47 protein-coding genes (1 of these 47 running past the window's edge) are annotated in these 57,671 nt (G+C 52.0%); 25 read left to right on the forward strand and 22 right to left on the reverse strand.

The window, feature by feature from the left end; translation table 11 throughout:
- Nucleotides 1-85: 85 nt before the first annotated feature.
- Together RCH93_RS00070 and RCH93_RS00075 are read right to left on the reverse strand one after the other, a co-directional pair.
- On the reverse strand, nt 86-289 hold the full coding sequence (locus RCH93_RS00070) for a hypothetical protein (RefSeq protein ID WP_306545872.1): 204 nt from the start codon (nt 287-289) through the stop codon (nt 86-88).
- Nucleotides 286-765 carry a hypothetical protein gene (locus tag RCH93_RS00075; RefSeq protein WP_306545874.1) on the reverse strand — a complete coding sequence of 160 codons (480 nt, stop codon included), beginning with the start codon at nt 763-765 and terminating at the stop codon, nt 286-288. The genes RCH93_RS00070 and RCH93_RS00075 overlap by 4 nt, the downstream gene beginning before the upstream one ends.
- A gap of 125 nt (nt 766-890) precedes the next feature.
- On the opposite strand from RCH93_RS00075, the gene RCH93_RS00080 reads away from it, so the two are divergent.
- From RCH93_RS00080 to RCH93_RS00115, 9 genes are all read left to right on the forward strand, one after another.
- The gene (locus RCH93_RS00080; protein WP_306545876.1) at nt 891-1,307 is read left to right on the forward strand and encodes a hypothetical protein; all 417 of its coding nucleotides are present in this window, start codon (nt 891-893) and stop codon (nt 1,305-1,307) included.
- Between the two features lie 336 nt (nt 1,308-1,643).
- On the forward strand, nt 1,644-2,342 hold the full coding sequence (locus RCH93_RS00085) for a hypothetical protein (RefSeq protein ID WP_306545878.1): 699 nt from the start codon (nt 1,644-1,646) through the stop codon (nt 2,340-2,342).
- Between the two features lie 121 nt (nt 2,343-2,463).
- The gene (locus RCH93_RS00090; RefSeq protein WP_306545880.1) at nt 2,464-3,654 is read left to right on the forward strand and encodes a DUF4062 domain-containing protein; all 1,191 of its coding nucleotides are present in this window, start codon (nt 2,464-2,466) and stop codon (nt 3,652-3,654) included.
- A gap of 134 nt (nt 3,655-3,788) precedes the next feature.
- Nucleotides 3,789-4,178 carry a hypothetical protein gene (locus RCH93_RS00095; RefSeq protein ID WP_306545882.1) on the forward strand — a complete coding sequence of 130 codons (390 nt, stop codon included), beginning with the start codon at nt 3,789-3,791 and terminating at the stop codon, nt 4,176-4,178.
- A 142-nt stretch (nt 4,179-4,320) separates the two neighbouring features.
- A complete protein-coding gene (locus RCH93_RS00100; RefSeq protein WP_306545884.1) occupies nt 4,321-4,845 on the forward strand; it encodes a hypothetical protein in 525 nt (174 codons plus the stop codon).
- A gap of 111 nt (nt 4,846-4,956) precedes the next feature.
- Entirely contained in the window at nt 4,957-5,628 is a 672-nt protein-coding gene (gene ccsA, locus RCH93_RS17855) for a cytochrome c biogenesis protein CcsA (RefSeq protein WP_373693232.1), read from the forward strand.
- A 280-nt stretch (nt 5,629-5,908) separates the two neighbouring features.
- On the forward strand, nt 5,909-6,454 hold the full coding sequence (locus RCH93_RS00105; RefSeq protein ID WP_306545886.1) for a hypothetical protein: 546 nt from the start codon (nt 5,909-5,911) through the stop codon (nt 6,452-6,454).
- Between the two features lie 78 nt (nt 6,455-6,532).
- Nucleotides 6,533-6,919, forward strand: coding sequence for a DUF2628 domain-containing protein (locus RCH93_RS00110; protein ID WP_306545889.1), 387 nt, complete (start codon nt 6,533-6,535; stop codon nt 6,917-6,919).
- An 84-nt stretch (nt 6,920-7,003) separates the two neighbouring features.
- Complete coding sequence (locus RCH93_RS00115; protein WP_306545891.1) at nt 7,004-7,375, forward strand: hypothetical protein; 372 nt, start codon at nt 7,004-7,006, stop codon at nt 7,373-7,375.
- A gap of 118 nt (nt 7,376-7,493) precedes the next feature.
- Here RCH93_RS00115 and RCH93_RS00120 read toward each other — a convergent pair whose 3' ends face one another.
- The gene (locus RCH93_RS00120; RefSeq protein WP_306545893.1) at nt 7,494-8,594 is read right to left on the reverse strand and encodes a site-specific integrase; all 1,101 of its coding nucleotides are present in this window, start codon (nt 8,592-8,594) and stop codon (nt 7,494-7,496) included.
- 380 nt (nt 8,595-8,974) lie between these two features.
- On the opposite strand from RCH93_RS00120, the gene RCH93_RS00125 reads away from it, so the two are divergent.
- The 9 genes from RCH93_RS00125 to RCH93_RS00165 all read left to right on the forward strand — a co-directional run bounded on the left by RCH93_RS00125 (nt 8,975) and on the right by RCH93_RS00165 (nt 22,267).
- Nucleotides 8,975-10,018, forward strand: a complete 1,044-nt coding sequence (locus RCH93_RS00125; RefSeq protein WP_306545895.1) for a site-specific integrase — start codon at nt 8,975-8,977, stop codon at nt 10,016-10,018.
- Between the two features lie 352 nt (nt 10,019-10,370).
- Nucleotides 10,371-12,836, forward strand: a complete 2,466-nt coding sequence (gene hsdR, locus RCH93_RS00130; RefSeq protein WP_306545897.1) for an EcoAI/FtnUII family type I restriction enzme subunit R — start codon at nt 10,371-10,373, stop codon at nt 12,834-12,836.
- A 38-nt stretch (nt 12,837-12,874) separates the two neighbouring features.
- The gene (locus tag RCH93_RS00135) at nt 12,875-14,668 is read left to right on the forward strand and encodes an N-6 DNA methylase (protein ID WP_306545899.1); all 1,794 of its coding nucleotides are present in this window, start codon (nt 12,875-12,877) and stop codon (nt 14,666-14,668) included.
- Nucleotides 14,668-15,705 (forward strand): YhcG family protein, encoded by a 1,038-nt coding sequence (locus tag RCH93_RS00140; protein ID WP_306545900.1) that lies wholly within the window; start codon nt 14,668-14,670, stop codon nt 15,703-15,705. Before RCH93_RS00135 ends, RCH93_RS00140 begins: the two co-directional genes overlap by 1 nt.
- The gene (locus tag RCH93_RS00145; RefSeq protein ID WP_306545902.1) at nt 15,705-17,591 is read left to right on the forward strand and encodes a restriction endonuclease subunit S; all 1,887 of its coding nucleotides are present in this window, start codon (nt 15,705-15,707) and stop codon (nt 17,589-17,591) included. Before RCH93_RS00140 ends, RCH93_RS00145 begins: the two co-directional genes overlap by 1 nt.
- Before the next feature lies 1 nt (nt 17,592).
- Complete coding sequence (locus tag RCH93_RS00150; RefSeq protein ID WP_306545904.1) at nt 17,593-19,341, forward strand: AAA family ATPase; 1,749 nt, start codon at nt 17,593-17,595, stop codon at nt 19,339-19,341.
- On the forward strand, nt 19,338-20,198 hold the full coding sequence (locus RCH93_RS00155) for a hypothetical protein (RefSeq protein ID WP_306545907.1): 861 nt from the start codon (nt 19,338-19,340) through the stop codon (nt 20,196-20,198). The genes RCH93_RS00150 and RCH93_RS00155 overlap by 4 nt, the downstream gene beginning before the upstream one ends.
- 185 nt (nt 20,199-20,383) lie before the next feature.
- A complete protein-coding gene (fic, locus tag RCH93_RS00160) occupies nt 20,384-21,004 on the forward strand; it encodes a protein adenylyltransferase Fic (protein ID WP_306545909.1) in 621 nt (206 codons plus the stop codon).
- 246 nt (nt 21,005-21,250) lie between these two features.
- The gene (locus RCH93_RS00165; protein WP_306545911.1) at nt 21,251-22,267 is read left to right on the forward strand and encodes a metalloregulator ArsR/SmtB family transcription factor; all 1,017 of its coding nucleotides are present in this window, start codon (nt 21,251-21,253) and stop codon (nt 22,265-22,267) included.
- A gap of 302 nt (nt 22,268-22,569) precedes the next feature.
- Here RCH93_RS00165 and RCH93_RS00170 read toward each other — a convergent pair whose 3' ends face one another.
- From RCH93_RS00170 to RCH93_RS00195, 5 genes are all read right to left on the reverse strand, one after another.
- Nucleotides 22,570-23,166: a nucleoside deaminase gene (locus RCH93_RS00170; RefSeq protein ID WP_306545913.1), complete on the reverse strand. Its 597-nt coding sequence runs from the start codon at nt 23,164-23,166 to the stop codon at nt 22,570-22,572.
- Nucleotides 23,167-23,472: 306 nt separating this feature from the next.
- The gene (locus RCH93_RS00175; protein ID WP_306545915.1) at nt 23,473-25,212 is read right to left on the reverse strand and encodes an aldehyde ferredoxin oxidoreductase N-terminal domain-containing protein; all 1,740 of its coding nucleotides are present in this window, start codon (nt 25,210-25,212) and stop codon (nt 23,473-23,475) included.
- Nucleotides 25,209-25,655, reverse strand: coding sequence for a 4Fe-4S dicluster domain-containing protein (locus RCH93_RS17860; protein WP_373693233.1), 447 nt, complete (start codon nt 25,653-25,655; stop codon nt 25,209-25,211). The genes RCH93_RS00175 and RCH93_RS17860 overlap by 4 nt, the downstream gene beginning before the upstream one ends.
- A gap of 592 nt (nt 25,656-26,247) precedes the next feature.
- On the reverse strand, nt 26,248-28,896 hold the full coding sequence (locus RCH93_RS00190) for a PAS domain S-box protein (RefSeq protein WP_306545918.1): 2,649 nt from the start codon (nt 28,894-28,896) through the stop codon (nt 26,248-26,250).
- Nucleotides 28,897-28,898: 2 nt separating this feature from the next.
- Nucleotides 28,899-29,714, reverse strand: coding sequence for an ABC transporter substrate-binding protein (locus tag RCH93_RS00195; protein WP_306545920.1), 816 nt, complete (start codon nt 29,712-29,714; stop codon nt 28,899-28,901).
- 395 nt (nt 29,715-30,109) lie between these two features.
- Between RCH93_RS00195 and RCH93_RS00200 the strand changes: the two genes are divergently transcribed.
- Nucleotides 30,110-30,400 carry a hypothetical protein gene (locus tag RCH93_RS00200; RefSeq protein WP_306545922.1) on the forward strand — a complete coding sequence of 97 codons (291 nt, stop codon included), beginning with the start codon at nt 30,110-30,112 and terminating at the stop codon, nt 30,398-30,400.
- A 165-nt stretch (nt 30,401-30,565) separates the two neighbouring features.
- Here RCH93_RS00200 and RCH93_RS00205 read toward each other — a convergent pair whose 3' ends face one another.
- Complete coding sequence (locus RCH93_RS00205) at nt 30,566-31,051, reverse strand: hypothetical protein (RefSeq protein ID WP_306545924.1); 486 nt, start codon at nt 31,049-31,051, stop codon at nt 30,566-30,568.
- A gap of 556 nt (nt 31,052-31,607) precedes the next feature.
- Between RCH93_RS00205 and RCH93_RS00210 the strand changes: the two genes are divergently transcribed.
- Together RCH93_RS00210 and RCH93_RS00215 are read left to right on the forward strand one after the other, a co-directional pair.
- Nucleotides 31,608-31,817, forward strand: a complete 210-nt coding sequence (locus RCH93_RS00210) for a hypothetical protein (RefSeq protein WP_306545926.1) — start codon at nt 31,608-31,610, stop codon at nt 31,815-31,817.
- Nucleotides 31,814-32,455: a hypothetical protein gene (locus RCH93_RS00215; RefSeq protein WP_306545927.1), complete on the forward strand. Its 642-nt coding sequence runs from the start codon at nt 31,814-31,816 to the stop codon at nt 32,453-32,455. Before RCH93_RS00210 ends, RCH93_RS00215 begins: the two co-directional genes overlap by 4 nt.
- A gap of 275 nt (nt 32,456-32,730) precedes the next feature.
- Here RCH93_RS00215 and RCH93_RS00220 read toward each other — a convergent pair whose 3' ends face one another.
- The 11 genes from RCH93_RS00220 to RCH93_RS00270 form a co-directional block, all read right to left on the reverse strand.
- Nucleotides 32,731-33,051, reverse strand: coding sequence for a transposase (locus RCH93_RS00220; protein WP_306545929.1), 321 nt, complete (start codon nt 33,049-33,051; stop codon nt 32,731-32,733).
- 135 nt (nt 33,052-33,186) lie between these two features.
- Nucleotides 33,187-34,608 carry a response regulator gene (locus RCH93_RS00225; protein WP_306545931.1) on the reverse strand — a complete coding sequence of 474 codons (1,422 nt, stop codon included), beginning with the start codon at nt 34,606-34,608 and terminating at the stop codon, nt 33,187-33,189.
- 270 nt (nt 34,609-34,878) lie between these two features.
- Nucleotides 34,879-35,952 (reverse strand): chemotaxis response regulator protein-glutamate methylesterase, encoded by a 1,074-nt coding sequence (locus tag RCH93_RS00230; RefSeq protein WP_306545933.1) that lies wholly within the window; start codon nt 35,950-35,952, stop codon nt 34,879-34,881.
- Entirely contained in the window at nt 35,949-36,467 is a 519-nt protein-coding gene (locus RCH93_RS00235) for a chemotaxis protein CheD (RefSeq protein ID WP_306545936.1), read from the reverse strand. Before RCH93_RS00235 ends, RCH93_RS00230 begins: the two co-directional genes overlap by 4 nt.
- Nucleotides 36,464-37,312, reverse strand: a complete 849-nt coding sequence (locus tag RCH93_RS00240) for a protein-glutamate O-methyltransferase CheR (protein ID WP_306545938.1) — start codon at nt 37,310-37,312, stop codon at nt 36,464-36,466. The genes RCH93_RS00235 and RCH93_RS00240 overlap by 4 nt, the downstream gene beginning before the upstream one ends.
- A 54-nt stretch (nt 37,313-37,366) precedes the next feature.
- A complete protein-coding gene (locus RCH93_RS00245; protein WP_306545940.1) occupies nt 37,367-37,855 on the reverse strand; it encodes a chemotaxis protein CheW in 489 nt (162 codons plus the stop codon).
- Nucleotides 37,856-37,949: 94 nt separating this feature from the next.
- Nucleotides 37,950-40,337, reverse strand: coding sequence for an MCP four helix bundle domain-containing protein (locus tag RCH93_RS00250; protein WP_306545942.1), 2,388 nt, complete (start codon nt 40,335-40,337; stop codon nt 37,950-37,952).
- A gap of 257 nt (nt 40,338-40,594) precedes the next feature.
- Nucleotides 40,595-42,706 carry a chemotaxis protein CheA gene (locus RCH93_RS00255; protein WP_306545944.1) on the reverse strand — a complete coding sequence of 704 codons (2,112 nt, stop codon included), beginning with the start codon at nt 42,704-42,706 and terminating at the stop codon, nt 40,595-40,597.
- Between the two features lie 77 nt (nt 42,707-42,783).
- Complete coding sequence (locus RCH93_RS00260) at nt 42,784-43,149, reverse strand: response regulator (protein ID WP_306545946.1); 366 nt, start codon at nt 43,147-43,149, stop codon at nt 42,784-42,786.
- Nucleotides 43,137-43,748 (reverse strand): STAS domain-containing protein, encoded by a 612-nt coding sequence (locus RCH93_RS00265; protein ID WP_306545948.1) that lies wholly within the window; start codon nt 43,746-43,748, stop codon nt 43,137-43,139. Before RCH93_RS00265 ends, RCH93_RS00260 begins: the two co-directional genes overlap by 13 nt.
- Nucleotides 43,745-44,206: a chemotaxis protein CheW gene (locus tag RCH93_RS00270; protein WP_306545950.1), complete on the reverse strand. Its 462-nt coding sequence runs from the start codon at nt 44,204-44,206 to the stop codon at nt 43,745-43,747. Before RCH93_RS00270 ends, RCH93_RS00265 begins: the two co-directional genes overlap by 4 nt.
- Before the next feature lie 646 nt (nt 44,207-44,852).
- Here RCH93_RS00270 and RCH93_RS00275 point away from each other — a divergent pair.
- A complete protein-coding gene (locus tag RCH93_RS00275) occupies nt 44,853-51,515 on the forward strand; it encodes a PAS domain S-box protein (protein WP_306545952.1) in 6,663 nt (2,220 codons plus the stop codon).
- 131 nt (nt 51,516-51,646) lie between these two features.
- Here the strand turns inward: RCH93_RS00275 and RCH93_RS00280 are convergent, their stop codons facing one another.
- Nucleotides 51,647-53,365: a sigma-54-dependent Fis family transcriptional regulator gene (locus tag RCH93_RS00280; protein WP_306545954.1), complete on the reverse strand. Its 1,719-nt coding sequence runs from the start codon at nt 53,363-53,365 to the stop codon at nt 51,647-51,649.
- A gap of 6 nt (nt 53,366-53,371) precedes the next feature.
- Complete coding sequence (locus tag RCH93_RS00285) at nt 53,372-55,570, reverse strand: PAS domain-containing sensor histidine kinase (protein WP_306545956.1); 2,199 nt, start codon at nt 55,568-55,570, stop codon at nt 53,372-53,374.
- A 460-nt stretch (nt 55,571-56,030) separates the two neighbouring features.
- On the opposite strand from RCH93_RS00285, the gene RCH93_RS00290 reads away from it, so the two are divergent.
- The 3 genes from RCH93_RS00290 to RCH93_RS00300 form a co-directional block, all read left to right on the forward strand.
- Nucleotides 56,031-56,375, forward strand: a complete 345-nt coding sequence (locus RCH93_RS00290; RefSeq protein ID WP_306545958.1) for a helix-turn-helix domain-containing protein — start codon at nt 56,031-56,033, stop codon at nt 56,373-56,375.
- Between the two features lie 252 nt (nt 56,376-56,627).
- Nucleotides 56,628-57,095 carry a chemotaxis protein CheW gene (locus RCH93_RS00295; protein ID WP_306545960.1) on the forward strand — a complete coding sequence of 156 codons (468 nt, stop codon included), beginning with the start codon at nt 56,628-56,630 and terminating at the stop codon, nt 57,093-57,095.
- Nucleotides 57,083-57,671: the start of a methyl-accepting chemotaxis protein gene (locus RCH93_RS00300; RefSeq protein WP_306545962.1), read on the forward strand. The gene runs 1,331 nt beyond the window's last position; the window shows 589 of its 1,920 coding nt (coding positions 1-589); its start codon is at nt 57,083-57,085; its stop codon lies beyond the right edge, outside the window. The genes RCH93_RS00295 and RCH93_RS00300 overlap by 13 nt, the downstream gene beginning before the upstream one ends.

The following is a 57,671-nucleotide window of genomic DNA, read 5'->3' on the forward strand; positions in this document are numbered from 1 at the left end:
GTTTTGGGCTCCTGGTATTTGTTCATGATTTGGCGGATGGCTTGATAAGACTTTCCTTGTCCTGGTCGGCCTTCGCAGCAGATGATCATTTTGCGCTTGGCTCCTGGTTTTCGAGTTGAGCGTTTTTTTCCGATTCTTTAAGCATTCGGTCGTATCGTTTGGCGATCAGCGGGAATAAGCGGATATGGAACCGCAGCAGCAGGCCGAGAAAGCTGACGTAGAGCAACAGGCCGAAGCCGAGGAAGACGACGAGAAGGCCGAAAAGAGTTAGATAATCGTTCGCGGTCATCGTGTAGCCTCGACGCGTGGGATGAATTCAACGCGTGTAGTCTGGTTGGCGATAGTTCGGTTGAGCCGGTACTGAAGGACATCGGCGGCGAGGTTGCGGAAGGCTTCGGCAAATTCCGAATCGATGTTGATGTTGCCGGAATTGGTTTTGATGATGAAACCGTTCATCATGTCCGGGACCTGCTTAGCCAGGGCGGCTTTGAGCGTCTCAAGGGATTCGTCTTTCGGATAAACGCGTATGGCTGGTGTAGTTGACTGCGTTTGCCAATTCTTAGAGGGAAGTTCGTACACCCCTAAGCGGGTGACGGGGACCAAGGCAAACGAGGCAGAGCATTCTTTGCACTGGTGAACAAATTGGAAACCTTCACCGACACACCGCACGACAGGCGATTCAAGGGCTCCTTGGCATTTCGGGCAGACAGGAAGAAGAGAGGTGTCGGAAAGCAGCGGGAATTGTTCTTGGTTGAAGGGTTTCATGGTTGGCTCTTGGGCTTTGGTTTGATAACTAAAAGATAAGATACGTTTTAAAAATTGTCTGTTAGTTATCCATATTATATCTTTTAGATAATATCAAGGGTAAAAATTAACTTCCGGATAGGCAGATGAGTTTTGAACAAATTTGGGGAAGAATTAAGGAAAGAACAGATATAAGAACTTTTTCAGAGCTTGCGGATTTGGTCGGAACAACAGGGCCATATATTTCCAGGAAAAAAAAAGAAAATGATTTTCCGGTGATATGGGCTTATGAAATCGCTCAAAAATATAAGCTCTCCACTGATTGGATTATGACAGGTGGGGAAAAAAGGAGTTCCGGCGATCTAAAAAATCACGGCCAACGATTAGAAATAACAGGAAAAATCGAAGAATGGCTGATGGAGGAGATAAGGAAAAACCCGAAAAGAAAAGACTGGTTTGAAGTTGAATTCGATAAGGCTTTTGAAGAATTCAAAAAATGGAAGGAAGAAAAGGAAGAATCAGCCGCCGCCGCAGCCTATTCTTCGAATCGTAAAGTAGCATAAAAGAAAAGCAAGATAAAATAATTTTATCAAAACTTTACAATTGTAATTGTCAAAACTCCACCGAGTAACATGAAATCATTGAGGTGAAAAATGCGACAAAATCAAAGCCCGCTTGATGACTTCGTTGAAATTATGTCAAGAATTCCGTAGTGGTTAAATATAATCCTCGCGGTTATATTGTCGCTTTTTGTCTTTGTGTTTTGACTTTGTCTTATTCATGACTCTAACCTGGGCAATAATTATAAAATATTGAAATTACACATATATTTAACACACTTGACGGTTGAATATCTGACGAAAAAATTGGCCTAATCATACTGTTAGAACTGCATACCCATGGAATCTACTGTTATCACTGCTCTAATCGCTGCGACCGCAGCCATCATCGGCGGCGCTATTGCCGGAATTGCCTCGTATATAAATACGCGGCACAAGATTAGAGAACTTGACGTAGCCGCGAGTCAGAAGCTGCGAGAGAACTACCTGCAAAATGCACGAGAGTACACAAAGGCAATTTACGTTCCTCTCACTCTGGCACTATCGAAGTTGTGTGATGCCTATTCCGTGTCTCACAGAACTCCATCGGCTTCGGAGGCAATTGAGCCGCTTAGGCAAGCAATTGATCAATTCCGAAGTGAAATTCAGCAGCTGCGTGATCGGGGAGCTGAAGCATTCTTGACAAACGAGTTAGAAGACAAGCTCCGTTCATTTCAGGAGTTTCTAGGTGCATCGCGCGACAGCACAACTCTCATACGCAAGGCAGAGATTGGGTTTCGCGTTGGGCTTGGGGGCATGGCCTGGGCGGAAACCACGACCGTTGCCCTAATCGGCCGCTCGGCCACATGGTGGCGCAGCCCCCGGATGTCGCTGAGCGTACTTGGCGTGGGCTTCACATATGAGGCTACGGTTGTTCAATCTGCGCCGCTTGAGAGTATCGAGTTCTCTACGCGGTTTACTGCAGATACTGGTGAGATCAGATACCTGATAAAGGAGGTAACCTTGGGAGGCAAACCCAAGGAATCGCCAGCGAAATGAACGGCAGTTCTAACCCTTCGGTCAACCGGACGCCCGGCAAGCTGCGCTTGCCGGTACCCTCCGCGCTCCGGTCGCCGGTTACCTCGAACGTTAAGCATTATAAATTAGGAGTTTTGTATCCATGGCAGGATTAAGAGTTTTTGTATCATCGACTTGTTACGATCTATCCGTCATTAGATCTCAACTCCGGATATTCATTCAAAATCTTGGGCATGAGCCACTGATGAGTGACTATGGCGACCTATTGTATGATCCAAGAATACATACTCATACCAGTTGCGTCGATGAAGTTGCCTCAGCAGATGTTGTGGTATTAATTGTAGGCTCTCGGTTTGGAGGAAAAAATGTCCCTGAAGCACTTGCCAAAGTCGACTTTGAGCTACTCAAGAAGGAGAGTAAAAGTACAGAATTCTTTAAAAAACAAGAGAACTTATCAGTTACACAGCTTGAAATTTTAAAAGCTGTAGAATCTGGAATACCTGTTTTTACCTTTATTGATTTTTCAGTTTGGCATGATCATGCTTTATACGAGAAAAACAAAGAAAAACCGATAATAAATGATATTTCCTTTCCATCCATTGAAAAGCCAGAAACAGCATCATTTATTTTCGAGTTTATTAATTTTCTCCGTCACAGAACTAGAGGCAATAGTGTTTTTCAATTTACTAAATTGCAAGATATCGAAGATACATTAAGAAAACAGTGGTCTCAACTATTCCAAAAATTGATTCAAGAACAAAGAAATAGATCAATTGAGGCAAAGCGTTTAGACAATTTAACTGAACAGTTTGAAGACTTAAAGACTGCTATCTTAACATCAATTGGAACTGCAAATGAGCGTGATGTCGCTAGAGGCGTAGTAAGGTTTAGGCGACTCATTGATTTTGTTCGATCACTTGGCCTCAAAGACCTCAAGTTCTTAATTCAAGGTCACCACACCTGGGATGAGCTCCTCGCTTTTGCTGAAATTGACAAGGTAATTGATCCAGCTGAACTGTCTGAAGAATTCCTTTTAAATAGTCGGAATTTTGGTCCAAGGGCGAGATTGTTCCTTGTTAAAAATGATGGAACTTTTTTTGAATTACGAACACCTATTGAATTCTTCAACAGCTTGTCGCTTGAATGGATTGCGTTCATGGAGTTGTCTGAAGATACACGTGCAATAATCGTAGATGCACTAAGCGATATGAGACCAAGCATGGGGCCTCTCCGGTATGTTAGGGAAACTTTTGATCACTACATAGAGAAATGTATGCATCAAAAGTTAATAAAAGACCTAGAGTACCTTAGTGGAGACGATGAACAGGCATAACCAGTCAACGATAATTTCTAACGGGACCTTTAGGGGTCAGGTCTTGAATATTGAATTGTTCAGGAATATCGGGAACAGGATAGGGAATACAAAATTACTATAAGCCCAGTGGTGTATTTGAAAACGTATCCCGCTTGTATCCCGGCACACTCACCAGCGGCCTGCAATCCAAGGCAGACACGGGTTCAACTCCCGGTTATGCATCGGGGGCCACACAAAATAACGGTAAGCAAGCAATGAAAGATATAGAAATCATCTTGTGGGGAGGATCATTTTTTTCAAGCGCTATAGTTTCTTTTTTCTCTGGAAGTTTATCTTGGGGTATTTTTTCGCCAACATTAAGTTTTATTCTTTATTGTTTAATGAATGCAATTTATACGACTGGTGGGAGAGACGAAGGTATCGGTCTGGTTATCGCATTCTCCGTTGTATTAATAGTAACCGAGGCTGTACCAATCGGACTATTTTCGGTTTTTGGCGCTCTATTGGGTGAAACTTTATCGAAACGATTAAAGACAAAATAAGAAAACAATAAAGTCAATATGGAAAAACGGGGAAAGTGTATGTAGTCGCCTCTAGATCAACCACAATATTAATGCGGCGAATTCGGTTCTGAATAATACGCAATTCGCGTAAACAAATTATAAACAATTTGAGAAGCCTTGAATGAAAATCAGAATATTTATATTTTTAGTTTTGTTGTTTATTTCAACAGAACTATCTGTTGGAGCAGAACAAAATATACCGCGTAGCGAAATTGGTTCAGTTGTGAAAGATTTTGTTAAAACCATAGGCTGCATGATGAAATTCGATGAAACAAATATTGTCAGATATGAGGTTGATGGTGGATATGATGGTTTTGGAGAATTTGTCGCACTTTACGGAATAGATCCCAAATGTAGCGGTGGGTCGGCAATGTATCACTCGGCGATTGCAGTGCTAGAAAGAGACTACCGAGGAAATATTTTTATTCACCCAGGGCAATCTTTCCCAGTAAACAGGCCTAATGATCTTCCTCAATATGTAGAAAAAATTTATGTGGAAAAGGGTCAGCTTCTCTTCAAATCAAAGGAATTTGATTCAAAGGACGGGCTCTGCTGTCCTTCTCTTCTTGTTACAGGGCGACTTTTCATGAAAGAAGGAAAATGGTTTTCTGAAATTATTAAAAGCGAAAAAAATCAAGACAAATAATACAACCCAACAACACGCTTAACCAGACCTGCGGAAGCACGCGATCATTTCAATTCAAGTTCATTGGCAGCAGGCTAGTTATCTCTTTCGTTAGTGCAAGGGAAAATTTATATGAATGCAAATGTTAAGTATAATTATATAGGTATCCTTACCTTCTTTTTTTTGGTTACAGCCACAATAGGATTTTATCTATATAAATTAACAAGCAATCCGATGGTACCAATTTTAAAATCAAGATACTTACACTTTCATTCAATATCAGGTTTTATTGCATACTCTTCAATTTTATCATCTTTTTTAATATGTCTTATCTATACAATTAGGAATGAGATTGTGCCAAACATCACAATTAAATTTTCTTTGTTATCTATAATTGCATTGTCAATATGTATAGTTACAGGTTCAAAATGGGCTGAAATGGCATGGGGACATGGGTGGAGTTGGGAAACAAAGGAAACGTTTACGTTTTTGTCAAAATATTGGTCAATAAATTTGCTCAAAACATTTAACAAACTCGTCATTTATGAGAAATGGAACCCTAAAGAAATATTTACATTGATCTTGGTTTTTTTCTTAATACTGTCATACATATTTTCGATAATAAGCAAAACACTCTCGCAAACAAATGCTAACAAATCTATTATTATCCTTTTCAACATATTAACCTTGACTGTATTCTTTCCCCAAGTAATTATTATTTCTCAAGCGCTATTAGCCTCAGAATTCATTGCTGGATTACATATGTTTAGTTATCTACTATTCAATTTAATTAATTTTAGATAAAATTATTTTTTAAAGGCACTAGCAATGCGCTTAACAAGACCTGCGGAAGCATCGGTTCTTTTCAAAGCTAGTCCATATCAGCAGGCTGGTTAGCTCCACGTTAGCGCTCTACCCAGCCAACTGCTGAGGTTTACCACAACCTAACTTTTGGCCTTTTTTAGCAATCTTGGTGGTCAAAATTGAAAAGTTCGATAAACGTAATTTCAAATAGTTAAAACACGCTTAGTTGGAAGGCTTTTACGAGGGGTACTCAATGCGAAATTGTCTATGCACGATGGTAATGAGTCTGGCAATCATATTGGCTGCAATGCCTTCTAGCGCTTGCCTGGTGAAGGTCGGCCTTAAACTCGACGACATCAAATATGCGAGTGTTGTCGTTATTGGCAGAATCGTAGATTACGAAGTCGTACTAGACCAGGCCATCAGGAAGAACCGGAAGGAGGAGCTTGAACGCTCCGCCGATAAGTCATCGGAGTCTTGGAAGTTGTTGTCGGAACAAAAGCATTTTTTGAGCGACTACGCGCGCTTTAAGGTGTTGGTGGACGAAGTCCTTGTCGGACAGTCGCCTAATGTAATTTCTGTAACCTGGGACAACTCTACATCCAGAGAGCCAGAGAAGATGAGAGAGGGGCCATACCTAATTGGATTGCGCGCGCCGGGCTCCAAGAGTCCCCCGCTTCGCGGCCCAAGCGCGACGATCCTGCCTTCCCCAGAGCCAAAATCGTTAACGGTATTGCAGGCGCCTTGCGCGCCGGCCTTCATACTTGAAGCAACGAGTGCCAAAGCAAAGGCAATTAGAGAAATTTTAGGTGGCGCCGCCAAATGACTGGGAAAAACGGGGACAGTGCAGGGAACTCCTGATAGCTCGCATCCCGGATTACTCGCAACAGCCCGGTGGACAAATATGAAGAAATATAAAATATACACTCAAGGCAAAGATAAGATTGTAGCAGTCAAAGATGGGTTTTCATATCCTGCTCTTTTTATACCTCCAATATGGGCATTCGTTCAAAGAATGTGGATTTGGGGATTACTTTTGACTGTATTTTACATTGGTCGTTATTCATTTTTTATTATTTACTCCAAAAATTATCTTTTTTTAAATGAAGTATTTAGCTTGGTAACTGTTAGTATCTCTCTTTTATTTGGGTTCAAAGGAAACGAATGGATTGAAAAAAAATTAATTCACAAAGGATTTTTTTTAGTATCTCAGGTTGAAGCAATAAATAATGAACAAGCTGTAAATCAATATAATTGGAAATTATATAACGAGAATTCGTTAGAAGATTAATAAATATTGATAAGACAAAGCGCGTTATTAAAAATGACAGCGCATTGATCGTTAGATTGCATCAACATTATGAATCGTATAATAATGTCAATTATTTATGGGTTTCTATTGTCAGCTGTTGCAATCTTGCCAACCTTTTGGTTGGCCACGTATAGCGAAATTGGCTATGGATTTCTTTTGCTGGCCCTGTTTCTGTTGCCGCTGATCATGCCGTGGTGGAACTTTTTTTTAGGCAGTACTATTATGATTACTGCATTTTTTTCAACAATATGGATACAACATTGTCAGATTGCTTCACAAGATAATTATACAGGTAGCCCTGGTGATGGATTGGGGCTAGTGTTTTTTATGTTCGCAATGCTGCTATTTATTATATCTATTTTTGTTAAAGTTGTTACAAAATTAGTTGCTATTCAAATGTTGAAAAAATGCTGGAAAAACGAGGACAGTATATAAAATTCTAATCATAAAATGCGCCGGGATTCTTGGGACAGGGTAGGGAATACGGAATTATGTTGGTCTGTTTGGCACCGGCAGTCAAATCGTGACAGAGACCATGGCGGCAAGGGGCGAGTCACCCTTTGCCGGTAATCTTGCCTGCGATGTCCTCGGCGACGCACATGGCGGCGTCATCCATAAGATGCGCATATCGGCTTGTTGTGCCGGCGTCTCTATGGCCGAGCAATTCCCCGATTTGAGACAGGTTGTATCCTGAACTAATTGCAATTGAAGCGAAGGAATGCCGCAGATCGTGCAATCTTAAGTCGGGACAACCCGCTTTTTTTCTCACTGTGTCCCATAATTTTCTGGGGGAGGAAATCCCGATTATTAATTCCTCGTTGCCGGTGTTCGGAAGGCCTTCTATGATTTCCATGGCCAACTTCGGCAAGTGAATAACTCTGTCTTCGCCGGTGTGGTCTGTTTTGTGATTGCGAAGGATAAGTTTGCTCTCGTGCAAATCGCACCATCTGGCGCCTGCTATTTCACCTCGTCTTGCTCCTGTGAGGATCAGCAGCATGATGAACGCCCACGAATCAGGATATTGCTCTTTTTTCTCCAAGAGGAGCCGGATGACGTTGTTCCGTTCGTCTTCCGACATATAGCGGCGGCGTTTTTCCTCTTTGAATCTCGGGACGTATTTGCAGGGATCTGAGCCCAGGGGCCGAAATTTCCATTTCTCGCATAGATTGAAAAACTTTGCGAGCATCGACAACACCCGATTTGCTTGATAGGGGGATTCTTTTAAGCCCTGGTGAAGCTTATAGAGGTTGTTGTAGTCAACTTCTGTTATCGAGAGCGACTTGAACCAGGACGGGACGCTTGCGCGATACATCCTTTCATCTTCTTTGCCGGTCTTTTTTTGGCCGGCATGTTCAAAAATATATCTCGGCCAAACTTCATCGACGGTAAGGGCAGGGCGCTTTTGTTCGCGTTCTGCAATCGGATCAATGCCGGCAGCCACCTGCAAAAGCATGTCCCGTGCTATTTTTCGCGCTTGGTCCAAGGTGATGGTGGGGAAGTCGCCTAACTTCGGACGGCGTTCTTTGCCCATCTTGGTTCTGAAGTAGAGATAGAAGGATTTCCTTTTTTCAAAGGCCCTTAGGTGCAGGCCGGGCACCTGAATGTCACGTAAAGTGTCCCCCGGCTGAGCGGATTTTATTTTTGTGTGGTTCATATTTCGCTGGTCGCATATAGGTCGCAATGGAGAGCTAAATCTGTGCAACGGTCTACAGCGAAAATCGTTTAAAAGCAACTAGATTACAGCGTAAGCCATAGAGGGAAAAGTGGTATAAACTGAATGGGGTTCAGGGGGCCGGAGGTTCAAATCCTCTCATTCCGACCAGTAAAATCAAGGGGTTAGGTGCTTTTTTAAGCGTCTAGCCCCTTTTTTTATGCCTACCCCTGTGTTTTCAATGGTTATAGCCGATATCTGTGCATAACATGCCGTTTTAACGATTCATTTTTTCAAGTTGCACTCATTTTTAATCGTTGTATATCGTTGGTTGTCGTTTCCTGTGAACGGAAATTTACACTCAAATTTACACACGAAAAACGATGGCAACGATTACGAGGATCGATAGAAAATACGGACCTGTGTTTCGCGCAGCAATTTGCGTCAAGGGAAGACGGGAAACCGCGACATTTGACAGCAAAGCAAAAGCCATGACCTGGGCCGAGGAGACAGAAGCGCTCCTTCGTTCAGGCCAACCATTACCCGGTGAACTGCCCGCCAATGACATGCGGTTCAATGAGGCGGTAGAAAAATATACCATGGCGGTTGCGCCGAGGAAAAAACGCAACACTCAAAGACTGGATCAGGAGATCGGTGGCCGGCTCATTCGCTACTTTGAAGGCAAGTCCTTACAGACCATCACCTCAAAAGATATTGCTGCCTATCGGGATTATCGGTTGCAGCAAGTAGGCCCCAGCTCGGTTATTCAGGATTTATCCTTTCTGTCCTGCATGTATCGCATGGCCAGGATTGAGTGGGGACTGGATGTAAATGATCCGGGCGCTGAAATTCGACGCCCCTCTGCTCCCAAAAACAGACTCTCCTTGCTCACCCCGAAGCAAATCGACACCCTGCTCGACTATTGCTGCGTTTCAAAATCCGAGAAACTCTACTGCTACGTCCTCCTGCTCCTGCACACGGCCATGCGCCCTTCTGAAGGCGCGGGCTTGCGTTGGGACCAGGTATTGATTGGACAAGGAATGATTGATCTCACAGAGACCAAAACGGACCCAAGACGCGTTCCGATGACGAGAACCATTAGGAAGATGTTCGAAGGGATGAGGATAGCAGGGGAGGACGAAAATGGCTTCGTATTCCTGCCACCTGGTAAAGATTACCGTGATCAGCCCCACCGTTATTTTCGGCGCTCCTTTGACAACGCCTGCCGATATGCGGGGATCTGTAATTTTACCCTCTACGGCTTGCGTCATTCGGCGGCAAGCTATTTGATCATGAACGGGGTAGACATTCGAACCGTTGCCGAAATTATGGGGCACCGAAACATCAGCCAGACCATGAAATACACCCATTTCCTGGATGACCATAAGCTGAGCGCTATCGGAGCTATTGATAAGCTGGGGCGGTAAAAAATAGCTAACGCACATCTTCTAAGGCCGTGTGTTTCAGAATTTGAGTTGTTAAGCCGATCTTAATAACTTCACCCTTTGGGCACTATTCTCGGATAAAGCAGTGCAATGCACGCATTTGCCATGGTGAGATTCAAGGTAGAAAGCGAACGCAGGACGCAATTTTGCTGGATGACTACTCCGGCTCATGGACCTTGATGGCAAGTTGAACTGTCGTAAAAGAATTATAACAGCGAAGGAGAAAGGAGGAGTTATTGATTAAAGCATCATTGTCTTGTATGAAAAACAGATAGTTATCAAGATGCTTGCCTGCTGTTCGAATTAGTTGCGTGCCAAGCCATGAGGATGGTTCATGATGAAAGAACAACTCTCCGAACGCGACATTTGCACCAAATACATCACTCCGGCGATCCAAAAGGCGGGTTGGCAGCTGCTTCAATTTCGCGAAGAGGTAAAACTGACCGCCGGCCGGGTCATGGTTCGCGGTACCCTCGCCGCACGCATCCGCGATCCACAAGCCAAGGGTGGCCCTAAACGGGCTGATTATGTGCTCTATGCCCGCCCCAACCTTCCCCTTGTCGTTATCGAGGCCAAACAGGCCAAGTTCTCCGTTGGCCAGGGCATGCCGCAGGCCTTGCTCTATGCCGAAATGCTTGATGCCCCTTTTGCCGTCAGCAGCAATGGACAGGGATTTCTCCTCCACGACCGCACCGGCCTGACCCAACCCGTTGAACGTACCCTTGCCCTTGATGCCTTCCCCGCCTTGGAGGAACTCTGGACTCTCTACCAGCAATGGAAGGGGCTCCACGATCCCCAAGCCGTCCGTTTGCTTGATCAACCATATCACACCGACGGCAGTGGCCGGGAGGCGCGCTATTACCAGCGGGTGGCCATCAACCGGGCCATTGAGGCCATCAGCCTGGGACGCAATCGAATGCTATTGGTCATGGCCACCGGCACCGGCAAGACCTACACCGCCTTCCAGATTATTTGGCGGCTATGGAAAGCCAAGGTCAAGCAACGTATCCTCTTTCTCGCCGACCGTAACATCCTGGTCGATCAGACCATGCAGCAGGACTTTGCCCCCTTTGGTGAGGTCATGCATAAAATCACCAACCGTGAGGTCAAAAAGAACTACGAGATTTACCTAGCCCTGTACCAGGCAGTGACCGGCAAAGAGGAATGGAAACAGATTTACCGTCAGTTTCCGGCCGATTTTTTTGACTTGGTCGTGATTGATGAATGTCACCGGGGCAGCGCCACCGAGGATTCGGCTTGGCGGGATGTACTCGATTATTTTCACCAGGGAACCCACATCGGACTGACTGCCACGCCCAAAGAAAATTCGCGACTTGATCGGGAAAAACACACCCGGGTGATTGAAGATCCGGAGTTCAATTACAAGTATTTCGGCGAGCCGATCTACACCTATTCGCTCAAACAGGGCATTGACGACGGTTTCCTCGCCCCGTACAAGGTGATCCGCATCGCCACCGACGCCGATGCCATCGGCTACACCCCGGAGCAAGGCAAAGTCGACAAGCTGGGCCAGGTGGTGGAACAGCGTCTCTACAACACCAAGGACTTCGACCGCAACCTCGTCCTGGAGAAACGCACCCAACTGGTGGCCGCACGGGTGTGGGAGTACCTGAAACATACCGACCCCATGGCCAAGACCATCGTCTTCTGCGATGATCAGGACCATGCCGAACGCATGCGCCAGGAGTTGGTCAAGCTCATTCCCGCCGCTGCCAGCAACCGCCGGTACGTCATGCGCATCACCAGTGACGATGCCGACGGCAAGGCCCAACTCTCCTACTTCATCGACAACGATGAACCCTATCCGGTCATTGCCACCACCTCCAAGTTGCTCAGCACCGGAGTGGACGCCAAAACCTGCAAGCTCATCGTCCTTGATCAAACTATCAACTCGATGACCGAGTTCAAGCAGATTATTGGCCGTGGCACCCGGATTCGTGAGGATTACCGCAAGCTGTACTTCACCATCATGGATTTCAAGGGCGCCACCCGTCTCTTTGCCGACCCGGACTTTGATGGCGAACCGGTAACCGTCTATGAACCGCGTCCCGAAGACCCCGTTGTCCCCCCGGAACCAACCACCCCAACGGAAACCAGCGAGCCCTTACCGCCGGGGTATGAATCGGAATTTCCTCCCCAGGATGAAGCCACCGGCGAAACCACCGAGGGTGGCCAGGGCCAGGTGAAGTATGTGATCGACGACGTGGCGGTTCGCATTGCCGTTGAACGCTCGCAATATCTCGATGCGGACGGCAAACTCATCACCGAGGATTACCGCGTCCTGCTTAAAGACAGTATTCGTGCAACCCTGCGTGCCCAGTTCGGCAGCTTGAGTGGATTTTTGCAGCGTTGGCAAACGGCGGAGCGCAAGCAGGCCATCATCGATGAACTGACCGAACAGGGTTTGCCCCTGGATGTCCTCCAGCAGGCGGTGAACAATGGCCGGGAGCTGGATCTGTTTGACCTCGTGGCCCATGTCGCCTTTGATCAACAACCGCTGACCCGGCGCGAGCGCGCCAAACAGGTGAAAAAAAGAGACATCTTGAGTAAGTATGGCGAGCAGGCGCGGGCGGTGCTCGACGCCCTTTTGGAAAAATTCGCCGACCATGGCGTACAGGATATGGAAGACGCCAAGGTGCTTGAACTTCCGCCCTTTGATCGTTTCGGCAGCAAAACCCAAATCCGGCGCGGCATCTTCGGCGGTGTGGAACATTACACCCAGGCCGTCAACGAGCTGGAACGAGCGCTCTACGATACCCACCAACAACACGCCGCCTAAGCCTTTGGGCTGGGCGGATACAGCAAGAGAACAACGCAATGAATCTCAGCAGTACCATCAAATCGATCCAGGACATCATGCGCAAGGACGACGGCGTTGATGGCGACGCCCAACGCTTGGGCCAGCTCACCTGGATGCTGTTTCTCAAGGTTTTCGACCAGCGCGAAGAAGAGTGGGAAGATGATGCTAAGGATCAGGGTAAGACGTACAAGTCCCCGCTGCCCGAGCGCTTCCGTTGGCGCAACTGGGCCAAATACCTGATTGACGCCGAAGGGAAAAAGAAACCGCAGATTGCCGGCAGCGAGTTGATTGGCTTCGTCAACAACGAGCTCTTTCCAGCACTGAAAGAGCAGATCGATCCCAGCCAAAGCCCCTCGCACAAGGTCATTAAGCAGATCTTTGAAGACGCCAACAACTTCATGAAATCCGGCCCGCAGATGCTGGCGGTGATCGAGAAGCTGGAAGAGGCGATCAACTTCCACGATTTCAAGACCCGCGCCAGTCTGGGCGACGTCTACGAGCAGATGCTCAACGATCTGCGTGGCGCCGGCAACGCCGGCGAATTTTACACCCCCCGCGCCATCACCGCCTTCATGGTCGACCGGGTCAATCCCAACCTGATAAAACATGAGAGCGTGCTCGACCCGGCCTGCGGCACCGGCGGCTTTCTCACCGCCGCCATCGATCATTTCCGCAACCAGCGCACCACCAAGTCCGGCCCCAAGGACCAGCGCGCCATTGAAGAGTTGATTCACGGCATTGAAAAGAAACAGTTGCCGCACCTGTTGTGCACCACCAACATGCTGCTCCATGGCATCGACGTGCCCAGTCAGATCGAGCATCGCAACACCCTCGGGCGGCCATGGAACGACTGGGGGGCGAACGAAAAGGTCGACTGCCTAATCACCAACCCTCCTTTTGGCGGCTACGAAGACGACGGTGTGGGCAGCGACTACCCGGCAGACCTCAGAACCCGCGAAACCGCCGACATGTTTATGGCGCTGATCATCAAAAAGCTGCTCAAGGAAAACGGTCGCGCCGCTGTGGTCCTGCCCGACGGTTTTCTCTTTGGCGACGGCATCAAAGGCACCTTGAAAAAGCTGCTGCTGCGCGAATGCAAGCTGCACACCATCGTCCGCCTGCCCAAAGGAGTGTTCGCCCCCTACACCACCATCAAGACCAACCTGCTCTTTTTCACCAAAGGCGCGGTGATGGACGACGGCAACGAGCACTTCCACACCGACACCATCTGGTTCTACGAACACCCCTACCCGGCGGGCTACAAGAGTTACTCCAAAACCAAGCCGATCCGCCTGGAAGAGTTCAAGCCCGAGCAGGAGTGGTGGGGCTCCGAGGACAACGATTTTGCCGACCGGGTGGAAAACGAATTTGCCTGGAAGGTCGATTTCAAGGCCAAGCGCGAGCAGGCCGAGGCTGCCGCCGCCCCGCATTGGCAGCGTGCCGAGGAACTCGGCAACCAGGCCGCCGACTTGGAGAGCGAGGCAAAGGACTTAAAGAGCAGTCTGGTTGGCAATACCAATGCCAAGCAGCGCCTCAAGATTGAAATGCAGATCAGCGCCCTGCGTGAACAGGCCGATGCCCTGCGGTTGCAGGCCCGCGACGCCCAAGCAGCGGGCGACCGCATCTACTGGCCGATCTTCAATCTGGACATCAAAAACCCCAACACGCCGGAAGAAGAGACCTTTGACCCTGACGTGCTGTTGGAGAAGTACAAAAAGCTGTTGGGTGAAATCGAAGAAACGGAAAACCAGCTTAAGAGCGAACTGGCCGCCGCATTGGCGCACCACTTCGGTGGCGAGGTGACTGAATAATGGTGCCAGTTACCCCCCCAACACTGGTCAGTGATATTCGGCGCCTCATCGAGGCGAGTCGCTCGCAACTGGCCGGCGCCGTCAACAGTGCACTCACACAGCTGTACTGGCACATCGGCCAGCGCATCCACAGCGAGGTGCTGCAAGGCGAACGGGCCGAATACGGCGAGCAGGTTGTGGCCACATTGGCCCAGCAGTTAGAAGCCGACTACGGACGCGGTTTTTCCAGCAAAAATCTGCGCCACATGCTGCGCTTTGCGGAGAGCTTTCCGAGTTTGGAGATTGTCTCGGCACTGTCGAGACAATTGGCCTGGAGTCATTTTCTGGAAATCATTTACCTGAAAGACCCCCTCAAACGAGATTTTTATGTGCACATGTGCGGGCAAGAGCGCTGGAGCGTGCGCACCCTGCGGGAGCGCATGGGCTCCATGCTCTTCGAGCGCACCGCACTGTCGCGCAAACCGGACGAACTGCTGGCGGGCGAACTCGCCACCCTGCGGGAACAGGGGGAACTCTCGCCGGCCTTGGTGCTCAAGGATCCCTACATCCTCGATTTTCTCGGCCTGCATGACCGCTATCTGGAAAAAGACCTGGAAGACGCGATTCTCCGTGAACTCGAACTGTTTTTGCTGGAGCTGGGCGCTGGTTTTACCTTCGTGGCCCGGCAAAAACGGATCCAGATCGATAACGACGACTTTTACATCGACCTCTTGTTCTACAACCGCCGGCTCAAACGGCTCGTTGCCATTGACTTGAAGCTGGGCGATTTCAAGGCCGCCGATAAAGGCCAGATGGAGCTGTACCTGCGCTGGCTTGCCAAATACGAGCAGGAACCCGATGAAGCCCCGCCGTTGGGCATCATCCTTTGCAGCGGCAAGAAGCAGGAACAGATCGAATTACTGGAGTTAGGCCAGACCGGCATCCACGTAGCCGAGTACCTGACTGTCCTGCCGCCCAAGAAGGTGCTGCAACAGAAGCTGCACGAGGCCATTGCACGTTCCCGTCAACGGCTTGACAACCGTGGAGAGACCGCCTGATGGACGCGCAGCAATTTTTGGCCGATTTTGGGCATATTGCGAATGCGCCGGGGGGAGTGGCGCGGTTGCGGGAGATGATTCTTTCTCTGGCATTTAAAGGCGTCCTGTGTCCCCATTCTTTCGAATCAAGCGAAGACTTGCTGGAAGACATCGAACGTCAGCGGCAGATTTTCGGTGGCGAAACACGTAAACAGAGAATTACACGACAGGATAGCGCTACAACCGATACCTTGATTCCACATGACATTCCAGCACATTGGGTGTGGGTAGGTCTAAGTGCTGTCGGGCACACGTGGGGGCAAAAGAAGCCTACCAAATCATTTGCATATATCGATGTATCTTCCATCGACAATAAAGCAGGAACTCTTCGTCAATCTCCCGAGGTTATAAGTGCAAGTACGGCCCCAAGTCGGGCAAGAAAAATTGTTCAAAAAGGCACTTTGATTTACTCAACAGTGCGACCCTATCTTCTGAATATCGCGATCATTGAGCGTGATTTCGATTATGAGCCAATTGCCAGCACGGCATTTGCTATAATTCACCCATGGGAAGGCATTTCGGCGCGCTATCTCTATTATTATCTGCGTAGTCCTGTCTTCGTGAGTTACGTCGAATCGGTACAAATTGGGATGGCCTACCCGGCTATTAACGACGAAAAATTCTATTCAGGAGTGGTGCCACTTCCTCCGACTGAAGAGCAAACCCGCATCGTTGCCAAAGTCGATGAGTTGATGGCCTTGTGCGACAAACTGGAAACGCAGCAACAGCAGCGCCGCCGCCTGCAAAACAACCTCCGCCAGTCCACCCTGCAAGCCGTTGCCGCAGCCGCCAACCCACAGGAACTGCACACCGCATGGAGCCGCCTTACCGGCAACTTCGGCCAGCTCTTTCATGCGCCGGAAGATGCCAGGGCGTTGCGCGATGTCATTTTCGATTTGGCGATGAGGGGCATGTTCCTACCAACTACAAAGCTAAGTTCCCCTGTGACAGAGGATGACTTAGCCCCTCTTCCCACCGGATGGAAATGGAAGACTCTCGGCGAGTTGTCCGAGTACATCACGAGTGGCTCCCGAGGTTGGAAGGGGTACCTTTCCACATCAGGTGATGCATTTATCCGGTCCCAAGACATCAAGCAGGACGCTTTGATTTTTGAAAACCCAGCGTTTGTCGCACTCCCAGAAAAGGCGGAAGGTAAGCGCACTTTGGTACGAGGAGGCGACCTTCTGTTGACAATTACTGGTGGAAATGTTGGCAAATGCGCATTTGTACCGATATTGAAATGCAATGCATACGTAAGTCAGCATGTGGCTCTGATTCGTTTACATGACAGCAGCTGGGCTGAGTTTATTCACTTCTGGATGATCAATGCTAACGGAGGTAGAAATTTTCTATCGCGCTACATATATGGAGACAAGCCTGGGCTAAACCTTGCCCAAGTGGCAAGCGTGCCCATCCCTATTCCTCCGAAAACAGAGAAAACGAAAATACTTGAAAGTTTGCGGCAATTCCAAGTGATATGTAATCGTTTGGCTGAGCTACTTGATAGAGGGTCCAACTTTTCAAAAATATTGGTAAAAGCTGCCGTCTCCAGTATCACCGGCATCGCCACCGAACAAAAAGAGAACGTACCCGTGAAAGTCCCCCAAACCGAACTGATTGCTCCGTTGCGACTCGGACAAGCCCCCGACATCAAGGCGCAGGCGCCGCTGGCCACCATCCTTGCCCGCCACAATGGCGAGATCAGCGCCAAGGATCTGTACCAGCGTTTTGGCGGCGAGATCGACGCCTTTTACGCGCAACTGAAAACAGAGGTCAGCCACGGTTGGATTCTGGAGCCGGAAGTCGCCGAGATGCGCGAAAAATTCATTGACAGGGCGAGCGCCTGAAATGCAGCTCCAGCGTATTCGTATTGGCGCCTTCCGCAATCTGCGCGAGATCGAAATTGTTTTCGACAGCTATCTGCCCGCTACAGCGGCCAACCCGGATAGTCCGCCGCAGCCAATCCGTAGCCATGCCCTCATCGGTCAGAACGGCACCGGCAAATCGAACCTGATTGAGGCGTTGATCACCATTTTCCGCGATGTTGACCTCGACCGCGAAGCCCCCTTCGACTACGAGCTGGACTACTCCATCCGGGGGCATGCGGTGCGCCTCAAGGCGGAAGTCAGCCGGCAAAAACGGCCCTTTGTGTGGGTGGACGGCAAGGCCGAATCGCAGGGCTATCTGTTGCGCAACCGTGAGCTGCTGCCCTCGCACGTCTTTGCCTACTATTCCGGCCGCAACGAGCGCATGGAGGAGTTGTTCCAGGAACATCAGCGCCGCTTCAACCGTCGCCAGGAGATCACCGCCGAAGAGGTCGTCCCCGCAGCGCTGCTGCACCAGTTCACTGGCAGCGAAACAGATATCCGCGCCATGGAGGAGGTCTTGAAGCGCGCGGCAAGCCGGCGTAAGCAACTGGGCGACGACCGGTTGCGCCGCCTGTTCTACTGTCGGGGCGGGCACAGCCAATTGGTGCTGCTGGCCTGTCTGCTGTCCGATGATCCGGTTTTTCAGAAGGTGTTGAAGAATTTGCACATCGAGGCGTTGGAATCGGCGCTCTTTGTGCTGAAGGAACCGCACCGGCTACGGGAGAAACGCAAGAACCAGAAGTTTGATGAGAACGAACTGAATGAGGGCGACCCGCGTTTCTGGTATGCGCGCGGTAATGTGGTGAGCGAATTCCTCGACAAACTCTGGCAGGTGGCCTGGGCGCCAATCGAGCAGGAAATCCCTAAGCAGATCGACTTTCGCGGACGCACGGAGAAGCAGCGGCAGCTTTATCTCTTTGTGCCCAGCCAGGAAAAGCTCAGGGAGCTGGGCGAGTTGGTCGGCGGCGCATCCAGCTTTTTCCGCTATGCCGAGGGCGCCTTCATTGGCGATTTGATCGAAGAAGTCCGCATCACCGTCAAAAAGCGCGACGAGCACGGCGGCAAGGTCAGTTTTATTCAACTCTCCGAAGGCGAGTTGCAGATGCTCACCGTACTCGGCCTGATGCGCATCACCAGCGAAGACCACTGCCTGTTCCTGCTCGACGAGCCGGACACTCACCTCAATCCAATCTGGAAGCTGCGCTACTTCGACGACATCGAACAGGTGCTGGCCCCGCGAGAAGACGCGCCCCTGCAAGGCGAGTCGCAGATCCTCATCACCACCCACGACCCGATGATGGTCGGCAGCCTCAAACGCGAACAGGTGCGCATTCTCTGCCGCGACGGCAATCGCATCCGCGTCGACATGCCGGATGAGCATCCCCAGGGCATGGGGGTGACCGGACTGCTCAAGAGCGATTTGTTCGGCCTCTCGTCCACACTTGACATCGAGACCGAACGCCGCTTGTTCCGTCGTAACGAGCTTTTTGTCAAGGAAGCGCGTTCCACGGAAGAAGATGCCGAGCTGAGCCGGTTGAGTGCGGAATTGGCTGACCTTGGTTTTTCCACGGCGGATTTCCGGGACCCGGACTATGCCCTTTTCGTCCGCAAGATGGCTCAGCATCGGCGCTTCCGCAAGCCCACGCTTTCACCGGAAGAGCAAGCCGAGCAGGACCGGATTGCCGACCAGATCATCGATGAAATTTTGCGGGAAGAGGACGAACCGTGATCTGGATTGATCTTGAGCACAAACTGCCGACCGATGCCGATATCCCAGGGTGGACGCCATGGACGCGGGAGCAGTGGCAGGCATGGCTGGAGAAATCAAAACAATTGGTGGGGCAACTTGCGGCATTGGAAGCGGCGGGTAGGAGAAAAGAGCGCAACGATCTGATTGATGCCAACAGCGGACATTGGGGAAAGCTCAAAGAGTGGCTGTTGGCCTTATCCGGCGGCAAGTGCTGGTTCTCCGAAGTGAAAGAGCTGTATTCCCATTACGATGTCGAACACTTTCGCCCCAAGAAAGAGGCCAAGGTGCTGGACTCGACCGAACGTGACGGCTACTGGTGGCTCGCCTTCGATTACATGAATTTCCGCATCTGCGGCAACGTGGGCAATCGTAAGAAGGGCGGCTGGTTTCCCTTGCAGGACGGTTCGCTTTGCTCAACGTATTCCTGCCAGTGTGAAGAGTCAGAAAGCAGATATCTTTTGGACCCCATTGATGTTTATGATGTGGGGCTGCTTGCCTTTGACGAGGAGGGGAGAGCTGTCCCGGTACCAGGTGCCTCGGAATGGGAAGAGCAGCGTGTTCTTGAGACGGTGAAACGCCTCAAGCTCAATGAACATGTGCCATTGGCGGAGGCGCGCCGTAAAGTTTGGCAACAAGTCGATGGTCTTATAGAAGAATTTTGCAGATCAAAGGCTCGGTGTGGAACGGGAATCAATCCTGCCGCACAACAAAAAATGCGATCTGTGTGCGAACAAATTCGAGAAAAAACTCAATCAGGAGCTGAGCTCTCTGCCGTCGCCAAATGGTGCGTTCTTTTCCGAAATGACTCACACCTGTCGAGGTTGATTTGTCGGTAACTCTATGAACCAAAACAGTTTATTTTCTTTTGACGGCCCAGTCTGGAAAAACGAATAGATGTCGAATGGCTGCACATAAAAATGTAGGATTATTTAACCAGCCACTCCCTTGAGCTTTTCCGCACCTCTACAAAGCCCCAAGCAGCCTGACGTGAAAGGATATTCGTGTGGCAAAGGAGACTCCCATGACCTTGGAAAACAAACTCGGCATCACCGATGCGGTTGAACTCGCCCGCGGAGAAGAGCGTATCAGCAAGGCAAAGGCGCACCACCTCTTTGCCAGCGGCAGGCTAGACACCCTGCAAGCTGGGACCTTTCAGGCACTGGCAGAGATACACAGAAATCTGTTCGACGAGATCTACGACTTTGCCGGGAAAATTCGCACCGTCAACATTGCCAAGGGCAGTTTCAGGTTTGCACCTGTGATGTATCTGGCGGCAGCTTTGCAGCATATTGAAAACATGCCCCAGTCGACATTCGATGAAATCATCGAAAAGTACGTGGAAATGAACATCGCCCACCCCTTCAGAGAGGGCAACGGGCGCAGCACACGCATCTGGCTTGATCTGATCCTGAAACAAGAACTGCAAAAGGTTGTTGATTGGAGTTGTGTTGACAAGAATGATTATCTCCTTGCCATGGAGCGTAGCCCCGTCAAGGACGTTGAAATCAAGTTCCTGTTGCAACAGGCCCTGACCGACAGCATTCATGACATCGAAGTCTATATGAAGGGTATTGACGCGAGCTACTATTACGAGGGCTACGCCGTCTATAGGGCAGAAGATTTGGGAGGAAGCGAATCTTGACTGAGCAAGGGGCGCTCCCTGGTACTCCTAGCCTGTCCGGGCCAACGATCTTCTGGTTGCGAGAAGCGGGAGCTTAAGGCTGGCAGAACGCTACGGCAGTTCGTGGTTCCGTAGGGTGACTCCTTCCTCGAAGCAGCTGTCACCTGTTTTTCTGATTTTGTTTCTATGGATGTCGAATTAGATTGACCGGCTGTTAGTTTTTATCTATTTTATTTCGACGTTAATCGAAACAAAGGAGGTAAAAATATGGATGCCGAGCAAAGTTTAGCCATCATCAAAGCCCTGGCTGATGCGTCGCGGTTGGCTATTGTCGGGTCGCTGGTGGAGCGGCCCCAATACGTTGAAGAGATAGCCCAACGGCACGCCCTGGCCCCGTCGACAGTGTCGTTTCATCTGAAAAAGTTGGAAAAGGCCGGTCTCGTCCGCAGCAGGAAAGAGCAGTATTACGTGGTTGTCGAGGCCAACGAACCGTTGCTCGACACCACCCTGAAAGATCTGGTGAGCGTCTCCGCTGTCCTCAAGGATAAGGGCGAGCAGCGCGTGGATGTGTACCATCGCAAGGTGTTGGACACCTTTTTCCGTCATGGATTGTTGGAACGGTTGCCAGCGCAATACAAGAAGCGTCGTATCGTACTTGAAGAGTTCGCCTTGCATTTCGAGCCCGGACGCCGTTACCAAGAAGCGGAGGTGACCGGTGTGATTCGGCCTCTTTTCGACGATTATTGCATGATCCGCCGTCTGCTCGTCGATGAGCAACTGTTGCGGCGAGAGGGCACGACCTACTGGCGCGAATGCGTGGAGGGCCAAGACACACAGCCTCGGGTGACTGCCGGGCCAAGTGCGCCGCTGGTGACCAAACCGGCGCCCTCGAGAAAGATGATGGCAATGGCACAGCCTCGTGCCGGAGTCTACCAGTTGCACAACGCAGTCAACGGCAAGCTGTACATCGACAGCAGCGTCAATGTCGATGGCGCCCGCACCAGCAAGCTCTTTCAGCTCAAGATGGGCAAAGCGGTTTTCAACCGCGCCTTGCAGCACGATCTCAAGGAGCATGGCGCCTCGGCTTTCACCTTTTCCGTGCTGGAGGTGTTGCCGGAAGGAACTCCCGAGGAATTGCTTGAACAACACCTGTTGATGTTGAAAACGCAGTGGTTAGAGCGTCTACAGCCTTTTGGCGACAACGGTTACAACAACCGCAAGGGCTTTGAACGGGACCGTCAGGCTGTGGCCCATTTCCAGGCTATGCAGGACGATGCGCAATAGGCCGGTTTTGGTTGTTGAGTGCAATCCAGCCGAGTCTCCCTGTTTGCCAAAAGAACAACATTTGATGCTGACTGGGGGAGGGGAGAAGTGTTAGTTAATCGAACAGAGCGGTTAAAAATGGGAAACATCTAGGAGCCTATCGGACTTTGGCCCGGACGAAATTTTAACCATTTGAAATTACACAATTAAAAATTATACTGAATTTCAACCCTGAAAATTAGATCTAGCAATAATAAATAGTTGCATGATGCGACTCTTGAGGACCGACCGGCTCCTAGCCGATGTGCCGAATTTTGATCTCGTTATCCTTGCCTTTCTAGCTCATTCTTCTTTCGCACGGCGCTCAGACCTTGCCAATCTTCTAAATCTTGATCAGGTTTTTCGGCCCGAAATCGAGCGTAAAGCTCGATCCCCTGTTTGTCCTCCAAAATTTCCACGTGAATCCCTTTTTCACGCAATAACGATTCATTACCACTTGCGTTCGTTACATCCCCTACGACTACGCGGCTAAATCCTCTCATATAAATCAATGTTGCACAGATATCACAAGGGCTTAAGCTAGTAAAAATGGTTGTATTGCCAAAGTCTATCCGTCCAGCATCGCGAATAGCGGAAGTTTCACCGTGGTTGTAAGGATGGTTTTCTTGAACGAGAGTGTTGTGCCCCTTTCCTCTGATTTGTCTTGTCCGGTTATCAATTATCACCGCGCCAATCGGACAGCCTCCTTCATCATGGCTTTTTTCTGCGAGAAACACTGCGACGCGCATAAAATCAGCATCTGTTAACCTGCCCACAAAATCATTGTCCATTAAAACAGGTAGGCTTTTGGTCGGCATATGGGCTATTGTTCTCAATACTTCTTCATTTTTACCTGTCAGCTTATTCAAGAGGCTCTTCATCTGCATCCTTAGAAAATTTATCACATGTTAAACAAGGAATAAGCGAGCTGTTTATGCTAGCCTGTTGAGCGGAAAACAGCCAAGAGTGACACCACAAGCGCATTTTATGGCCTTCCGTGTGTCCGGTGCTAATCGATTCAAACGCAACCTTGCAGCTCGCTCCTGATTCTCTCAGGAGGCGCCGGATTAAGATGTTCCAATCTATCGCAACATGAACATCAAAACAGAATATATTGTACTTGTCGATTGTTGCAAAAAATGTGGCACTCTAGGGTGTGATTATTACCGTGTTGCGCGCGGACTTATTCACCTACCGGCAAGTGAAAGAATCGCCTGGCTGTACTCGGTTTGCAGGGCTTGAAGATACTGTGGATCAATAGGACCTTTCCAGGTGGTGATTTCACGGAACCGTTTAGGGATAGTTATCGATTCAGGGTGGAAACCGCTGGCAATACGGGTCTGCCAGCGGATCTTCTGAATATTCCTGCCGCACTCGGGTAGAGTGGCGGCCAGCTTTTCATAACCGAGCGACTGTAGGCAATCTGCCAGGAGTGAATCGGTATAGACATTACGAGCAAAAAGACAGGCAACCATGGAGGTCATGAAGGCACGTGATGCTTCGTCCCGGACAAGAAATTCCACCGCAGCGTTTACGTCCTGGTTTGCATGTTGCTGATCGTACGAATAACCGCCACTATCCAGATGTGAGTGACGAAACCCGAGTGCTTGTGCTGTGAAAAACACCTCACCGGTGGCATAACCAGCCATTTCCTGGCCGAGCACGCAGGCAAAATCTCTCCCACCATATACTTCGGCTGCCTTGAGGGTACCTTGGCCGAGAAGTCGGTAGAAGTCGTTGGCTCCGGCGCCAAAGGAGTTGGCAGCCTGCTGGTAGCTGGCGGAGTCGCCAAAGGTCAGCGGCGCCAAAGTCTCTTGAACGGAAACGAGACCTTTTTCCGTGGCTTCAGTAGCCCATGCAAGGGCTACCCCGGCGGACATGGCATCCATACCAGCCTTTTCAAACAGGTCAAGGAGGGTGAGCACAGCAGACCTATCTGTCACTCCCAACATGGTTCCCAGCGAAAAGATCGTTTCATAGTCATAGCTGACCTGCCGGTACAAGTATCTGTGGCTGTCCATAAATTTTTCCCGGACAAATCCAACATGAATGCAACCTACCGGGCATCCGGAGCAGGCTGAGTTACGCAACAAGGCTTCATCGGCGAATCGCTCCCCAGAGATTCCATCAACGGCCTCATCGGCCGTTGCCTGGAGGTTGCGCCACGGCAGGGATTGAAGATCGTTGAGTGTCTTGAGATTAGCCGGGGTGCCGAGATCGTGGTATTTCTTCATCATCCCGCTGTCCGTGACCTGGCTATGCACCTCGGCAAACAACTTGGAGTAGCGGCTCTCTTTGGGCAATGGCAAGATGGCGTCGCCGTGGATGATAATGGCTTTGAGGTTTTTCACCCCCATTGCCGCGCCGCCCCCCAGTCGTCCAAAATGGCGATAGGTGTCAACATTGATACCCGCTATGGCTGCACCGTTCTCTCCCGCCGGGCCAATACGCAAGATGGAACGGTGTCCGGATCCTTTGCTCATGCGCCGCAGAATTTTGCCGGTTTCGAACACGTCCTGACCCCAGAGAAAACCACAATCCCTAACTTGAAAATGAGTGCCGCTCACTTCAAAAAAACAAAGCGTCGGTGATCGGCCAATCAGCACCAAAGCGTCGAGACCGGTCAAGCGAAGTGCCATCGCACTGCGGCCGCCGCCGTGGCTCTCGGTATATTGATTATGGTAGGGAGATTTGAAGGCGTAGATCGTCTTGCTCATCAAAGGGAAGTAACCAGAGAGCGGGCCTATGGTAAAAATAAGCGGCTGACCGGGAGAATCCCAAGAGGCATCCGGTTGCCCGTATCGGGTGAACAGAAGGGCTGCCAGGCCACTGCCGCCAGCTACTTGGTCGCGGCCATCCACCTGGATGCGTTCACCTTTTCCGGTGGCCAGGTCAAAGATTAAAACGTTGAAGTGATCCCCGTTCATGATGCAGACTCCGTCGAATTGCTGGAGGATGAAAGGCGGAGGCTGTTTACCTCGGCCAGTTCCAGACAGTCATGTGGACAGAAGGGGACGCAAAGGCCGCAGTGCAGGCAGACAAAAGGCTCTCCTTCCTGATCGATAAAAATGGCCTCAACCGGGCAGGCTGGGGCGCATGAACCGCAGCGATTGCACAGTTTTTTTTTGACCACCACACCGCCGTCCTTGCGCGGAACAAGAGCGCCGGTAGGGCAGGCGGCGGCACAGGGAGGCGGGTCGCAGGCCACGCAATGAACGGCGGTGAATCCAGTGGTCAAACCACCAGAAGAATGAATACGAATCCCCGCAGTATCCCAGGAAAGACGATGATGAAGCAGACGAGCGCAGGCCAGGGAACAGGAGTGGCAACCAATACATCGGTCCATTCGTGGTGTGATCAATATTTTCATAGTACTCCCCGCTGGCCAATGAGCTCCATTTTGTGGTTTCAAACTGAGGCAGGAGATAAACAATTTGTTCTTCTTGAGAAAACAAAACGATCCCCGAATCATCTAACCCTGGCGCCCATTTGATAAGTAGTTCAGCGGGGCAGACAATGAGAACGCCTAGATTTACCACACTGTTTCATTTCAGAGGACGATATTTTTCAATCAGTATTTTTGTTCACCTGTCCGATTGAATCTCCGGTCTACTCGACCTTTGAATGCCCCGCATACACCTGACCAGTTACAGAAGAGGGCTTCGCTTGCTTCTAGGGTAAGCGATACGGATTTCAGCCGATAGAGACAGCCGTTCGAACTTGCGGCTGCCCATCCCGAGAGCCCAGGCTACAATCTCGGCGAGCATAGACCTCGACACTAAGGGATCCTGTCAATTGCTCTAGTTGCTGCCGTCCGGCGGGCGTCAAAGTGATGTACATTCCTTCGCTTCATATGACTTCTGCGGGGAACGATGAACAAGGTGGGAAGTGGTGTCTTTTTTCCGTGGTTCTTGCCGTTGCTCCTCAACCAGCCTTCCCCCTTCCATCCATTGCTTCCTCGTTTACGCTTCCGTGCTGAGCGCCCCCCGGACCTTGGCGGCTAAACCTTTCAGAGTAAAAGGCTTCTGGATGAAGTGCACGCCTTCATCCAGCACACCGTGATGGGCGATAACGTTGGCGGTGTATCCGGACATGAACAAACGTTTGAGGTCGGGATAGAGGGTCAAGAGGTTCTTCGCCAGGTCACGACCATTCATCTCGGGCATGACAACATCCGTCATCAGCAGGTCGATTTTGCCGGCGTGCTCTCTGGCCAAACGAATGGCTTCGCCCGGTGTTGCCCCCGCCAGGACGGTATATCCGAGACGTTCAAGCATCGCCATGGTCATATCGAGGATCATAGGCTCATCTTCCACCAACAAAATGGTTTCATGGCCAGACAAGGCAGGAGTCGCCACCTCAGCCTCCGGTTTCTCGTCAGCCAAGGGTACGTACCGTGGCAGATACACCTTGAACGTCGTGCCTTGGCCCGGTTCGCTGTAGACATTGATAAAACCGTTGTTCTGCTTAACGATGCCATAGACCGTGGCCAACCCCAGGCCGGTGCCCTGATCCATTTTCTTGGTGGTGAAAAACGGCTCAAACAGGTGGGAAATAATCTCGGGGGCCATTCCGCAGCCATTGTCGCTCACGGCCAGCAGCACAAACTCGCCGGGGATAAAACCGGTGTGCCCGGCACAGTAGGTTGCATCAAAAAACACGTTGCCCGTTTCGATGGTGACCTTGCCGGTATCCGCTATGGCGTCCCGAGCATTCACACAAAGATTTGCCAGCATCTGGTCGATCTGGGTGGGGTCCATTTTAACCAGCCACAGATTCTTCCCCGGCAGCCAGGCAAGATCAAGATCCTCACCGATGAGTCGCAGCAGCATTTTGGTCATGCTTTCCACGGTCTTGTTGAGATCGATCACCTTGGGAGCAATGGTCTGTTTGCGGGCAAAGGCCAACAACTGCCGGGTGAGGTCGGCCGAGCGTTGCGCTGCCTGTTGGATCCCTTGAAGGGCCGAATGGATCGGCTGATTTTCATCGACCTGCTCCAAGATCAGCTCCGAGTACCCGAGAATCACCCCAAGCATGTTGTTGAAGTCGTGGGCAACGCCTCCCGCCAACCGCCCGACAGATTCCATCTTCTGCGCCTGTGTCAGTTGAGCTTGGACATCCTCTCGCTCTTTTTCGGCTTGTTTTCTTGCTGTAAGGTCCTCCAGGAGGGCTAGAATATAATCAACCGCACCGTCTGCTTGTCTGACACACGCCACCGCAAGGTTGGTATGGATCACCAATCCGTCTTTGCGCACGAAACGTTTTTCAATGGTATAGTCGTCGATTTCCCCTGCGATTAACCGCTCAAATTGGATCAAATCAGGAGCAAGATCCTCTGGATAGGTCAGGTCCGCCCAATTCAACTTGGCGAGTTCATCTTGGGTGTAACCTAGCATTTCGCATAAACGACCATTCACCTGCATCCAGCCTTTTTCGGGCGAAGTGATGGCCATGCCAACCAGTTGGCGCTCAAAGAACAGGCGCACCCTCTCTTCGCTCTTTTGCAATTCCAGGACAACGCGCTTCTTTTCGGTGATATCCAAGATGACACCATCAAGCCAAAGTGGCTTGTGATCTTCATCGTACACCGCAATTCCTTTTTCAAACAGCCAACGAACGCCTCCATCTTTATGAAATATCCTGTATTCAATTTCATATGGCTTGCCCACAGCGACGCTGGCATTGAACTCATTGTTGACTCTTAATAAATCTTCTGGGTGAATGAGTAAATCGAGACTCGTTTGTCCTGTCAACAATTCCTGGGAGGAATATCCAATGATTTGCTCGATCAGATCACTAATATATTCAAATTTTCTTGTCGGCCATAGCGCACACCGGTAGACAATGCCTGGAATATTGGATACGAGCGACCTGAAACGCGCTTCACTTCTTGCAAGGGCCTCCTGTGAGGATTTGGCAACGCCTATTTCCTGTATAAGATTTTCACGCATATTGTTTATCGCAGATTCAACCAGGCTCAATTCGTCATATTCCTGTCCTTTGCGTTCTCTCCTTTGTATTACGAGCGGATCATCAAGATTTGTTAAGCTGAAAGATCGGGCAAATGCCGCCATCGTGTAGAGATGTCTGCCAACAAAATAATGGAAAATGAAAAATATAAAAATGGAGACAAAAAATATTTTTAACGTTTCAGTGAAGAAGATGACACGCACGCTACTCCAAAGACGATGATGCATGCCCTGTAGACTTACTTCAACTTTCAGGGTGCCCAGTTCTTGATCCTGCCCTCGATGTTTGTACGTCAGGGGAAAATCATAGGATTGATACGCTCCTTGTGCCGGCATTCCCGTTTCGAGCAGCTGCTCACTGCTTTTTTGGATGCTCACATAGCTCACATCCGGCAGGTTTTTGATCCCTTGAATCTGCGCCTCTAGCATGGAACGATCATATATCCAGAGGTGCGGCACAAGAGTTGTTACGTGTGCTCTTCTTATCTGGTCAACCGTTATCGCAATTTGCCCAACATCTCGTCTATACTCAAAAAATACCTGAACAGCCGTGCTGATCAGTGTAACCAAGGCACTGCAAAAAAAAATGTAGAGAACAAATCGATAAGCAATAGATTTTCCTATACCGAACTGTTTCTGCATCGTTATTTTTCCGATTCCGGTAAATATTGGCTCAAGGCATTTCTTTTTATACTGAGGTAGGTACCGTCACTCTTTATGGCTTTTAAGGCTTCAGCCAATGGCAGGATAACCTTATCCAAGTCTTTGTGGAGATACAAGAACATATCCTTTGTTGCAAACGGTGAATCCAAAGCATGAATCCCTTGCAAACCCAACTCTTTGATCATTCCATATCCGTCGATTTTGTTGTAGACTACAAGATCAATTTTATCCTCCTCCAATGATCGAAACAGTACTTCAGCGTTTTTCACCTTTGTCAGATTTTTGCAGGCAACGATATTTTTTTCGAGAATTTTCCACCCATTTACTATGCCGACATGATAATTTTGCAACGAATCCCAACCGTTCATGCGCAGACTGGGGTCCTTGCCAAAAGCGACAAATTCATACTCGCTTATTTTTTCCGGCACAATGCTCAGATTTTTATACTCGCTCTCCAATCCTTGAATTCTGACATAGATCCCTTTCTCGATTCCTTCGTTCGCGTTCAGGAGCGCCCTTTCCGCTGGAAGGTGCGCAATATCTATCTGGAGGCCAATGCGTCTAAAAGCCTCTCTGACAATCTGATCATGAAACCCCATTCCATCTGATGTCGAGAGAGGGACGCCATCCGCTGTCCCGATAACAAGGGGAGGTTCAGCGGCAAGCACCTGGGAAAACAAACATATCGCGATCAAAACTGCTGTGCAGAATTTCATATACACCTCTCCTTTTTCCGGAAAATCTGATGCTCTCCCTTGGCTATGGCCGTTAATTTGAGCATATTCGTCCGTAATCACAATGGAATCATCGAATTAAAGAGATAATAGGCGACCCCAATGCAAAATGCTATCAGGGATATCGCCGTCACTACGCTGGATCAGGTGGATGTGGCAATGAAAAACAGCCTCGTCCGCAGAGCCTGAGCCCCGCCGGAGGTGAAAGGGGTGGGGGGCTGCCGCCTTCCCGCACCATCTCCTCGCCCAGGATCATTTCAGCATGGGTGCCTTCCTGGCAGAACTGATATTCCCTATTGTGTTTGTGCGCTCGTTTTGCGAATCACAGGCGAGCCAGTAGTCGCTCCGCCTTGCGCGCCTCTAGCTGCTCAACGAGCCGGGCGGCCGTGAAGGACTTGGAGTTGCTCGTACAATTGTCCAAACTCGGAGCTTGGGCAGCGAGATGCAGATGGTTTTCCATGATCACAGAGCCGAAGAGCCGTAGCCCGGCGTTTCCACGCTGGAGCGCGGGAACGATCAAATTCATTTTTCGCAGTGATACTGAAATCTTTCTTCGGTGGTCGGGCCTTCGTGCTCAATTGACGGCAATTCCCACGGACGAACACATTGCTTTTAATGGCTATGAACAAAACTCAGCACAATTTGATGTGAAGCCGCGCCCGATTTGGCATCGCGACAAAAAGTTAATGCCATCTTCCCACCCAGGCGTAAATGCTGATACAAGGCGAGTGAGCAACGTATCAGGCTGAGTTTCATTCAGAGCCACATTGCTTTTTGTTTTTGCACCATATATAGCCGGCAGGACCAAGGAACCCGTGCGTATCACGATCCCCGCCGACCAAAGCAGACCGAATGAATCTGGTTATCTCTTTGTGTCAATTAAGCGGATAATTGGCTCCTTCAAAGCGACTAACTTAATTGCCTTCCGCCAATTTAATCTCGGTTATACGGGGCAATATATTTTCTTCTTTCCGCTTTTTTTGCCACACCGCCATTTCTTCGAATCGCTTGGGGAACTCTTGTATAAAATCGATGGCGGTTCTGGTGCTCCGGCCACTTTCTTCAACCTGCCATTCTTTAATGAGTTCGAAAAACTCGTCCATTATTTGATCGTAGCTGTCCTTTTCTGGATATTGTCCTGAAGCAGTGGGGCTCAAAAAAGCTCCACCCCTCGTTGTTGAATGATCCTCATAGCGGATCAACTCGTCCTTCGAAAGCCCGAATTTTTCCTCAATCATGTCGAACCAGGTTTCTGGGATTTTATTCTTCCTTTTGGCGTCGGTGATTGCTTGCGGAGAAATCCCAAGAGCTTGAGCCACTCCCTTTTGATTTTTCCCTCTCGATATCTTCTTAATTTTTTTGAACAAATTCTCAAAGCTGAGAGATTCCACTTGGTTCACCAAATTTTCGCTTGATCTGCTTTATTTTTTGAAGTAAAAAATAAAGCAGAATAAAACAGTATTGAAGGGGGTAAAACAAAGCTACAAATTGCCCAGGAGGAAATGGAAAAAATCACACCTGGATTCTGAAACAAGCGACAATAACAAAAGAAGAGTGTCGCAATTCAAAAACCACAAAAATAATAAGTTGAAACTAATACAAGAAGAGATCCTGCGGTTGCCATAACCAATTAAAACCAATACGTAATCTTTTATAAGTCGTCTAGGGCTGCCGATTACGATGTCCGTATCTTAGCAGGAGTTTGTCATTTTACGCAAATCAAATAGTGTTCAAAATATTCAAAGTGAAATCTTGCGTCCATTGTCCACGAACCTTGAGCGATGTCAAGCTGACGGATCATGCCGCTCAACTCATGATAAAGGCATGTGAATAGAGGGCGGGGAATATTGGTCAATTAGAAACTATTATCCGCATAATCGGAAAATTACATGGCACGCGATTCGATTATGCTCTGTAGGAATTCCATTTAACAAATGGTGGCAGTCAGTTGCGTAAATGATGAAAGGACAATTGGAAATCCAAAGAGAGCAAATTCCTGAACTGCCAAGCATTGTTGAGCCGTATGGAATTCCACGGCTGCCGGAGGCTGCGCAAAAAAATCACGTTGCTCCCAACACTTTTTTGCAATCCGCCATGTTTGGCATGGTGCAACGTGGTCACCGGAAATATTTGGAAAAACGAAAAATTTTATCTTTCGAAATGTGACCATTTTTTTCACAGGAGGTGCCCTCGATCAGGGGGATTTAGACGTAATCCTTCATGCCATGCATCTTGCCGCGCAACAGTCAACGGCAAAGAAGGCAAATGGGTTGGTTAAATTTTCGGTACGGGGTTTTTTGAAAGCATTGAACAAGAAGCCGGGAAAATCAGGCCTGGATTGGCTGTTCAATTCCATCCGGCGGTTATGTGCTTGCCTTGTCGAAGTTCGGTACGGGGAAAACGTGCGGCAACCGGTTCTCAGTAAAATGGGTATTTATGGTGGACCACTCATTTACGATTTCTATCACGATTCGGTCAAAAATAAATTTTTCCTGCGAGTAAATGCGGATTTAGGCTCATTGCTGGATCTTGGTTGGACTTCAATGGAGTGGCGAAAAAGGCTGTGTCTCAAGAGCAGCCTCGCCAAATGGTTGCATGGCCTTTACAGCAGCGCTGACCTTTATCCTCTTAAAATTGCCACGATTTGCCATATGAGCCGATCCACCTGCAAAGAGTTGTTCAAGTTTCGCCAACAACTCAAGAAAGCCCTCAATGAGTTGGTCGAGATTGGGGCAATCGGATCATGGACCATAGATGACGAGGATAAGGTCCATGTGTTTCCATGCCAAGAGAGCGTGGCATAGCAGGTAGGGACAACCCTTTAACCCGTGGCGTAGCAGGTAGGAAAGCGTGGCACAGCGGGTAGCAATCCGTGGCGTAGCGGGTAGGAAGGCGTGGCGCAGCAGGTAGATAGACATGGCGTAGCGGGTAGGTGGTGTGGCGTAGCAGGTAGGTAAACCGTGGCATAGCGGGTAGCGAAATTGGGTCTGACGCTAGCGCTTAATGTCAATAAATCGGTGAGATATCAGCTTGGGTCTGCGGCGGTAAAAGTATTTAAAATATTCGGCTCTTCGACGAATCAAGTGGATTTGAGTAAATTCTGTATCGGTGCGGCCAGCAGGTAGATGATGCTGATGAAGGTGTCGTCGTTTCTATATCCTCTGGCCCTGCATTTGGCCGCCTGGAAGATGCCGTTGAGCGCTTCGATTCTGGCGTTGTTGTGCCCCGAGATCCAGCGGGCGCAAATGGCCTCGCGGTGTTTCTCGATTGTTCGCAGGGCCTTGCGGACCGGTTTGAGCAGATCAATGTCGGCGGTCAGTGATCGGGCGACATTGAGAAACGTGGTCAGCCGCCATTTGGCGCCTCTGACGGTAGGCGCTTGGCGCACCCAGCGGAGCAAATCTATTTTCCATTATAGGTAATAGTACCCAGACAGCAACAGGTAATAGTACCAGGGTTGATGAATTCGCAAAGAGCTCGACGCAAGGTCACTCCAGCGCAGGCTTCATTCATTAACTCGTTGAAATTACATGATTTATTCCTGAGCCGCAATGACGGAAACCGATTTTGAATCGACAAACCCCACTTTGTTGTTATCCAATTCTCTCTGACAGTCCCAATCGAAAAAAAGTCTGACGCAGTCAGGGCAGAGCTGGGAACCCGAGGCGTTTTTGATAATGTCGAGGGCTTTGATGTGGGACACGCCTTTTCTGTAGGACCTGTCACTGGACAGGGCGTCATAGGTGTCGGCGACCGCCGTCATCCGAGCCCACAGGGGGATGGAAAGCCCCTTCAAACCTTGGGGGTAGCCATTGCCATCCATGCGTTCATGGTGAGAAATCACCACCGGAAGGACATCGGCAATACTGGGGATTGTTTTTATGATTGAGGCGCCAATGAAGGGATGTTGTTGAATATGTTCGAATTCGTCGTAGCTGAGGCGTCCGGGTTTCAAGAGCACATTATCCCTTATGCCGATTTTGCCGATATCGTGAAGTCGGCCGGCGACCAGAGCCCGTTCCACATCGTAGGAGGTCCCGCCCGAGTATTCCACCAGACCGGCCAGAATAAAAGCGACTCTTTCCGAGTGGCCGCAGGTGTACTTATCGCGGGCTTCCAGCGCTTTCACCAGGCCGGCTATTCCTGCTATCATTAATTTCTGTTCACCGGCGAGACGCTCTTTTTCTTTTCGCAGCAGGAGAAACTTGTAGGAAACAATCTTGTTCAAGGTCAACATTACTTGTTCGACATTAAAGGGCTTGACGATGAACGCGGCCGCACCGTACAGCATCATCCGCCGCATATTCTCGGCATCATTTTCAGAACTCATGACCACAAAAGGAATCTCGGAATAGAGGGGATCGCCATGCAGGATTTCGCAAAGTTCAAGTCCGCTCATTTTGGGCATGTACACATCGGAGAGGATGAGGGCGGGAGGGTTGCTGCGGATGATTTCAAGGGCTTGCTCGCCATCTTCTGCCGTTGCTATCCGATACCCTTCCCTGGAAAGTTCATCCTCAAGCAACAGACGCATGGAACTCGAGTCATCGACGACGAGAATCCGTATTTCTGCTGATTGCTCGGAATATTCTCGAAAGATTTTTTCAATTGCGGGAATAAGCTTGATCATAGCCTCTTTGAGATCAATATACGCAAAGACACCGGCAGAATAGCTATTCTTGACATTTCTTTCCGTATCAGCTGATCCCATAAGAATCACGGGAATGTTCATGCACAACGAGTTCTCTCTTAATAGGGAACAGATGCGGAACTGATACAGAGGCGATTCCTTGAGGATGGCGACTATAAGATCAGGGGCGACACCTTCTGGAATCAACAGACTATCGTCTACGGTCGACATCTCAAACAGGTCCGCTTTGATCGGCGCCAGGATGCTCTTTATCGTTTCCCGATGGAAAAAGTTGTCACAAATAATTAATATGCTGATTTTTTTCATATAAACCTCATGTGCTCGAATTCGAGCTCGAAACCGTGTCGTCAGTGGCTCTGCAATACCTTTCTCGCCGGCCAACAAGTTAGCACTTGCCGTAGGGTGCGCCGTGCGCACCGGAAAAAATGCCATCTTGAATGCAAATGCAAATCAGTTTTTATCGCGCCATCGCAAACCTGCGACCGGAGTTCGGGCGGATTGGTCCCCGCAGCTCAAGAGGCTACAGTCTCATCAACCTGAACCGTAAGGTTTTCAAGTTCCAACTCCCTCGGTCTCTCAGGTACACAAGCGCAGAACCTCGGGGGCAATCTGCTGTAAGGGCAATATTTTGTGAACCCCTCCATGCTTGATCGCCTCAGCCGGCATGCCAAAGACCACGCAGGTGGCTTCATCCTGGGCGATGGTCACTGCCCCGCCGTCAAACATTTCCTTCATGCTGCGAGCCCCATCATCGCCCATGCCGGTCATGATCACCCCGACCACGTTCTTTCCCGCATACCGGGCGGCGGAACGAAAAAGCACATCCACCGAGGGACGATGCCGGGAGACCAGCGGCCCGTCCTTGACCTCAACATAATACCGGGCGCCGCTACGTTTCAGCAGCGTGTGGTGATTGCCGGGGGCGATCAAGGCCCGTCCGCGCACCACGGTATCATTATCCTGCGCCTCCTTGACCGTTACCCTGCAGAGGGAATCGAGCCTCCGGGCAAAGGCGGCGGTGAAATTTTCCGGCATGTGTTGCACAATCACGATCCCCGGCGCATCCTCGGGCAATGATTCCAGAAAAATCCGCAAAGCCTCGGTGCCGCCGGTGGAGGCGCCGACCACCACCACTTTCTCTGTGGTCTGCAGCATGGCCTTGGAGTTGGGCTTGTCCATGATCACATCGGCGGAATATTTGGGCGAGATCTCCTTTAAAGTGCTGCGTGCGGGGCGGACGTGGCCGGGCCGGGTGGCGGCCGCCCCCTTGACCACATCGCAGATCATGATGCGGGATTCCTCGATGAATTGCTTGGTGCCCATGCGGGGTTTGGTGATGATATCCACGGCCCCGTATTCCATGGCCTTGAGTGCCGATTCGCTCCCTCCGTCGGCAAGGCTGGAGCACATCACCACTGGTATGGGATGCTGGTTCATGAGTTTTTGCAGGAAGGTCAACCCGTCCATACGCGGCATCTCGATATCCAGCGTAATCACATCGGGCACTACGGTCCGCATGCGCTCCGCCGCCAGAAACGGGTCGGCCGCGGCGCCGACCACTTCAATCTCGGGATCGGAATTGAGGATTTCACACAGGGTCTGCCGGACCAGGGCAGAATCGTCGATCACCAGGACTTTGATTTTGTTCATTGCATTATCCCTTGCGTGCAAATACAGGCAATTCCGTTGACCTTGAGTTTGCGCAGATAGACATCGCCGGTTTTCATCGAAAAAAACATTTTCCGACCCAATGGCCCACCGATATCGGTTTTCGCAATCCGCAGGCCCAACTGCTCCAGGGTAATTTTTGCCTGGATGACATTCTGTTCGCCCACCGACTTTCTGGTGGCAGTGGAATGGCCGCCGGCCAGGACCTGAGCCCCGCCGAAGAGTTTGATCACCAGATCGGAGAGACCGCCATACTCGGTCATCCTGTGGTAAAGATAGCTTACTGCCGTATCCACATAGTGCAAATCGTCGTTTTGCTTAAGATTGTTGGGCAGCATGGCATGACAGATGGCTCCCACTCCCTTTGCCGGAGAATACATGGTGACCGCTACACATGATCCTAGGACCGTGCTCACCAGGATAGGATCGGGCGAAACAATGGCCTCGCCGGGTTTAAGGAAGGCGTTGCCATGATGTTCAGCAATGATGTGTTTCATGGTTTTTGATACACGGTTGATCCCACAGTGGCAAAATCGACATCAATGCCGTTGAGCGTCTCGGAATGACCAAGAAAGAGAAAACCGCCGGGCCGAAGCTGCCGGTGGAATTTCCGCATCAGTTCCTGCTGGGTGGGTTTGTCGAAATAAATAACCACATTGCGACAGAAAATTATGTCCATCTTTTCGGCAATTCCGAGATCGGGATCCATAAAATTAATCCTGCGGAAAGCGACCTGCGAGCGAAGCTCCGGACAGACCCGAACCAAAGCGCGATGTCGGTCCTTGCTGCGCAGAAGGTAATTTTTCTTGATATTCATGGCGATGCCCGCTATCCGCTCCTCAGGGTACACGGCGGTTCTGGCGGTCTCCAGGATTCGGGTGCTGATGTCCGAGGCCAGGATGGAATAGCGAAAGCCGTGGTTCGCGGCCGCGAATTCGGCCAGGACCATCGCTAGGGTATAGGGCTCCTCGCCGCTCGAGCAGCCGGCGCTCCATATCCGCAGGGGGTGCGAGGGGTGGCTCTTTCGCTGCTCCAGGAGAGTCGGCACCGCTTTTTGGGTCAGATAGTCAAAGTGGCCTGGTTCGCGGAAGAAGTCGGTCTTGTTGGTGGTGACCACATCGATCAGATGCACCAGCTCCGCCTGCCTGCCTTCCGGGCTGAAGACGAAGGCGCCGTAGGCCTCGAAGGTGTCGATGGCCAAAGCCTTGAGGCGCTTCTGCAGTCGCGCCTCAAGCATGGTTTTTTTGCCGGGCGGCAGCTGGATGCCGACCTGTTCGTAGATAAACGAACTGAACAGGTTGAACTGCTTATCCTTCATTTTTGCAGGTGAATAAAGCGTCATGCCGCTGCCCGTTTGGTTAGTGGTTGTTGCAATGAGCAAAACCCGCCCGCCCTTTCAGGCGGCGGTGTTTCCCTGGAAGTCGGACAGTTCTTCCGAAGAAAAAACTTTGTCGATATCCAGAATCATGACAAAAGTATTTTCCACCTTACCCATTCCTTTAATAAATTCCGTGTTCAGCTTGGCGCCCAACTGGGGGGGCGGCTCGATATGGTCCGGCTCCATCTCGACCACTTCCTGCACCGAGTCCGCCAGAACGCCGAGCACCAGGATTTCCCGGTTGAGATTGACCTCAACCACGATGATGCAGGTGTTGACGGTTTGTTCCGTGCATTGCATGCCGAAATTGAGGCGGAGATCAATGACCGGCACCACGCTTCCCCGCAGGTTGATGACCCCCCGCATGAAATCAGGGGTCTGCGGAACCTTGGTGATTGAGGTCAGTTCCAAAATCTCCCGGACCTTGGCCACATCAAACGCAAAAATTTCCTCTGCCAGTTTAAAGGTCAGATATTGTACAGTTTCAGTTATTCCTGCCACACTCATGGTTTTTCCTCCTTTGGGGGCGGTTGGTTTCAGGCTGCAGGGCCCGGCAGGAAGAACATCCGTTGCCCTGCAGTCTGACAGCTTGCAGCCTGAATCAGAATTTTTCGAATTCCTCGTCAAGACGATCCGCCCCGCCTTTCATGCCCATTTCAAGATTGATCCCACCCGTGGAGTTCCCCGGTCTGGCGGGTTTGGCCGATGGCGCTTTACGAACCGCGGCGGCTTTCGGCATGGGGACATGCGCAATGGCGTGCTGCTTGCCCCCAACCTGTTGCGGAGCGGCAATAACCCGTTTTTGCCGGCCGGTCTCCAGGGTGAAGAAGGCAATGGTCGCTTTGAGCTGTTCAGCCTGGCTGGAGAGTTCCTCCGTGGTCGAGGCCATCTCTTCAGCAGCGCCCGCGTTTTGCTGAATCACCTGATCCAGTTGCTGGATCGCCTTGTTGATCTGGTCGGCGCCGGTATCCTGTTCTTTGCTCGAAGCGTTGATTTCCTGGACCAGTTCCGCAGTCTTCTGGATGTCAGGAAGCATTTTATTGAGCATATCACCTGCCTGTTCGGCAATGGCCACGCTGGAGGTGGACAACTGGCTGATCTCGCCGGCCGCGGACTGGCTGCGTTCCGCTAGCTTGCGCACCTCGGAGGCCACCACGGCGAACCCTTTGCCGTGCTCGCCGGCCCGCGCTGCCTCAATGGCGGCGTTCAAGGCCAAGAGATTCGTCTGACGGGCAATTTCCTCAATAATGGAGATCTTGGTTGCGATCTGTTTCATCGCAGCCACGGTCTCTGTCACTGCTCTGCCGCCATCCTTGGCATCCGAAGCGCTCTTGATAGCGATCTTTTCCGTCTGCATAGCGTTGTCGGTGTTCTGGCGGATATTGGAGGCCATCTGTTCCATACTCGAAGAAACCTCCTCGGCGCTGGCCGCCTGCTCGGTCGCACCCTGGGACATCTGCTGCGCGGTGGCGGACATCTCCTGGGAACCGGAGGCCACATTGTCGGCCGCGACCTGCACTTCGGTGACAATCTCTTTCAGCTTGTCGACCATGTTTGCTAGAGATTCCATCAACTCATCACTGTCACAACGTTTTTTCAAATCAACCATCAGGTTGCCCTGCGCCACCTGTTTTGCATTGCCGGTGATACTGTTGGTGGCCTCGATCAGCACATTGAGATTATTCTTAATCAGGTTGTATTGCCCTTTATAGACATCGGTAATCGTTGGCGGCATATCGCCCTTGGAAACCTTGGCCACATAATCGGCGGTAACCATGAGCGGATTGACGATGTTGGTGACTGTGTCGTTAACGCCAACCACCAACTTGTTCCAGCCGCCGACAAAGAGGCTGGCATCGGCGCGTTTGTCGAGTTCGCCATCGGCAGCGCCTTTGATCAAAATATCGGTCTGGGCCAGCAGGTCGCCCATCATCTTGACCACATTATTGAGATTGATTTTAATCGCGTTGAAATCGCCGTTGTAGTTGTCGGTAATCGCCGGCGGGATAATCCCTTTGGCAATCTTGTCGACGTAATCGGCGGAAACGTTCAGCGGGCCGATCACCGCATCCAGGGTGCTGTTGACCCCGGCGACGATCTTCTGAAAATCGCCCTGGTGCTTGGACGCATCGGCACGGATGGCCAGTTTGCCGTCCACTGCGGCGGTGACCAGCATATTGGTGTCGGCAACCAGGGCCCGAATGGTGTCAACCATTTTTTTCATGGCCGCCATAACGCTGGTGGTGTCGCCCGGGGTCACGGCAACATCACGGGAGAGATCGCCCATGGCGACCATGTTGGCCACCTCGCCGACCAGCTTCGGATCCCCGCCCAATTGCCGCAGGACGATGCGGGCGATGATCAAGCCCAGGCCGATGGCCAGAATCACGCCGAGGAGCGACAATATGGACATCACGGTATTGGCGGTTTGGGCGGTGGCGCTGTTTTCTTCGGAAGTCTTCTTGGCAATCGTAACCTTGCTTTCCATCAATTTCTCAATAGCACTCTGTTCCTCTCGGGCAGCCTTGCCCGCCTCACCTTGCATCACTGCCGCGACTTCATTGGTTTTGCCTTCCCTGGCTAAAGTCATCATTTTGTCCAGTGCGGCACCGTAGACAACCCGGTTTTTTTTAAGCTCGTCAAAGAGTTTGGCCCCTTCATCGGTCAGGATGGATTTTTCATAGCTGGTCATGTTCTTCTCAATCGATTCCCGAAGTTCTTTGATCCGGCCGGCAAAATGCTCCTGCTTGTCCGGAGTGGTCGCATCGATGAAATCGCGGCTATTAACTCGGATCCGCTGGAAACTTATGGCAATCTCGGCCATTTCTCCGAGAGGAACGGTCATTTTTTCAAACAGTCTGGTATCGGCGACATCAAGGAGCCTGATGTTGTAGATGCCATAGCCGCCAATAATGCCGGCAATAATCGCCACAGTGATAAATCCGAGCAGCAGTTTTCCTTTCAGAGTCATGTTACTGAACCAAGCCATCTTAATTCCTCCAGAATGTTGGTGACTTAAAAATAATAGAACGAACACGTTGGGTTCCGTCCATTGTCTGATGTTCACGACCTTGTGAATCAACTCTGGTCATCATTAAGGCCCCCCGTATTTTTCCTTCCCTGAATCCAGCATTGCTCATCCCCCTTGTGTGTTGAGTTGCGGTTTTTGTGGGTATCAACTCTGTTTGATTTTTCATTCGATCCATTCAGCAAAATTCGGGAGCAGCCGAGTCCCGGTTGCCTGCCTTACAATTGCGCGAGTTCCGCTGTTTCCGCCATCCTGGCCAGGTCGCCCGGAGAAATAATCAAGGCAACAGAGCCGTCGCCCAGAATGGTGGCTCCTGATATTCCCTTGACGTCCTGGTAGAGCACCCCGAGCGGCTTGATCACGGTCTGGTGCTCGCCGACCACAAAATCGACCACAAAACCGATTCTGCCCCCCTGCACCGAGACAATCACGATCTGTTCAATATCCGGTCGGGCGCCGTAGATGCCGAACTGATCACGCAGACAGATATAGGGAGTGAGATGCCCGCGCACCTTGGCCAGGTTGCGGCCATGGGCGGCCCGGATGTCTTCCCGCGACAATTCGATGCATTCTTCCACGGCCCCCAGGGGCAAAACAAAGTGGCTCTCCCCGATCTTGACCAGCAGGCTCTCGATGATCGCCAGGGTCAGCGGGATTTTCAGGGTGATGACCGTGCCCTTGCCCAGTTCGCTGTCGACCACAATGCTGCCCCGCAACCCTTCGATGCCGCGCTTGACCACATCCATGCCGACCCCGCGCCCGGAGATGTTGGTGATCTCAGCGGCCATGGAAAAACCGGGGGCAAAGATATAGCTGTAAATCTCCTGGTCGGTCAGGTCGGCGCCGGGGGAGATCATCCCCAGTGCAATGGCTTTATGGCGGATGGCGTCGCGATTGATCCCGGCCCCGTCGTCACGGATGGTGATCAGCACCGAATCCCCGGCATGTTCGGCGCCCAAACGGATGGCGCCGGTCGCCGGTTTGCCGGCCGCGATCCGATCCGCCGGTTTCTCGACGCCATGATCGATGCTGTTGCGGATGATATGGACCAGGGGATCGTTGAGCTTTTCGATCACGGTCTTGTCGATTTCGGTATCCGCGCCAAAGGTTTCCATCTCGATTTCTTTCCCCAATTCCTGGGAGAGATCCCGCACCATGCGCTTGAACTTGCTGAAGGTGCTGCCAATGGGCAGCATCCGGATGTTGAGGGCAGTGTCCCGCAACTCGTTGGTCAGTCGTTCCACCTCTTCGGCTATCGAGATGAAGGTGGCGTCCCCAAGGGTGTTGGAAACCTGAGTAAGCCGCGCCTGCACCGTCACCATCTCGCCGACCAGATTGACCAGTTGGTCCAGCCGTTCCGCCGGCACCCGGATACTGGCGGTGGAGTCGGGAGCGGCGCGTTCCTGGCGAATGCCCTTGACATGCTGCTGCTCACACAGAGCTGACAACACCTTTTCCGGTGTCACCGCACCCTGATCCACCAGCATTTCCCCCAGGGGTTTCTGCTGCTCCAATACCTTGCTCAGCACATCCGGCGAAAGATCGCCGCGCTCGACCAGAATTTCGCCCAGCTTCTTGTAGCCGGTAGGGTCATCCTGGCTGAGATCATCGATCATTTCGATGCTGAGCTGACAGTCATCTTCAACGAAAATAAAGACATCCTTGATGGCTGCCTCGTCCCGGACGGTGGTCAGGATAATGTCCCAATAGAGATAGCAGTGTTCTCCGACTAGGGCGTCAAGGAGCGGCACGGCGTCGAAATGAGCGGTGACCAGACAGCTGCCCAGGCTGCGCAGCTCATTGATGAGCGATACCGGGTTACTGCCGCAGAGCAGCAGTTCCCGATTCGGCTGAAAGCGGATCCGCCAGGTCTTCTGCTGGGTCTCCTCGGGTTGGTTCGTGTCTGCAAGCAATTCGTGGGTCTTATCCGCCGGTCCGCCGGTTGCGGCGGGCTGCGGGACCAGCCGCCGCAATCCGGCGATCAGAACATCGCCTTTTTGCTGGTCCGCCTCACCGCAGCCTGCCGAGGCGTCAAGCAGGGCGGAAATATGATCACGGGATTTGAGGGTGAGGTCGAGCAAATCTTTGGTCACCACCATCTTGCCGTTCCGGACGAGATCGAAGACCGTTTCAACTTCGTGGGTAAAGGCGGCTATATCGTCGAACCCGAACATCGCGCCTGAGCCCTTGATGGTGTGCATGGCCCGGAAAACGCGGTTGATGAGGTCTTGATCGGCGGGCGTTTCTTCAAGGTCGAGCAGGGAAGTTTCCAGTTCGGCAAGCAATTCACCGGCTTCTTCCCGATAGGTGGAAATGTGTTCTTCAATCATGGTGGAAATCCTTAGGTCAACATCGGAGCGTGAACAGCAGTTTCCAGTTAAATAGCTTAAGTATTCAACGAATTAACTCATCCCAACACTTTCTTGACCACCGCAATCAACTGCTCCGGCTTGAAGGGTTTGACAATCCAGCCGGTGGCGCCGGCAGCCTTGCCTTCCGCCTTTTTTGTATCCTGGGATTCGGTGGAGAGCATGACGATGGGGATGAATTTATTGAGGCTGCTGGCCCAAACCCCTTTGATCAGCCCGATACCGTCCAATTTGGGCATGTTGAGATCGGTCAGCAGCATATCCACCTTTTTGGCGGAAAGTTTGCTCAGGGCATCCTGGCCATCCACCGCTTCCACGACCTCGTAGCCGTTTTGTTTCAGGGTGAAGGCAACCATCTGCCGCACACTGGCCGAATCATCGGCGGTCATGATCAATTTTCCCATGTGTTTGCACCTCCGAACTCTCGAAAACAGGAGTCATTAGGATAGCCGCAGGGATTGTGGCGCTCCGCTCCGACCGCGACTGCAAGCTCGATCAGCGCCTTGGGCGTCGGGCCGCGATGAATGCATCGTTTTCCGGAAGCTGCGGCCGTTTTGCAGGCAGAGCACAAGGCCTGTAGCGCGGTGATGTCCATCTCCACCTTGGGGTCGAACTCGAGGATCACGGTGTCGGCCTCGGTGAGGCCTGTACGGAGGAGTTGAACGTAAGCAGTGATAGTTTCAATGGTCAGCCGCTCGCCGCTGCCGATCCGCAGGAAATCATGTTCGGCCGCCCCCGCCAGTAGACGCAGTGTGGCGAGGGAGAAGGAAAGGAGAGCAATCCAGGAGTTGAGAGAATCTGTTGCGGGTTGATCAGTATGTCCGGAAAGAACTGAGAGCATGGTCATCTCTTTACGGCTGTATGGGGAGGAAGCTTGGATGCAGTTTTCCTGCACCCTAGGCCCCCTGACCTGGTTGATATCGGCAATCGGCAAGCAATGACTGGCGGCGATCAATTCCCTGCCAGCGCCGAATAAGGTTTGGGACGAAAAGGCTTTCTTCACAAGGGCTGAGGATGGCCTTTTTCGGATTGTCTTTCCGTAGAGGCGGCGGCATGTATAAAAATTTGCGACAAGGCATTGAGATCATTTTTACTGAAGCGGCATCGCAGCCAATGCGGTGCGGCTTTAACCTGGGAATAATTCATCTCGATCGCCTTCCGAGTATCGTCGGTCGGCGCCTGCAGGACCACATCCTCGCCATCTTTAGCCAGTTCCACGACTACATTGAAGGTGCTGACCATTTGAACGGGTTCCTGGACCGCAAACTTCAGCCGCAGGTCAACAACCGGCGCCAGGCAGCCGCGCAGGCTGATGACCCCCCGCATGAAATCCGGCAACTGCGTTTCGTTGGCGAGGTCCGCCAGCTCAAGTATTTCCAGCACCCTGGCCCCGTCGACGACGACCAGCTCATCCGCCATTGTAAAGGTTAGATATTGGATCGTTTCCAACTCGTCAGTCACAGTTTGCACCCTATCCTTTGCGTATAGTGAAGAACTGAACAACAAGATTACAACAACCGTGCCGTGGCGGTCTGGAGAGCTGAGAAAAAACGTGAAGCCTTGCGGGATGGGGATTTGGGGATATATCAGGTGGATATTCGGGAGGCTCTGCACTGTACCATGTTACAGTAGGGAGTGTAACATGGTACAGTGCGGTTGTTTCATGATACAGTCACAAGAGGGCCAGGAAGGGGCGAAGCGTTGCTTCGCCATGTTTTTCACGGACCAGCCGACGCCTCATCCGGGTGCGGCCTAACTGAGGGGAGAATCGATGAAAAAGGAAAGCCAGCTTGACTTGTCAGCGGAAAATGAGGTAACGAACAGCGGACGGCGTCGCCTCGTTTCGACTGCCAGCCCGGGTTAGCCGAATCCTGAATTGATGCTCTCCTCGGATAGCATTTCAACCAAGGGAAAAATCGTAAGAGCCTCACGTTTCTGAGTATGTTCATAGACAGTGGCGCAAACTGCCGGTTCGGAATATGCCTATACGCAAACGCCTGGTTTGCGATGGCTTGAGTCGTTTTCCATCCCCTTGCTCATAACCGGTCTCATCCTGTTGTCCCCACTTGAATCCGCAGCTCGTTTAAGCCTGAGCCGGTGGAGGTAAATGCCCATGGCCCTTAAGAAGCAGTCAGCAAGCCACGACCCAAAGGCTGAATCCGCCATCGAAGGAAGGGGTGCGGCTCCCCCCATTCCCATTACGGTTGGCATCGGGGCGTCCGCCGGCGGCCATGAGGCTCTGGAGCAGATTTTCACAGCCCTCCCCGCCGATTGCGACCTCTCCTTTGTGGTGATCATGCATCTCCCTGCGGAAGGACCTTCACTGCTCGCCGACATCATCAGGCGTCACACCTCCCTGCAGGTGCTGACCGTCGAAGACGGCATACCGCTCCATCCGGGCACCGTTCATGTGGCGCCTCCCGGCAAAGATCTGACCGTGGATGGCGGCCGGTTACGATTGGTCACTCCTGAGTCGGGACGACCACCTCACCCCATTGACCGCTTTTTCACCTCGCTTGCCGCTGATTTGGGGCAGTGCGCCATTGCGGTTGTCCTCTCCGGCTTCGGGTCTGATGGCGCCGAGGGAGTGAAGCGTATCAAGGAAGAGGGCGGAATCGTCCTCGTCCAGGATCCGGAAACGGCCATCAACCCCTTCATGCCGCAAAACGCCATCGCCACGGGCGCGGCGGATTCCATCCTTTCCGCGGCCGAAATTGCGGACAGGCTTGCCCAGATAGCCGGCGAGAAGGATACTTTCCCCGCCGGGATCTGCCTGGCTCCCCAAGATGAGGAGTTGCGCCCCCTGTTTGCCATCTTGAAAGCCCGCACCAGTCACGATTTCAGCTCCTACAAAAGGAACACCGTCCTGCGGCGGATCGAGAGACGGATGGTGGCCAACGGCGCGACGGCGCTCAGCGATTATTTTGCCATCCTCCAACAAAACCCCGGCGAAGCCCAATCCCTTTGCCAGGAACTCCTCATCGGCGTTACCCGTTTCTTCCGCGATCCTGAGGCGTTCGAGCTGCTCCGCAGCAAGATCATTCCGTCGCTTTTTGCCAACCGGGACACGGAGGCGCCGATTCGGATCTGGCACGCCTGCTGTGCCACCGGCGAAGAAGCCTACTCGGTCGCCATGCTGATCCTGGAATACCTGGAAAAGATACACCCGCAAGCCAAGGTGCAGATTTTTGCCACTGACCTCGACGAGGTGGCCGTGGCACGGGCAAGGGCCGGCTTCTATTCAGACGGCATCATCCCGGAGGTGGGAGAAGAGCGACTCAAGCATTTTTTTATAAAAAATGAAAACGGCTGGCAGGTGACCAAGCAACTGCGGGAGATGGTCGTCTTTGCCCACCACAACCTCATCAACGATCCGCCTTTCTCGCGGCTCGACCTCCTCGTCTGCCGCAATTTTCTCATTTACCTGAAACCCGAGATCCAGAGGCTGCTTATTCCCTTGTTTCACCAGGTGCTCAACCAGAAGGGCTATCTTTTCCTGGGCTCAGCCGAAACAGTGGGACTCCATGGCGATCTGTTCACCCCTGTCGATAAAAAATGGAAGATCTTCAGGCGGCAGGGGGGAAAAAGCCGGGTTGACACGCTCTTTCCCTTTTGCGGTTCTGTGCGGAAACTCTCCGACATTGAGCATTCTGTCCGCTCGGCTGAAACGCAGGAGACGGCAACAATCGCTCTTGCCGATAAATTTCTGATGGAACGGTATGTGCCTGCCCGGGTGATCATCAATGAAAAGAACGAGGTGGTCCATTTTTCAAAACAAGCGGGCGCTTATCTGTCGACACCGGAAGGAAAACCGACCCGTGACCTCCTGAAAATAGCGAAGGAAGAGCTGCGACCGGCGCTCAGGGCCGCCGTCTATAAGGCCTTCACCTATCAAAAGGAGAACGAGTACCGGGGAATAAAGGTGGCGACCGACCACGGCGAGACCACCATCAACATTATCGTGGCGCCGCTCAAAATACCGCCGCCGTCGGACAAGCTGGCTTTGGTGATCATCGAACCGACCGCTCCATCTCCGGTTCCGGTTGTCCCCAGCGAGGCGGCGGAGTTCGGCGACGATGCCTCCCGCAATTCGCTGATACGTCATATGGAGGAGCAGCTGCGCGTCATCGGCGAACAGCTGGAGACCTCCAACGAGCGATTCACCCTGGCCAACGAAGAGCTGATGACGGTCAACGAGGAGCTCCAATCCACCAATGAGGAGCTGCAGTCCACCAATGAGGAATTGATTACCATCAACTCCGAGCTGCAGAAAAGGATGGAGGAACTGAATCAGAGCAACAGCGATCTGGAGAATCTCTTTGCCAGTTCCGAGATTGCCACCTTTTTCCTTAACCGGAAGTTTCTAATCAAGCGCTTCTCCCCTGCCATGGCCGCCATCTTCAATCTGATTCCGGCCGACATCGGTCGTTCCGTTCACCATTTGAACGGTAGTGTCGATTGGTCGGAGCTTCCTCTTGATGCGGCATCGGTACTGGAGAATCTCGTACCGGTCGAGCGGGAAGTCTGCTCCCAAAAGGATGGCCGCAGTTTCATTATGAGGGTTCTCCCCTATCGGACTACTGGGGGGATAATCGACGGGATCGTGGTCACGCTGATCGATATCAGCGAACGCAAGCGGGCCGAGGTGTCCTTGCAGGAAAGCGAAAAACGGTTCCGCACCATGGCCGACGCCATCCCCCAATTGGCGTGGATCGCGCAGCCGGATGGCCACGTTTTCTGGTACAACCAGCGCTGGTACGATTATACCGGCGCCGTACCCGAGCAGATGGAGGGCTGGGGCTGGCAGAGCGTGCATGATCCCCTCGTGCTGCCGAAGGTGATGGATACGTGGCGGGAATCACTGACCACGGGCGAACCCTTTGACATGGAGTTCCCCCTGCGCGGCGCTGACGGCAGTTTTCGCTGGTTCCTGACCCGTGGCTTGCCCTTGAAAGACAGCCAGGGACGGATTGTTCAGTGGCTTGGAACCAACACCGACGTCACCGAAATCAAAGAGGCCAAAGAAACCCTGCGCCGTTATGAGCTCTTGGCCGGCAACAGCCGGGACATCATCATCTTTTTCCGCAGCGATGACGCGCGCATAGTGGAGGCAAACGCCGCGGCAACCGATGCCTATGGCTACGACCATGAGGAGATGCTGCAATTGACGCTGCACAATCTTCGCGCATCGCAGGAGGAGGATCTGGTTGCGGCTCAGATGGCCGACGCCGATTCCCGGGGGATTCTTTTTGAAACCGTTCACCGTCGCAAAGACGGAACGACCTTCCCGGTGGAAGTTAGTTCTCGCGGGGCGACCCTTGGCGACACCCGCATGCTGCTCAGCATCGTCCGGGATATCACCGAGCGGAACGAGGCGGAAAAGGCAGTCAATGAAGCGGCCGAACAGCGTCGTCTGGCGCTGGAGGCGGCCGGTTTAGGGGCCTGGGATTACAACTTCAAAACCGACGATGTCTTTTGGGACGAACATTGCCGCGGCATGTGGGGCATCACCGAAGGCAATCAAATCGACTATGCCGCGGTCATCGAACGAATTCATTCCGATGACCGGGCAGCCGTCGATGAGGCTGTGCATCAGGCGCTCTCCGGGGTCAATGGAGGCGCCTACCGTCGTGAGTTCCGTGTTGTCTGGCCGGATGGTTCCGAACATTGGATCGCGTCCCATGGACGTGTTTACTGGGAAGGCGAGGGGGAGCTGCGTCGACCAATCCGCTTCGTCGGCGTCAATCGCGAGATCACGGCACGCAAGCATGCCGAGGCGACGCGGGCCAGGCTGGCGGCTATCGTCGAATCCTCGGAAGATGCGATTATCGCCAAGGACTTGAACTCCATCATCATCAGTTGGAATGCCGGGGCCGAGCGGCTCTTCGGCTACCGGTCGGAGGAGACTGTAGGCCGGCCGATCACCCTGTTGATTCCCCCAGAAATGCAGGATGATGAGCGCCGGATGCTGCAGCGGCTGCTGGCCGGTGAGCGGATCGACCACTTTGAAACCGTGCGGCTGACCAAGGAGGGCCGGAGGATCGACGTGTCCTTGACGATATCGACCATAAAGGACGACAAGGGGCGAATCATCGGTATTTCGAAGGTTGCCCGCGATATAACCCAGCGCAAACGGACCGAGGAGGCCCTGCGTCGGTCGGAGGCGCAGTACCACACCTTGTTTGAAACCCTGATCGAAGGGTTTTGCACCATCGAAATGGTGTTCGACCCCGAAGGCAGACCGGTTGATTATCGTTTTCTGGAGACGAATCCGGCCTTTGAAAAACTCACCGGGCTGCATGACGTAAAGGGGCGGCTGATGCGCGACCTAGCTCCGGACAATGAGCAGTATTGGTATGAAAGGTATGGAAAAGTCGCCATGACCGGCGAGTCGGTGCGTTTTGAGGCGGAAACAAAAGCGCTGGACAGCTGCTTCGACGTCTGTGCCTATCGGATCGGCGACCCTGAAGATCGCAGAGTCGCCATACTGTTCAATGACATCACCGAGCGCAAGCGGGCGGAAGAACTGACCCGGAGTGTGGCGTTGTTCCCCCTGGAGAACCCTTCTCCGGTTTTACGAGTCAAAAGGGACGGAGCCATCCTTTTTTACAACCGCTCCAGTGAGTCGATGCTCGAAACATGGCGGGCGGACTTTGGGAAGGAGGTGCCGGATGCCCTTCTGCAGTGTATTGGCGATGCATTGGCAAACGGCGTTTTGAAAGAATGCGTGGTCCCGGTCCGTGGCCGCGACATCTCTTTTGCGGTGACGCCTTTTCCGGACCGTGATTACGCCAATCTTTACGCTCGTGACATCACCGAGCGCAAAAGGGCGGAGGAGGCGTTCAAGGAAAGCGCGGTGCATTTGAACCGGTCCCAGGAGGTCGCGCATCTGGGAAGCTGGGAGCTGGATCTCTCGAGTAAGGAGCTGACTTGGTCCGATGAGACCTACCGGATATTCGGTCTACAGCCGCAGGAGTTCCGCGCGTCCTACGACGCCTTTCTCGAAGCAGTGCATCCGGAGGATCGGGGAGCGGTTGACGCCGCCTATTCGGATTCCGTGCGGGAGGGGAAAGACTCGTATGAAATAGAACATCGGATCGTCAAGAAAACCACGGGAGAAATCCGGATTGTCCATGAAAAATGCGAGCATTTCCGGGATGCATCAGGAAAAATCATCCGGTCAGTCGGCATGGTCCACGACATCACCGAGCGCAAGCAGGCAGAGGAAACGCTCAGGCTGAGCGAACAGCGACGCAGCCTGGCGCTGGAGGCCGCTCAGTCCGGAACCTGGGAGTGGGACCTGCTGACCAACGAACATATTTGGTCGAATGAATTATGGTCGTTATACGGATTGGAAATAAACAGCTGCAAGCCTTCCTACGAGGAATGGCGCAAGGTTGCTCATCCCGACGATCTGGCGAAGACGGAACAAACCCTCCAGGAAGCGATTCTCCAGGGAACAGCGTACAACACCGAATGGCGGGTAAATCTCCCCGAAGGGAGTGAACGCTGGCTGATGTCGCGCGGACAGCCGCTCAAAGATACGCACAACCGGGTTGTGCGTTACCTGGGGATTGTCATGGACATCACCGAACGCAAGCGGGCGGAGAAAGAGAAAAAGGCGATGCAGGCCCAATTGATCCAGGCCCAAAAAATGGAGGCCATCGGCACCTTGGCGGGCGGCATTGCCCATGACTTCAATAATATCCTCGGGGCGGTTCTCGGCTATGCCGAAATGGCGAGGGACGCCAGTCCGGCGGGATCCGCGATTGCCCATGATCTCGACAAAGTTCTGCAAGCAGGCGAGCGGGCGGCCAACTTGGTCAAACAGATCCTTACCTTCAGCCGCGAGGCCAGTATTGAACGCACTCCTCTGGAACCCCTTCGCCTTGTCAAAGAGGCCCTCAAGCTGCTCCGACCGGCCTTGCCCTCAACCATCAGCATCAAGCAGCAACTCGATACAGCGACGTGTCCGATCCTTGCCGATCCCACCCAGGTGCACCAAATTGTGATGAATCTCTGCACCAATGCCTTTCACGCCATGGAACAGACTGGCGGGGTTCTCGAAATTACCCTCAAAAACCGCGAGATCTCTCCATCAGATCTCCTCAAGCATCCAGGGATGCAGCCAGGAAATTTTGTTCTGCTTTCCATCGGCGATACCGGGCCCGGGATCCCGCCGGCGATCCGGGATAAAATTTTCGAGCCCTACTTCACCACCAAGGAGGCCGGAAAGGGCACCGGCATGGGCCTGTCCATCGTCCATGGCATTGTTGCCGCCATGGGCGGGTTTATCACGTATGAAGGCGGACCCGGTGAAGGCTCGCTCTTTCAGGTCTTCTTGCCTGCCATAGAAAAGGAGGTTGCCGCTATAACCACGCCCGTCGAAACGATTGCAGCCGGTCACGAGCGCATCCTTTTTATAGATGACGAGGAAATGCTCGCGGAAATGGGCAAGATCATGCTTGAACGTCTGGGCTACAAGGTAACCGTTCGCTCCAGCAGCATGGAAGCCCTTGCCACCTTCCAGAACCAGCCCGATCAGTTCGATGCGGTGATCACCGACCAGACCATGCCCGGCCTTACCGGGGTCGAACTGGCCAGGAAGATGCTGCGGATCCGTCCGAACATCCCGATTATCCTCTGCACCGGTTACAGCAACCTGGTCAACGAGGAACAGGCCAAGGTCATCGGCATCAAGGGGTTCATCATGAAGCCCATGACCAAAAAGGATATAGCGCAACTGCTCAGGGCTGTACTGGAGAGATGAAGACGGCAACAAAACGTAGAATACTGCCGATTGGGATGGGACTATGGGCGTTTTGAGGAGGGAGTTCGGAAAAGGATCCACTGACGCCTGATAAGCTACTCAGGGCTCTGGCGGGAACGAGAGAGGAGAATCTACGTGGTCCTGCTTTTTTTAATTTGCCGGTACACGGTAAGTCGGCTGACACCGAGCAAATTGGCCGCGTGGCTTTTGTTTCCGCCACTGAGCTCCAACGCTTCTTCCAGAGTGAGCTTTTGCTTCACAGTTATTGGCAAAGCGGCGCCTTGCGAAGACGATTCGATCGCGGCCCGAGCCGAATCAATCAGGTCCTGCGGAAGGTCCTGCACGGTAATGATGTTTGATTTGCAAAGAATACAGGCGCGTTCCACGGCGTGCTCCAGTTCGCGCACATTGCCCGGCCAGGTATGACGATGAAAAAGAGCAAGGACATCATCCGAGACGCCTTGAATTTTTCGCTTCAGCTTCCTATTGAATTTTGCAATGAAGTGAGCCACCAGCAGGTCGAGGTCATCTAAACGTTCTCTGAGCGCCGGCGCCCTCACCCGGACAACATCCAGACGATAATAGAGATCTTCACGGAAAGTCCCCTCTTTGACCATTGCGGCAAGATCCCGATTGGTGGCGGCAAGCATTCGAACATCCACCTTGTGAGAAGTAGACTCTCCAACCCGTTCAAACTCGCCTTCCTGCAGCACCCGTAACAGGCGCATTTGGATAGCGGGCGAGATGTCGGCTATCTCATCCAGAAAGAGTGTTCCCTTGTCGGCCTTCTGAAAACGACCGACCTTGTTGGCGATTGCACCGGTAAAAGCCCCGCGCACATGTCCGAACAGTTCGCTTTCGAGAAGAGATTCGGAAAGCGCCGAACAGTTGACCTTTACAAAAGGCTCGGCCGCCCGTGCCCCGGAGTAATGCAGGGCTGCGGCGACTAACTCTTTACCCGTGCCGCTTTCGCCGTAGATCAGCACCGTTGTCGGCACGTCAGCGAGGTCTTCGATCAAGGAATAGACCTTCTGCATCGGCGCCGAGGCTCCGACAATCCCCTGAAACCGCTCTCGTTTCTGAAGAGCCTGTTCCAGTTCAACCAACTGGGATTCATCCCGAATAACCGCCACTGCCCCGCTGACGGTTCCATCCGTCTCAATAACAGGCGTTGCAGTCAGGCCGACAATGCGATTCTTGCCTTCCGGAGTCCGGCATTCATGGCGGCGGATTTCACGGGGAGCATTGCCGGAGAGCGTTTCCAAAAGAGCTGCGCGGCAAAATCCGCAGCATCCCAGGCTGATAGCAGCTGCATCACTCCCGATCAAGTCGCGGCTGTATCCGCAGACCTTTTCTGCTGTCGAATTGAAGTGGGCCAGGCGCCCATTCTTGTCCACCATGACGATGCTGTCGGAAACAGTCCGCAAAATAGCGTCCATGTTGGCACGAGATTGTTCCAGGTCGTCATGCATCTCTTTGTTCTTGAGAGCATGGCGCGCGATCAACAGCAGAGTTTCCTTGCGCACCGGCTTGGTGATGTAGTCAAAGGCACCCAGGCGAACGGCGGCGACGGCGGAATTGACCTCGGGATGGCCGGTGAACATCACCACCTGGGTCGAGGGGGAAATGGCTTTTATATCCCGCAGCAAATCGATCCCGTTTTCCCCGGCCAGCATGATATCCACAAAAGCCAGGTCGTAGTGCGCGGTCTGCAGGCAGGCGATAGCGTCGACATGACCGGCTGCGGCATCAACCTGATACCCTTCATTTTTCAGCAGAAGGCTGAGGGTGGAACGAAGCCCCTCTTCGTCGTCGACAAGCAGTATGCGGCACTTTGCTGAATCGGTCATCGATATCTACTCCATCGTATCAATAAGCTTCATGAATATGCTCCGCAACTGATCGGGCTTGTACGGCTTGCCTACGGCTTCGGCAAAGGGATCGTCTGTGATGTCCTGCGCAAGACCCTCGGCGTTGCCCTCGCTGCAGATGACAATCGGGATCGTGGGCGAAGTCTGCCGCAGAAGGCGATAGGTTTCGATTCCGCTCATCTCCGGCATAAGGAGATCCAGCAGGATCAGGTCGATTTTGGGGCTGTTCTCCCTATGAATTTTGATTGCCTCCTCCCCGTCGGCCGCGATCATGACCGTAAATCCCATTGCCTTCAGCAGAGCGGAGCCAATGATGCGGAGTGGCGCTTCATCATCCACCAACAAAAGGGTGCCGTGACCTTTTTCCGGAGAAATATCGGCTGCCGGGGCGGCTGAAACAATGCCGGGACCGATAAAAGACGGGAAGAACACCTTGAAGGTCGTGCCGGCGCCCGGCGTGGTGGAGAACTGCAGGGCCCCGTGATGCGAGGCGACAATGCCAAGTGCCGCCGACAGGCCCAAGGCGCGACCGGTATATTTCGTGGTGCAAAACGGCTCGAATATCCGCTGCCGGGTTTCGGCGTCCATGCCGCCGCCGTTGTCCGACACCGTCAGGCAGGCGTAATCGCCGGCCTGGATCGCATTGCCGAGATAATCCTTGTCTGTTTGGCATCCCTGAACAACGTTCTTGTTGAGAGCAATGCTGATCGTGCCTTTTCGCTCGCCTATGGCCTCGGCGGCGTTGCAATACAGATCTTTGACGACCTGTTGGACCTGGGCACGGTCGCCAATAATTTCAAAAGCCTCATCGTCGAAATCAAGTTCGAGGCGGACCTTGGTTTGCAGAGTCGGCTGGAGCCGCTTGACTGTCTCTTCGACCATCAATCGGAGGTTAATCCGGGTTTGAAGAGGAGCATTTCTTCCGACATGGGGCAACAGCTGCCGACAAAGGTCCACACCCCTGAGCGCGGCTTTCTCGATTTGTTTGACTTGGGCTATTGGGTCGATTCCCGAGCTGAGGTCTTCACTGAGGATATCACATTGCCCCAGGATTATGGCAAGAATATTGTTAAAGTGGTGAGCGAGGCCGCCGGCCGGCGCCCCAAGGCTCTCGAGCTTTTGGGACTGCTGGGATTTGCGTTCCATTTCCAGTGTAAGCGCTTCCACTTGTTTGCGGTCAGTGATGTCCCTGGAGACGCCCAGCACCGAGCATACCCGGCCCTCGGCGTCGAAAACCGGGCTGAGGAGGCAGTCGAAATATTTGAGCCCCTCGGAACTGTTCCACTCCCGCTCCGTTCTGAAAGGTGCGGCAGTCATAAAAACCTGGTTTATTTTCTCTTGGAGCACGGAGCGCAGCTCGTTGAAATAACCGCTCTGCCGGGGAGGCCCGTCGATGAGCTCCTCTTCGCGCAGACCGGCAAGATCCAAGGCAGCCGGATTTATATACATGTGTTGGCACTGTTTATCGTAAAGCACGATAGGGTCTTGGCTGCTTTCCGCGAGGGAACGAAATTTTTCCTCACTCGCGTGTAAGGCATCCTTCGCCAGTTTACTCTCGGTGATGTTGGTGAGTGTCACCCGGGATATGGGGTCCCTGCCGCTCTTCTGCGCGGCGGTGGCGTCAAGTCGCACCCAGAATACCGTTGCATCCTGTCTCACGATCCGCAGTTCGCATGTTTGGGCTTCACCGGTTGCAAGGAGCTGCTGCTGAAGGAGAGCGTATACCCCGCGGTCTTCCTTGAAAATAAAATGGGAGATCGGTTGATTGATCAGCGCCTGCCGGGGCAGGCCCAAGAGATCGGTTGCAATGAAATTTGCTTCCAGGATCCGTCCTTGCTCATTCACGGTGGCACAACCAACCGACGCCAGGTCGTAGATGTCGAAATAGAGCGCCTGCGAAGCATCGAGCTGCACTTGCCTCCGGTGCAGTTCCTCGTTTTGGATCTCGAGTTGGACCTGATACACCTCCAGTTCATGAAGTGCTTGTCGTGCTTCTTCAAGCGGGGTAACCGCAGCCTCTTCCGAGGACGGAGCAGCTATTATTCGGGTGATGATCTGCCCGAGGCGTTGACGCAGAGCGCGTCCTTTGTCCACGGGACCTAATGGGGGCGTCTCCCCCCAGAGTGTTTCGGCTGAACCAACAGATAAGGGCAAGAAAGTGGCTTGCGTATCTTTATCGGTCATTGTATTCGCGGTTCCGATTCGTTTGCCCAATTTTCATTCTTAAGCACTGGGTTTCTTGTGAAAAGGCTATTTTTGAACTGTTTTTGCTCACTGTGCTACCGGTCGTCGGGGCTACCAACTGTAAGGCCTTGGTTGAGATAATTTTTAGTGACTGCATGATCGATCTCCCATGTAATTGTTTAAAATTCCATGAAAAATCAATTCCCGCCCTCAAGGCGCTGTCAAGAAAAAAATGCCGAGTTGTCGATAATTTTATTATGTATTTTTAATGAGTTATTGAGCTAAGTGCCCCGGTGGCTCGCCGTAGCTTGGCCAACCGCTTGTACCGTCCATGCGCTTGCTCCAAAAAGTTTACGAAAGCCGATTCCTTCATATCCCCCAAAAACAGGACGTGACGGGATATCGGGAACTGCTGTCGATCTGTTGCCCTCCCACTTCATCGCAAAGTTGAATATAAAAGTTGGGTACACTTATTCAAGGGGGCTCAAGTGATGTCATTGATGTTTTTAATAGTTATACCTGGCCGGGCAACGTTCGTGAACTGGAACACACTTTAGAACGCGCCAGTATTCTCTGCAAATCGAAAATTATTGCCGTGCAAGATCTGCCGCCGACGTTGATTGATTCCGCTTTGGCCGATGTCGATCTGTCCTCGAGAATCTTATCTCCACCACCCCTGAAAGATAACCTCACCCTGGAAGAAGCCCTGGAGATGAGCGGTGGCAACAAAACCCATGCCGCCAAACTGCTTGGTATCAGCCGAGTTACCGTGTACAGGCAAATCAAGAAAGGTTTGGCGGAGTAACGCTTTAACCGCATTCCTCCTTAAGGCCCCCTTTGCACCGTATCATGTTACAGCTGCACTGTTACACGTAACACTGTGAACTGTAACATGGTACGGTCGGCCCTCTCCCGAATTCCTGTCCTACCCCTTCCACAAGCCCCCCTCCCGTAACACTCCACGATCTGTTCCAACCCTCCGTTCAGCAACGGCACGCTTATTGTAGTCCTGTTCTACAGACTTGTTAATCAACTCAAAACAGGGAGAGAGCAGGCTGTGGACGAAGAAATCGAAATGATCCAATACCTTACCTTCACAATGGCCGATGAGCTGGTTGTTGTCGATGGGGCGAGGGTGCGGGAGATACTTGAGTTGTCGAGCCTAACCCAAGGAACCTTGTTGCCGGACTTCATGCAGGGTGTCATCGACCTGCGTGGTTGTCTCGTGCCGGTCATCGACTTGCAGCTGAAATTGACTGTTCAGGAACACATCCAACCACTCAGCACCTTCAACATTTCGGTTGAATTGGCGAAGGCAGGTGAAAATGTCGTCCTGAGTGGGTTGGCCGACAGTGTGCAGGAGGCGATGATCGAGATGAAACCATCCCAGATTGACGCGGCGCCGCACTGGCTGCGATGCAGATTAAGCAAAAATGATTTCAGAACGTTGTTTAGTCATTATATCAATGCTTCCGTTGCCAATACGGAAGCAAAACCCAAAGGAGATGCTCCATGGCCCTTGTGAAAAAATCGATACACTTATCCCAAACCGCTTCCACTCCGGAGGGGAAAACCTCTGCCGTTGCAGCCCGTGAAGCGGAAGCGCAGCGCAAGAAGGCCCGCACGCTGGCCAAACAGCAACAGGCCGCCGAACGGATAGCCGCCGCCACTGGTGAGTTGTCCGCTGGCATCAACGAGGCCGCTTCCGCAGCTGAGGAACTGAAACGTGCCTCCGACCAGATCGCTGCCGGCGCCGAAGAGGCCTCCGGTGCTGCCCAGGAATGCCTGGCAGCCTTCAAACAGGTGGGCACGGCCATTTCACGTCAGTTGCAAAACGCTGATATTAGTCAGGCAAAGGCTGAGGGAACGCAACAGTTGGTAGCCAGGACCAGCGTTGACATAGCGTTAATGGTAACCAATGTGGCCGTGGCTGCCCAGCGCCAGAATGCTTCGGTAGAGCTGGTGGCGGAACTGGAAAAACAGGCCGCCAGTATTGGCGATATCATCAAGGCAGTTGTGAGAATTGCCGACCAGACCAACCTGCTGGCCCTCAATGCCGCAATCGAAGCAGCACGAGCCGGCAAGCACGGCAAGGGTTTTG

The organism is Desulfobulbus sp. (assembly GCF_030824455.1).
Lineage (GTDB): Bacteria > Desulfobacterota > Desulfobulbia > Desulfobulbales > Desulfobulbaceae > Desulfobulbus.

Bases quoted from the DNA above. Each gene is read 5' to 3' on its own strand.
- RCH93_RS00070 (WP_306545872.1), bottom strand. From the start codon at position 289: ATGACCGCGAACGATTATCTAACTCTTTTCGGCCTTCTCGTCGTCTTC.
- RCH93_RS00075 (WP_306545874.1), bottom strand. From the start codon at position 765: ATGAAACCCTTCAACCAAGAACAATTCCCGCTGCTTTCCGACACCTCT.
- RCH93_RS00080 (WP_306545876.1), top strand. From the start codon at position 891: ATGAGTTTTGAACAAATTTGGGGAAGAATTAAGGAAAGAACAGATATA.
- RCH93_RS00085 (WP_306545878.1), top strand. From the start codon at position 1,644: ATGGAATCTACTGTTATCACTGCTCTAATCGCTGCGACCGCAGCCATC.
- RCH93_RS00090 (WP_306545880.1), top strand. From the start codon at position 2,464: ATGGCAGGATTAAGAGTTTTTGTATCATCGACTTGTTACGATCTATCC.
- RCH93_RS00100 (WP_306545884.1), top strand. From the start codon at position 4,321: ATGAAAATCAGAATATTTATATTTTTAGTTTTGTTGTTTATTTCAACA.
- ccsA (WP_373693232.1), top strand. From the start codon at position 4,957: ATGAATGCAAATGTTAAGTATAATTATATAGGTATCCTTACCTTCTTT.
- RCH93_RS00105 (WP_306545886.1), top strand. From the start codon at position 5,909: ATGAGTCTGGCAATCATATTGGCTGCAATGCCTTCTAGCGCTTGCCTG.
- RCH93_RS00110 (WP_306545889.1), top strand. From the start codon at position 6,533: ATGAAGAAATATAAAATATACACTCAAGGCAAAGATAAGATTGTAGCA.
- RCH93_RS00115 (WP_306545891.1), top strand. From the start codon at position 7,004: ATGTCAATTATTTATGGGTTTCTATTGTCAGCTGTTGCAATCTTGCCA.
- RCH93_RS00120 (WP_306545893.1), bottom strand. From the start codon at position 8,594: ATGAACCACACAAAAATAAAATCCGCTCAGCCGGGGGACACTTTACGT.
- RCH93_RS00125 (WP_306545895.1), top strand. From the start codon at position 8,975: ATGGCAACGATTACGAGGATCGATAGAAAATACGGACCTGTGTTTCGC.
- hsdR (WP_306545897.1), top strand. From the start codon at position 10,371: ATGATGAAAGAACAACTCTCCGAACGCGACATTTGCACCAAATACATC.
- RCH93_RS00135 (WP_306545899.1), top strand. From the start codon at position 12,875: ATGAATCTCAGCAGTACCATCAAATCGATCCAGGACATCATGCGCAAG.
- RCH93_RS00140 (WP_306545900.1), top strand. From the start codon at position 14,668: ATGGTGCCAGTTACCCCCCCAACACTGGTCAGTGATATTCGGCGCCTC.
- RCH93_RS00145 (WP_306545902.1), top strand. From the start codon at position 15,705: ATGGACGCGCAGCAATTTTTGGCCGATTTTGGGCATATTGCGAATGCG.
- RCH93_RS00150 (WP_306545904.1), top strand. From the start codon at position 17,593: ATGCAGCTCCAGCGTATTCGTATTGGCGCCTTCCGCAATCTGCGCGAG.
- fic (WP_306545909.1), top strand. From the start codon at position 20,384: ATGACCTTGGAAAACAAACTCGGCATCACCGATGCGGTTGAACTCGCC.
- RCH93_RS00165 (WP_306545911.1), top strand. From the start codon at position 21,251: ATGGATGCCGAGCAAAGTTTAGCCATCATCAAAGCCCTGGCTGATGCG.
- RCH93_RS00170 (WP_306545913.1), bottom strand. From the start codon at position 23,166: ATGAAGAGCCTCTTGAATAAGCTGACAGGTAAAAATGAAGAAGTATTG.
- RCH93_RS00175 (WP_306545915.1), bottom strand. From the start codon at position 25,212: ATGAACGGGGATCACTTCAACGTTTTAATCTTTGACCTGGCCACCGGA.
- RCH93_RS17860 (WP_373693233.1), bottom strand. From the start codon at position 25,655: ATGAAAATATTGATCACACCACGAATGGACCGATGTATTGGTTGCCAC.
- RCH93_RS00190 (WP_306545918.1), bottom strand. From the start codon at position 28,896: ATGCAGAAACAGTTCGGTATAGGAAAATCTATTGCTTATCGATTTGTT.
- RCH93_RS00200 (WP_306545922.1), top strand. From the start codon at position 30,110: ATGATCACAGAGCCGAAGAGCCGTAGCCCGGCGTTTCCACGCTGGAGC.
- RCH93_RS00210 (WP_306545926.1), top strand. From the start codon at position 31,608: ATGATGAAAGGACAATTGGAAATCCAAAGAGAGCAAATTCCTGAACTG.
- RCH93_RS00225 (WP_306545931.1), bottom strand. From the start codon at position 34,608: ATGAAAAAAATCAGCATATTAATTATTTGTGACAACTTTTTCCATCGG.
- RCH93_RS00230 (WP_306545933.1), bottom strand. From the start codon at position 35,952: ATGAACAAAATCAAAGTCCTGGTGATCGACGATTCTGCCCTGGTCCGG.
- RCH93_RS00235 (WP_306545936.1), bottom strand. From the start codon at position 36,467: ATGAAACACATCATTGCTGAACATCATGGCAACGCCTTCCTTAAACCC.
- RCH93_RS00240 (WP_306545938.1), bottom strand. From the start codon at position 37,312: ATGACGCTTTATTCACCTGCAAAAATGAAGGATAAGCAGTTCAACCTG.
- RCH93_RS00245 (WP_306545940.1), bottom strand. From the start codon at position 37,855: ATGAGTGTGGCAGGAATAACTGAAACTGTACAATATCTGACCTTTAAA.
- RCH93_RS00250 (WP_306545942.1), bottom strand. From the start codon at position 40,337: ATGGCTTGGTTCAGTAACATGACTCTGAAAGGAAAACTGCTGCTCGGA.
- RCH93_RS00255 (WP_306545944.1), bottom strand. From the start codon at position 42,706: ATGATTGAAGAACACATTTCCACCTATCGGGAAGAAGCCGGTGAATTG.
- RCH93_RS00260 (WP_306545946.1), bottom strand. From the start codon at position 43,149: ATGGGAAAATTGATCATGACCGCCGATGATTCGGCCAGTGTGCGGCAG.
- RCH93_RS00275 (WP_306545952.1), top strand. From the start codon at position 44,853: ATGCCCATGGCCCTTAAGAAGCAGTCAGCAAGCCACGACCCAAAGGCT.
- RCH93_RS00280 (WP_306545954.1), bottom strand. From the start codon at position 53,365: ATGACCGATTCAGCAAAGTGCCGCATACTGCTTGTCGACGACGAAGAG.
- RCH93_RS00285 (WP_306545956.1), bottom strand. From the start codon at position 55,570: ATGACCGATAAAGATACGCAAGCCACTTTCTTGCCCTTATCTGTTGGT.